Below are 57,671 nucleotides of genomic sequence, written 5' to 3' on the forward strand. Positions count from 1 at the left end.
GAATTTTTTCACCATGTACAAATTCAATTGGACTGAGAGAATGGTCGGTATTTCGTTGGGTGTCATTGGTTTGCTGATCGGGTTGGTTCAGGGCATCTTGATTCGATGGACAACACCCAAACTTGGTGAACAGAAAAGCATTTTTTATGGCCTTACCCTCTATGCCATTGGCTTATTGCTGTTCTCATTTGCGAGCCAGGGATGGATGATGTTCGTATTCCTGATCCCCTACTGCCTCGGCGGTATTTGTGGCCCAGCCTTACAATCTGTGATAACCAAAAATGTTCCGTCAAACGAGCAGGGGGAACTTCAAGGCGCACTAACCAGCCTGATGAGTGCAACGTCAATCATTGGCCCTCCGATGATGACCAATCTTTTCTATTACTTTACTCATGACAACGCACCCTTTAAATTCTCCGGCGCACCATTTTTCTTGGCATTTGTTCTGATGTCAATAAGTGTAATAATTGTATATAGTGCATTTAAGAAGAAGCGGAAACAACAGATAAATCAGCTTTAATAATATCCGTCAATGGATTTTCATTATGTTGCGCGATCCTACGAAACGAGCATATAGCATGGCTGACTGCCTTAGCTTTCAGTTTATGTAGATGACATTATTTGATTCCATTATGTTAACAAATACGTTCAACTAATGTTCGTGCCCACCTGTATTGCTCATTTTAGCGTTGATAAAAAAGGCACCCTTTACGACAATTCTCGTTCCGGCAGGAACTTCATTAACCGGGGTAATCGCCGTATACCCCAAAGCAGACACGCCTTTTTGAATCTCAATTTTTTCAAAATTGATGTTCTTCGCCTGTTCTTCTCCATGCTGACCAGCCTCTTTCTCGTTGCTGTGCGCATGTGTTGCTTCACCATCATCGTGTGCATGCCCGTGATCGTCGTGCCCTTCCTCATGCTCCTCAGGTTTTTTCTCGGTTTCCACAAAAATATAATACTTGCCGTCGGCCTCCACAATGGCGTCATTCGGAACAGCCGGAGTCCGCACATTATTGATACCGATCATCCCCGTAATGTTCATTCCATCAATCAAGCCCACTTTGCTGCCTACAACCGTACTGTGCACAGCGATGGTCTTGCTATCGTTTTCAAAGGAAGAACCGATGGTAAAGACTTTCGCGGTATACGTTTTGTCTGGATTGTTTGTCAGTTGGAAGTTGATGATCTGGCCCACTTTAATCAAGGGGAGATCCTTCTCAAATACCTGCAGATCCAAGTGCAGCAGACTATTGTCAACAATCTCAATCACCGGCGAAGAGACATCCACATAACTCCCTATTTTCGCAAAGACATTACTCACTGTTCCATTGATAGGGCTTCTCACGGCCAATGAAGTGCGCATATTGGACAAATTCACGCTATTGGGGTTAATGCCCATCAATTGGATCTGTTGTTGCAAAGAAGCCTTTCGGGCCCGTAAGCTGTTGAATTCTGCTGTTGCGGCCTGCAGATTTTTCCGTGCGCCCGCATTGCCTTCATTGAGCTCCTGTTGCCTTGCCATTTCTTGTTCGGCCAAGGTAATCTTACTTGCCAGGGAAACGTATTCCTCCTGCAACTGTACAAACTGGGGGTTTGTAATGGTGGCGATCACCTGCCCCTTACGCACATTGTCCCCCAGCTGCACATTCAATGTCTTCACCACACCACCATAAAGCGCCGTCGCATTCGCTTTATTGTTATTTGGAACACTCAGAAGTCCATTGGCCTTAATGGTAGCCGTTAGTTCCTTCTCTTCAATACCGCCAAAAACGATGCCCACAGCTTTTATTTGCGCCTCACTCAGTGCCGCTACGGTAACCGGCCCTTCCTCATGCTCCGCTTCGGCTTTGCGTGCTTCCTCTCCCGCCGGTTGACCGTTACGCTCCGACTCATTAGAACCGCAACCGTAAAAACCAGTAACGGCTACACATACGATAAATATCTTTATGAAAACTTTCATTGTTGCCTTATTTGTTATTGAAGTAATTATATTGAATTGCTGATTGATTATACTGATTGAGGACCTCTAAATAATTCTGACGAATCCCAATGGCCTGACTCAAAAATTGACTTAATTCAGCAAAATTGATCTCTCCCGTTCTATAACCCAAACTAGCTGCTTTAATGATTGCATCAGCTTGCTTTAACCCCGAAGACTCGTAAAATTGCAGCAATGCACTATTCTTATCAATTTCAGCAAGTGCATTGCCTTTATTTGTCTGGAATACCTGCGTATCATATTCCAACTTACGCTGTTGAACTTCCAATTCAGCGTTGGCAACTTTTACTTTACTTTTATAGGCGCCTAGGCTAAAGACCGGGAAGGATGCGGAGACCGAGAATCCCGATAATGGATCTTTGGCTCCCCAAACACGTTGGGAGAAAAATCGACCCGAGAACTCAGGCTTATTGGTATTTTTCTGAACACTGATGTTTGATGAAGCGATATTTAGATTTTGCTGCTGTAAAACCAGTAAAGGATGTGCCGTTTCATCTGATGGACTGGCGTCCACGACAACCTTCTCCAAGGGCTGATCCAAAGGAAGCATCCACTCATTACGGTCTAACAACATCATCAATTGCTGTTGCTGAATAATGATATCCTTTTTGTTTTGAACAAGTTGTGCCTGCAGCTCTTTCAGCTTTGCTTCTGCGGCGATCTTATCCAGCGCAGCGACGTCACCAGTCTTAAAACGTAATTCTGTTGCTTTAAACATGCCGCTGTAGATACTGTCCAACTCCATATACAGTTTTTGGCGGTCCTGGAGATACCAGAGTTGAAAATAGGCCGTCCTCACGTCTTTGGTAATCGCAGTTTTCAATACATCCGTATTTAAATTGGCATATTTCAATTGTTGTTTAAAATAATCTTTACGCGCAGTGTAGAGTCCAGGCCAGGCAATACTTTGCGTTATACCAATTTTCAATAAGCCGGCCTTATCCGAAGGGCGGTAATCTTCATTTTCTGCAAAAATCCCGGTCTTGGGGATTTCAGTCGCCGTCTTAACATTGAAACCAGCGCCCACGATTTCAGCCTGGTTGATCTGAAACTGACGATTGTTCTTCAGCGCAGTTTCTACAGCTTCTGTGACAGCAATGCGCTCTTGGCCAAACACCTGAGATCCCAAAGCCATAAATAGGAAAGCAAGTATTGTGACGATGGTCTTAGCACCGCTACTCCGTTTCATATTCCATTTAGAATTAAAAATGATATACAATAAGGGTAGCACAAACAAGGTCAGGAATGTTGCCGTTACCAATCCGCCAATAACAACCGTTGCCAAAGGTTTCTGAACTTCAGCACCGGCACTTGTACTTATTGCCATCGGTAAAAAGCCCAGTGAAGCCACGGTCGCAGTCATGAGTACTGGACGTAAACGAGTCAATGTACCTTCTTTAACGCGTTGAAAAATATCATCGACACCCTCTTTTTTCAACTGATTGAATGTCCCAATTAAAACGATACCGTTGAGTACAGCCACACCAAACAGTGCAATAAAACCGATACCGGCACTAATGCTGAAAGGCATGCCGCGCAACATCAACGCAAATACACCCCCGATAGCACTCATTGGTATTGCGGTAAAAATGAGCGTCGCCTGCTTAAAGGAATGAAATGTGAAATACAACAGCATAAAAATAAGCAATAAGGAAACTGGCACAGCAATCAACAAGCGTGAGCTCGCCTTCTGTAAATTCTCAAACTGCCCCCCATAGGTGAAATAATACCCTGCAGGAAGTTTTACATGTGCAGCCAATTGTTGTTGGATATCTTTTACGACGGTTTGAACATCCCGCCCGGCCACATTAAAACCGATCACAATTCTTCGTTTACCCGCTTCGCGGCTGATCTGGGCCGGCCCCAATTTGTAATCAATGGCAGCAACCTGAGAAAGCGGGATCTGCGTACCGGTATCTGTAGGAATCATCAGATTACGCACATCATCAATGCTATTTCGATGCGTTGCATCTAACCGGACGACCAAATCAAAGCGACGTTCATTTTCATAGATCTGTCCCGTGCTCCGACCCGCAAAAGCCGTACTCACCACGTCGTTGACATCCTGAATGGTCAACCCATAATTTGCAATACGGGTGCGATCATAAACGATATTGATTTGCGGGAGACCGGATACGCGCTCCACTTGTGGAGATGTTGCCCCTTGCACGGATTGAATCTGCGCGGCAACCACATTGGCGTAAGCGGCCAGCGAGTCGATGTTTTCACCGAAGATCTTTACAGCCACATCCTGACGGATACCCGTCATTAGTTCATTGAAACGCATTTGAATAGGTTGGTTTTTTTCAAAGAAGACACCCGGAATTACTGTTAGTTTCTCCAGAATAGCGCCCCCCAGTTCTTCATAAGAACGCCCAGACTTCCATTCTTTTTGAGGCTTCAATACCACCATAATGTCTGTCGCTTCCGGCGGCATAGGGTCTGTCGGCACCTCTGCAGCTCCTGTTTTACCGACCACCATCTTTACTTCATCCAACTCTTTGATAATACGGGAAGCCTGCATGGAGGTTTCAATACTCTGCGAAAGTGAGCTTCCTTGTGGTAGAATACAATGGAAAGCATAATCACCTTCCTGCAACTGTGGAATAAACTCGCCTCCCATGTTCTTAAAAAAGATAGCCGACAAAGCAAAAATGGCAACAGTTAAACTCACGATTAGGTATTTAAACCGAATGGCTTTTTGTAATAAAGGCGCATAAATACGTTGCAGTCCCGCAATCATCCGGTCACTCAACGTTTTCTTGTCGCTGTATTTTTTCGGCAGGAACAGAGCACACATCATGGGGATATAGGTTAACGAGAGAATCAATGCCCCGAAAATGGCAAACCCAACTGTTTGTGCCATTGGACGAAACATTTTTCCTTCAACACCCACCAATGTTAAAATTGGAATATAGACAATAAGAATAATAATCTCACCAAAGGCCGCACTGGTACGAATCTTTGAAGCAGACTCAAATACCTCATGGTCCATTTCGGCCTGGGTCAATTTCTCGGTTGACTTTCGTAAGCCTAAATGGTGTAGTGTAGCTTCCACCACAATGACGGCTCCGTCTACAATCAAACCGAAGTCTATCGCACCCAAACTCATTAAATTGGCGCTTACGCCGAAAACGTTCATCAGTCCAAGTGCAAACAGCAGCGCCAGCGGAATCGCCGAAGCCACAATAAGACCTGCCCGCAAGTTCCCAAGAAATAAGACCAGGACAAAAATAACGATCAGCGCACCTTCAATCAGATTTTTTTCAACGGTACTGATCGCACGCCCAACAAGGTCTGTCCGGTCCAAATAGGGCTCTATAACCACATCATCAGGCAGCGACTTTTGAATAGTCGGTAGTTTTTCTTTTACCCGATTGACTACCTCGTTGCTGTTTTCACCCTTTAGCATCATGACGACACCTCCCACAGCATCGACCTCACCATTGTAGGTCAAGGCACCATAGCGCACAGCGTGACCAAAACGTACATCCGCAACATCTTTTACATAAATCGGTATTGCTCCTGATTTTCGGATGGCAATATTTCTGACGTCTTCCAAGGAGGTTGCCAGCCCAATTCCCCGGATAAAGTAAGCATTCGGCTTTTTATCAATATAGGCACCACCTGTATTTTGATTGTTTTTCTCTAAGGCAGTAAATAGCTCTGGAATGGTGATATTCATCGCCTTAAGTCTATTCGGGTCAACAGCTACTTCATATTGTTTGAGCTCACCACCGAAACTATTGACCTCGGCAATTCCAGGTGTGCCATAGAGCTGACGGGCAACAATCCAATCTTGCATGGTGCGCAAATCTTTTGCGTTGTATTTCTTTTCGCTTCCCTTTTTGGGATGGATGATATATTGATATACTTCTCCCAGTCCAGTACTCACTGGAGCGAGCTCAGGTTTACCAATACCCTGCGGAATCTGATCCACCGCTTCTTTTAAACGCTCACCAATCAGCTGCCGGGCAAAATAGATATCTACATCATCGTCAAAAACAACGGTAATGACGGAAAGCCCGAAGCGTGAAATACTCCTGATCTCCTCAATTTTGGGTACAGTCGCAATACTTTGTTCAATTGGAAAAGTAACCAACTGCTCCACTTCCTGTCCAGCAAGCGTTGGACAAGAGGTAAAGATCTGGACCTGATTATTGGTAATATCGGGAACGGCATCTATGGGCAGTTTTGTTGCACTCCATGCCCCCCAAATGATCAGCAACAAGGTCATTAAACCGATAACAATCTTGTTCTTAATGCTAAATTTTATAATATGATCTAACACAATTATACGTGATTAATGCTTAACTAATAGCTCGTTAGAATAGCTCATCTTTTGTCGTCATACCATACAACAAGCGTATTCAGAGCACAAAGCTGAATAAAGAACAGCATAGGATGCTCTATCAGATTTGTTTTTAGAATTTTTACGAAAAATTAAGCATTAACCTTTGGCGGCTGCCAGATGCTTCCACAATAGCTAGAAAGAATTGGGGTATTGAGGACAGGTATACGATTGTCAAAATAAATAGAAACCGGAACACCCGCAATTTGTGGGAATTGATAGGCATAAGCCGTTATATTTCCACTGCAACAATTGCAATAACAGAAAATTGAACAGGCATCAGATGCATCATCACCATGGTTGTGTGTTTGATTTAGCTTTGCTTCCATAGCAGACTGCTCACAGTGATTGTTCGAATCGCTGCACGGGACAAAGGAAAGTCCCAGAATATATGCTATCAATATGAAAACAATTAATCTCATCAATACGCAAATTTAATAAATTAAATCAAAATACGCTCCGTTGACTTAAAAATTCTCTTACGCCACATCAACTTTTGCTATCGATCAAACCCATTTTGACTTTCTCCCTTGTGGAAAACAGTCCTAACTAATGCCATTTTTGATAATCGCCGTAATTTCCTGTTTCGGCAAGCAATGCAAACTAAATCATAGTAATACCAAATTATACCAAACAACAATTTTACGTCAATTATTTCACAGTGATCATTCAGTGCTTATTCAGTTATTACTGAACAAGCACTGAACGATCACTGAACAAGCACTGAACAAACACTGTCAAGACGCCAAATTTGGTAAAGCGTTGATTTTTGGTTTTTGCACTTTGAGATGACATAAAAAGAATAAGCGACAAGCAAAGTTGTAAAAAAATTATCGGCATAAGCCTACTACAAGGCTAGATTGATGATATTTACGAACAGGAGCGTTAAAGAATAGACTGTAGACGCTGTGGAAAATCCGCTATCTTTGAAAGACTCAACTGCTTCATGACCTGATACAAATGTGTCTTGAACATATTGATGGTATGTTTGCCACCTGCTGCACCTAACGCGCCTACACCGTACATAAAAGGCCTTCCCATAAAATTGAATTCCGATCCGACAGCGTGAGCACGCGCCAAATCAACACCCGAGCGAATCCCACCGTCCAACATTATTTTTATATTCTTTTTATATTCGGGATTACTAGCCAAACGAATTAATGAATTGATCGAAGACTCACTTGCGTCCAGCTGTCGTCCACCATGATTTGAAACAATCACACCATCAACTCCCAATGCGATGGAAGCCTGCATATCTTCATCTGTTGCGATTCCCTTCAGCACCAATGGGCCTTTCCATAGATCCCTTATTGCTTTAATCTTTTCAACATCAACTTTACCCGTAAATGTCTTATTCATAAACTGTCCCAATTGGGCCAAGTCAAGACCTTTTTCCATATAAGGTTTTAAAGTAGCGAAAGAAGGAATACCATGTCTTAGCGTCTCAATACCCCAAGTTGGACATGCGAATGTTTGCAAAATATTCGAAACGCTCATTTTAGGCGGCATGGACAATCCACTTTTTATTTCGCGATACCGAAGTCCGAACGCCGGTACGTCGACCAATACCACCAATACTGGACATTCGACAACCTGTAAACGCTTAATAATATCATCTCGCAATTTATTCTCGGTAGGATGATAGAGCTGAAACCATGCTTTCCCATCTGACACTTCGGCAATACGCTCAATACTACTTGTTGATACGGTACTCAAAATATAGGGAATATCATTTTCCGCAGCCGCTTTCGCAAGAATTTCCGGCGCATTCGGCCACATCAGTCCTTGAAGTCCAATGGGCGAAACACCAAATGGCGCGCTATAACGGCGACCAAACAACTCGACAGAAAGATCTATTTCATCGCTCGCTAATAGGTATTGCGGTTTTAACAAAATGTTATCAAAATCGTTTTCATTTCTAGCGAGATTCAATTCTTCGTTTGCTCCTCCGGTCAAATAATCAAATGCAAATCGGGGAATCCTTTTCCTCGCTTTAATCTTTAGATCTTCAACAGAAGGATAACGCGTATTATATTCAAATTTTTGGCTCATGATTGATTTTTATTTACAAATAGTCTATAACTGCGCGCCAAACTTAGATAAAATGCATTTCAAATGCAAAATAATTATAACTATTATAAAAATTCAATCATGCCGTTGAAATAGAAATTATTGCTTTAAGCCGATATTATAAGGCTATGAGCCCATCGCTTTTTTAGCACAACACTCCACCTTAGCTCAATAATTTTTTCTGAAAACCAAAGCGGACAAGTCCTGCAGTATTTTTGGATCCTGTTTTCTCGATTAATTGTTGCCTATGCCCTTCGACCGTCCTTTTGCTTAAATAGATCTGATCCGCTATTTCAGCATTCGTATGCCCTTGTGCAATCAATTCCAGTACGGATAACTCCCGTTCAGAAATATCATATCTGGTCATTATTGCGCTTCGGTCTACATCCATCTGGCTATATTTTGATAAATTTCGAATAATATCAATACTCAGTGATGCACTAATATATTGCTCACCTCGGATAACCTGCTGGATTCCAAAAAGAATTTCCTCCACATTAGAATCTTTCGACAAATAGCCATCGGCACCGAGGTTTAAAATTTCCTGGACAACGTGAATATTATCTTCCATCGATAAAACGATGATTTTTATATCCTCATATTTCTTCTTTACTGCTTGAATGAGCTGAATGCCATCCATCTGCTCCATATGAATATCTGTTAAAATGATATCAGGCTTCGATGAACTGTTTAGATATTCCATGGCTTTTTCACCATTTTCGACCCCTGCTATTACAGTGATGTCTTGTTGTGCCTCTAATATTAGTTGGAAACCAGATCGCACCAATGTATGATCATCCACCAAAAGCAACTGTTTCATAGCTTTCTGTATTTTCGTTTTAGTTTAGTTGAGTAACTGATTTTGGAAGAAACAGCTTTCACACCAAAAATGTTTTAATAAAAAAATGTTGAGTAAATACAAATACGCTCTAATAAATGCCCCATCCATCAAAATGTAAGCATCATCATTTTTTATTCTCTTCTAAAACAAACCCTAAGTTCTCGACCTGTGTTCACTTAATAAATAAATTAAAACCAAGTATCTGTATTATGGAACAAACATTCGACTACGTACACGAACTACTTAATAGACAAATGGCCTTACGAGCCAAAATTGAAGAGAGCCCTATAGCCGGGGATATCAATATGATTTACGGCCAAGATTTTTATCAAGAGGAAGTGAGAGCGATGGGTTTGGCGATGATTCGCGACGGTTGGGACTTAGAGGGCGAGCAACTAATACAAGATTATGTAGCAGAGCATTATCCTGAGCGAACTAATGACGAGCTTATTTGGATCAATAAAATGATGCATTATTTGGAGGCAGTCACTGATACTTTTATCGACAACCTGCGAGCTGCGGGCTATAAATGGCTGCAGGGTAATGTAGACATGCCCAATGAAAATGCACTATTTTATCCTGTTCACGAAATTGATGAATTTGGAGCATTATCCGCTAAATTAGGCATAAATAATCTGATAGATCTCAAAAATAGTGACGAACTGGAAAATTTGCAGGGCTGGATTTATTACCGATCTGGAAGTAAATAGCCTCCATTAGGCCGAAGTCACTTTTGAATCACAACGGATGGCTTCGGCTCTAACTTTCTCTAGAAAACTGCTTCTAAAGCGTTCGATTTTTTTCACATTCTTCAAACCTACTTGAACCGAAATTACATAGGCGTCTGCCGTAATGTCTTTCGTTAAAATTTTTATATCAAGACTGAGATCAATCTCCTCAAAAGAAGAAATAGTATCTCTCAACCATTTTTTCCAATCTTCGATATTTCGGGCTGTATTGATCGTTAGCTGGAGGTTCAATCGGATATCAGAATCGTCAAATGTCCAATTGACTAATCGGCCTGAGAGCAGATCACCATTTGGTATAATGACTTGAGCACCCTGATCGGTCAATAAGGTACTAGATCGGATTCCGACTTGCATGACTTGTCCTTTTTTGTCTGCAAGTTCGACATAATCTCCAACCTTAAATGGCCGCTCAAATACTAAGATAACGCCCGAGACGAAATTGTTAATTATATTTTGCAAGCCTAAGCCTATACCAACGCTCAATGCGCCTATAATCACAGTCAGTTTGTCAACACCCAAGCCCAGGATACGTATTCCGATAAGAAACCCAATAATGAAAATTACGACGCGCACGAGCGGCAACAATGCATTAGGACGCTGATTTGCTTTTGAAGTCGGCCGATCAAGAAGATCTTTTAAATTCTTTTGAATCCAGTTTGCGGTCCATATTACTACAAAGGCTAAAACAACATCACCATACGTATAGTTGACACTGCCGATGGTATGCGTGCTATTCAAAAGCCGGTCACCTAACCGGCGCAGCTCACTCGTAATATGCAGCGTGTTAGCCCAGATGATAATGGTTAATATAAAAGAAAAAAATCCAGTTATTCGGTGCAGTGCCGCAATCATTTTATGCTTATCAAAACGATTTATAAATTGGTCTTTCTTTGAATTTTCATAAGAATTAACCACATCATGAGCGAGCATATCACGAAATGCGCGCATCGATAATGTTTGCAACAATCCTACAGCACCTGCGATATTGACTGTGCGCGCTAAATTTAGGAAACCGAAAATATTACATATAATCGCTACGACACAAAAAAACAGTAATAACCACCGTACTGTTGATCCTAGGTGATTAAATGGTGTTTTTCCGTCAGTATTCCACCGTAGCCCCCAGAGTAGACGGAGTCCCATCAAGTTAACAATGATAACAATGGTCCGTGAAATCCAATCTGCGTCTAAAATTAAATTGCTGACCAAAACTGCAGTATAGTAAAAGAAAATGCACTGCATGACTTTAACTTGTATATCCGACAACGCGGCACGTATGAGTATGTATAAAAATCCAAACACAAGTAGATAGGTCATTTCCAGCACAAACACTGGAATTCTAAGCGAGGTCAAGGGTAGTAGAATGAGAAAGAAGACTGCAAATTTCAGAATTGGAATCCACCATGGTTGATTGCGATGTAACGGTAAATCTTCATCCGCGCCTACTGCGCTTCTCCGCATCTGATATAACCAATAAAAATAGGCAAAGCTGAATATGATAAGTAGAACGCGGCCGTCCCATCCAGTGTCATAATAACTCTGCGAGAAGCCATCTTGTTCAAGATTCTTTTGTATAATATGTTTCCAATGAAGCCAAGTGGTAATACCTGAAGCTGCCTGGAACACCTTCTCTTGCTGCTGGGCTTTGTCGCTAAGATCCTTCATGTCTAACAGAAGTAATTCAATATCCCGCCCTAAAGTAGCCGCACTATCTTGAACTGCGCGCCAAGAAATTCCAGTAGAATCCTGAGGCACCGTCTGTTTTTGCAGCATATCGACTTTCTTCTGTAAAGAAAGCAACGAGGGTTCAACACCTTGGATGTACTGCTGTACTTGATTTGGCACAACCAACTCATTGTTTGTTCTTTGCCAAGCTACTCTCCGTTTCACGCTATCAAATTCGACATAAGAATGGTCGACCTCAATACGCCATTTTTCGAGCAAATTTTTGGCCGAGGCGACTGGGTTTTCGGGTAATGAATCGATTAAAGCGATCGAATCCTTGGTTCTTAAAACGGAATCAACTTTTTGCGCGTACAATGTAGAAATGAATAAGCTAAGTTGAATCAACAAACTTAGCTTAAGTACGGTGCGATTGATCGCGCCCTTAATAGTTAGCATACTTCTTATTTCTTTTTTTTTATTATGGGTTTGATTGGGTTCGCTGCCAAGTCACCATGTAAATTATTGGCGAGATACTTCTAGTCCGCGGGCTTGTCCCTGTGCAGGTTATCCAAAGGAACACCCTGTTCCTTACTTTGCTCATTATCCTTGGTCATATCCTGCGATCGGCTTCGATGGATGTTGTCCAATGGAAGGCCGCTTTTTTGGGTTATTGTGTCGGTTTTAGATTCTACTTCGCTATGCTTGTTAGCCTCACCGCATGCGGTTGACACAGCTGCAATTAAAATTGCCAAATACATGTATTTTACCATTATCTTCTATTTGATAGTTTAACCTTCTGTTGTTTCGTTATGCGGTGGTTATCATCCACCTGAATAATATTCAATGTATATACTTTTTACGTATACTTCTTAGGTAGAACGTATGCAGGAGGCATCTCAGCGGTAGTGATTTTCAAATTGAGTACTTCTACTTATTACTGATGTGCCTAATACGCTTTAAACACTGATCGCCAAACCACTCGATTTAGTTCGCTGTTCATAAAAAAAAGCAGACTCCATGATTCATTTAGATAATTTACCTGAAGATTGCCTTAACTTCTTCCAGGACACCCTTCAACTTTTGCAGCAGAGTGATAGCCAATTTATGGTAGGCGGAGCACTAGCGATGTTCCACTACACGGGAATAATAAGGCCAACAAAAGATCTCGATATATTTTGTAAAAGCAGTGAATATCCAAAAATTCTTAAGCATTTTGCTGCCAACGGCTATCAAACCGAATTGACCGATGTTAGGTGGCTGGCTAAGATCTACAAAGATCCTTACTTTATCGATATCATTTTTGATAGCGTCAATCACTATTGTACAGTGCAGCAGGATTGGTTTGACCGAGGGCCAGAAGGAATTCTTTTTGACACAAAAGTACGCTACATACCAGCAGAAGAGTTGGTCTGGTGTAAGCTGTATGTACAGAATAGAGAGCGACACGATAGTGCTGATATCAATCACATTTTTTTAAAATACGGAAACAAACTTGATTGGAATCATTTATTGGTGCGAATGGATCAGCACTGGCATCTATTGCTTGCACAAATACTGATTTTTCAATTTACGTATCCACATGATTATCGCGACATAATCCCAAAAGAACTATTCGACGAGCTTCTCCTACGCGCATCGGATCAGTATGAACTACCTCCATGCCTTGAAAAAGTATGCTTGGGGCCGCTAATTGATCAGACACAATACGAGATCGACATTAAAGAATGGGACTATAAATCTTATACTATAAAAACTGTTTGATATGACCAAAACAACGATAGCAGCCTTGGGCGATATACATATGAATGTAAATCAGCAGGGAAAATGGAAAATAGCTTTTGAAGAAATTTCAGAGAAGGCCAAAGTCCTACTATTATGTGGTGATTTAACCGACACTGGCGATGAGGAAGAAGCTGAGTTACTTGCCTCAGAACTGCAGTACGTAAAAATTCCGGTGCTCGCAGTATTAGGTAACCACGATTATGAAAAAGGACGGCATAAACAGATCCGCCAGATTTTGATTGACAATAAAATTACAGTTCTTGATGGAGAAGCCATTGTAGTCGAAAACATTGGATTTGCCGGGGTGAAAGGTTTTGGTGGTGGATTTGACCGCTACATGCTATCAATGTTTGGCGAAGATGCCATGAAAAGTTTTGTTCAGGAAGCTGTCAATGAGTCTTTGCTCTTGGACCGCGCGTTGGCACGGCTTGAGCAAGAACATGGCGGCTATAAAAAAAGTAGCTTTGCTTCATTATGCACCTATCGCAGAGACGGTTTTAGGAGAACCGGAACAAATCTATCCATTTTTAGGCTCTACACATCTAATGGAGCCACTACAACGTCGTAATGTTAGCGCCGCCTTCCACGGCCACGCACATGCTGGAAAATTCAAAGCCCTATCGCCCACCGGAATACCCATTTACAATGTAGCGGTACCCGTACTAAAAGCGCATCATGGAAACGATATTGCTTACGCTCTTATCGATATTTAGTGGGATGAATTATTCATTGATTACCTTCAGATTGAGGGTTTAAATCTTATAATGGAACTTAAGAAGCGAATAGCCTAATTGTTCAAGTTTAAATTATCTTATTTCAAACTTTAGATGATTTGAATCAGTTATATAGAAGTAAATAAGGATATCAGTAAAATTTAATTACATGGAAAATTTAAAGAATAAACGGATCGCCATATTGGTTGCGGATGGTTTTGAAGAAATTGAATTAACAAGCCCTAAAGAGGCGCTGGAAAATGCGGGCGCAAAGACGGACATCATATCGCCTGTTGATGGAAAAGTTAGAGCAAAAAGTGGAGATGAATGGTCAAAAGATTATCCAGTCGACGTCGCTCTCCAAGAAGCAGAGGAGGATCGATACGATGCATTACTTCTTCCGGGAGGAGTAATAAGTCCCGATAAATTGAGGACGAATAAAACAGCGATTGCATTGATCAACGCGTTTTGGGAACGGGACAAACCGATTGCAGCAATTTGCCACGGTCCACAATTGTTGATTAATGCAGATTTGGTACGTGATAAAAAGATTACCTCTGTTGCAGCCATTCAAATGGACCTTATTAACGCAGGCGCCTTATGGGAGGACAGCGAGGTGGTAGTTGACGATAAACTTATTACAAGCCGCACACCAGATGATCTGCCAGTCTTCAATAAAGCGATCATTAAAGAATTTGCTAGGGATAGAAAGAACAAAGCGTAATAGTACGATCCGATAGCGTACTTAAACAGTCAACCATTATATGCTGCAAGGTGTTCAGTATATAAATCACAATAAACAAGGACATTATGAATACGACAAAAAGTTCAAGTGGTACGAATGCTAAAGGGCAGTCGCAGGCAAAAGCCACCGAAAAAGGAAAGAAATCAGTTACAGCAAATGGAAAGACAGCTTCTATGTCCAAAAGTTCGCGAAATGACCGCTTAGATAAAACAAAAGCCGAACTCTTAGAAATGGCAAAGAAAATGGAAATAACTGGACGTCATGATATGACTAAAGATGAGTTGATCAAAGCCATTGATAAGCATGAAAAAAAATAGTGTTATTATAAATGAATAGCGCTGAAGAGAAAAAAGACCCGCTGAATGGCGGGTCTTCTTTATTTCTTACTTTCCTTAGGCCTATCAGTAGGATCGTTCGGCATATCGTTAAGTTGATCGACCTGGGGGTCTACCCCAGCCTCTGCATCGCCTTGATCCTTATCATTTACATCCCGTATTACTTCGCCATTCACGCCTAATTTAACTTTTTTCTTCTTCTCCATTTCTGTTCCGACTACGCGATTTTCGTTCTTTGTTGCCATATCTTTTTCGTTTATTTTTTATAATTAATATAGTATGATACATTAATTTCATATGCAGGACCAAATTTGTTTCAGGTATGCATAAAGGAACAGCCTTCAACTTTATAAAGTTCTATAGAATTCTATTTTTTCAACAATAAATAAGCGCACCCCTCTTTCCTATAACAATAGATAAATTAAATTCGAAACACTTTCAATTTGAACATTGTTCTCCAGTTAAGCGTATGCCACTGCATACTACCATTAAATAATAAAGTACATATGAGAAATTTAACAAAATTAATTGCCGTTGGGTTGGTTTGTTTTGCCGCCTACGGATGTAACAGCGCGAAGACCGATGATGAGAAATCAAAAGAGCTGATGCGGGACTCTGTCCCAAATGATACTACAACGATACAATATCGTGACACCACCTCTGCGCAGTCTAGAGGAGAAATACCACCGACCCCTCAGCCAGACACATCGACGACGAGATAAAAACGAATAAGAATTCGCTACAGTCATTCCAGTCAAATTTGAATAACCATCAATTTCTTTTATTGGAAGAACACGTAATCAATTCATTAGCGGAGAGCTAGATCAATTCAACATTTCTAGCTCTCTTAATTAGATTTATTTGAAAGTCAGATTGATCTTCGAGAATCCCAAACCCTGCAGGAGTGGTTTAAAAACCGTATTGGCGTTCGCTTTGGTTTGCTGAAGAATATCTGATTTTTTAACGTCATCTGCAACCGCCTTTTCTGCAGCTTTATACGCTTCGTCTACAAGTTCGGCTTCTCTCATAAAGGCCATTTTGGTATCATATACCCTGGACGCCTCATGATCGATTTTAATATAGCAAATTTCTGGAGCCGGTAACCTGATAGCAACTGAATCTCCAATCACTTCAATATCTTCTGGAGTAAGTTTCGTCAGATTTACACAACCTACAGCATCCGCTTTGACAATTAATAATACACTTGCATCAGGTAAAAATGTATTGACATTCTTATGTTCTACAACATCACTATAACGATATTTTACCAATTCTAATTTCCCCATAGCCTCAATACGATCCACTAATAACTGATGCTTACTTTCCACCAACGGACCGCTATTGTATTTATTGTAGATAAACCAAGCGCCCACTGCCAAAATGGCCGCGACAATTAAAAATTTTAAAAATTTTCCCATAAATTATCCTGTACAAATTAAAGACCAAGTTGCCTATCTATCTATTTAACCTCGAAATATTATCTAAATCCTACCGTAAAATTCGCCAACTTGGTAAAAATAAAAATTCTATCTTTTGATAGACAATTGTTTAATTAAAAAGTTTAAAAAACATTTGGAAAATATCAGGTATAATACTACTTTTGTGACATCAAAATCACGGTAGGTATAGCTCAGTTGGTTAGAGCACTAGATTGTGGTTCTAGGGGTCGTCGGTTCGAGCCCGATTACTTACCCACAAGGCGGATCAATTTACATTGATCCGCCTTTTTTTAGCTCTTTTGCATTCCTAGCGCCACATAAAACCACCGATACGAAAAAAACGAAGCAACTTATTGATCATCGTCAAGGCAGGCTTTTTAACTTTCCATTTTAACCCATCAATTCCTGTGGGGGCTGCATTGAAATCCTTTACAGTTGCCTTTCCTGTTTTCATATGTATTGGTGCCTCATCTCTTCGGAGCTTCTCCACAACCAAGATACTGTCGTAATAATGAAGTGAGCTTACCGAACGTGTAAATCCGTTTACTTTCAACCCACGTTGCTCTGAATGATAAGCGTTGATGTAATCGATGAAATTCTTACTATATTCAATAAAAGTTCCATTCCTTTTATGGCCTCCACCGTAAAACACTTGATAAGATGTGTGCAAATCTTCGCACAGGTATACTCCGGTATCTTTTACATGATCAAAAAGCTCTTCAAAAGTCACAATCTGCTGTTTCATGGTATGGCCGCCATCATCGATTAAAATATCGATCGGTGGAATAGATTCTTTTACCTGACGCAGAAATTTTCGGTCAGACTGTGAGCCAATAAATATCTCCACATTCTGTTCTTCAAGTTCCTTACAGTGTGGGTTGATGTCAATACCGTATATTTTCGCGCGATCACCAAAGTAGTTTTTCCACATCTGAAGGCTTCCTCCCTGAAAAACGCCCACTTCTAAAACGACGATATCTTTGCCTTTGAAACGACTGAAATGTCTGTCGTATATATCAAAATAATGCATCCATTTATTAATCAATTTTGCATCATTATTTCGGAAATAACTTTCTAACTCATTCATTATTTTGGTTTATTTTGATTCGTTCTTTTCTTTTTATGTGGTGAATTTATAGAAATATAGCGAGAAAAACAATGCTATATTTTCGGTTTTCAATGGACTCTTTTAGACGAAATCACTCTCTAACCGCACTACATTTCTTTCTTTGGATTTAGAACTCAATGAAGACGATTTCTGTGGAAACAATCAAGGAAATGACACTCTTTTCCCCTAATATAATCTAATTTTATTTTTCCTATGATATTCTTCAAATACTCTTGCTACCTTTGTGATTCAAATCAAATAAATATGCCAAAAGAGACAAAAGAAGGGCTTTATCAGGGAGTTATAGAGAAAGATGACAATGGAAACTATTTTTGCGGCCCTTACCTACTGGATTATCAGACCGTAGAAACTTACTATAAATTGGGTGACCGTGTTAGCCTAAAAACCATCATTAAAAACACAAGTCGCAAAAGCATGGAGGCTTATCCGCAAAAGTCGGTTAAATTTTCATTTGCTTCTACGGAAAATGATTAATATTAATTTTGGAAAGGGTATCATTTTGTTAGCACTTTTCAGCATACCTTTCGACCAGTTAAGGCCGTTAAGGCGTCCGTAACACTATGAATTAAGGGAGGTTATTATACTTGAATTTAGACCTTTTAAAGACTCTACACCCGTTTAATCGGTAGAAAGATTAGAGCAATAGTATCAAAGACCATTGGATCTGTGAGCAATGTGTTGGTTGATCTAGAAAGTATGTAGTTTTTCAGTAATGCATATCAGCAAATCAGGTATTGACTCGCTGATATGTAATCTACTGGGGACTGCTAGTTCATCCTATACACTTTAAGCTGTTTTTGGAGTTTTTTACGCACCATGTGTATTCTAGTTTTAACAGTACCTTCTGGCATATCAAAATACGATGCGATTTCGTGATATTTATAACCGTCCAAAAACAGGCGGAAAATTTCATAATTATCTGAAGTTAAGCTCGTCATCGCTTTTTCAATATCTTCAGCCATGAATTTATTTATTCCTTTATTATGTTCAGTTGTATTTGTACTTTCTAAAACGACGTACTGATCTTGAATTTCAGTAATTCGTTTTGCTTTTCGATACTTATTGATGTACGTATGCTTCATAATAACATATAACCAGCTCATCAATTTTGGATGTTGTACAAATTCATCTATTGACTTCAATGCTCTAATCCATGTCTCTTGTATCAGATCTTCCTTTTCATCCGGATCAGCTGTAAATTTGGCAGCAAAATGATTAAGCAAACTTCTTTTTTCGTTAATGAGTACGTTTAAATTGTAATTGTTCATAACTTATCCTCTTTCTTTGTTCAACTGATTGTTTAAAATGGTTTTACAAGCTTAGAGTAACAAGAAGAGTGCTACACTTTAAACCCTTTTTTGCTTGAACGAGAAATCACATTGCTCCGAGTAGAAATACGTTTTCCAACTCTTCCAAGCCTAATTGGCAAGCTTCAACACATATATTCCATATAATTTAAATGGCAATCAAAAAATGAGCACGATTAAAAAAAGATAATAAGGTATTTATATACTATTAAAATGTTAGAAATACGTTGACAATGCACCTTAACGATTTAGTTTAGACAGAAGAATGTGCCAACCGTATCATAAACTGAACACTTAAATCGATCTAAAATAATTTATCAAAACAAACTATACGTATGCGAATGATGTTCTACTGGAAAAAACAAATCAAAAATTATGGGAAATTTATTGTACATCATCGCTGTTATTTTAGTAATCATTTGGGCAATTAGCTTTTTCGGAGGATATGCTACAGGAAATATCATCCACGTACTATTAGTTATTGCTATTATTGTTGTACTGCTACGCGTTATTCGCGGTGCCGCCTAGCGTGATAGAGTAAGCTGAAGATTTTGAAAGCCGAACACGTCCTGGTTCGGCTTTTTCTTTGAACTGCCACACAGCAAGCATGGTAGTTTATTTAAATAAAAATTAAATTGTCGGCAAACATTTTATCCTACAGCATTGTTCAGACTAAGAAAAAACGTTGTAAGGCACCAATCAATTTCAATAAACTTGAAACAAAAACTTATCCACTATGATACAAAATTCAGAAGTTATGATACACGCCGCTCGCTTAGGCAATATCGAAGTTCTACGTGAATTGATCGATCAGCAGACTGATGTCAATACTCGCGACGGCAAAGGCTATACAGCATTGATAATTGCCTGCTATAATAATAAACTCGCCGCGGCCAAATTATTATTGGAAGCTGGTGCCGATGTGAATGCTCAGGACAATGGTGGAAATACAGCGCTCATGGGGGTCGCTTTTAAAGGCTATTACGATATTGCTACACTATTGATTAGTTATGGTGCAAATTTAAATTTACAGCATGGTAACGGCGGCACAGCGCTCATGTTTGCGGCCATGTTTGGCCGAAACGAAGTTCTTCAACTTTTGCTTCAGCACGGTGCAAACACAAGTTTGCTTGACACGCGTGGGCTATCTGTACTTGACTTAGCTGCGCAACAGGGTAACGATACCGCAGTGGCCCTTTTACAAAATGAAACTGTCTTAAAATAAATAGCCCGCATAAGCGGGCTATTTATTTTAAGACTATGCTGGAACCTTACGTTTTTTTTCCCGCTCCCAAAACCGGTGTCTGCCAATTGCCTTAATAAATTTATCAGTTAAAGACTTCAAATCATTTTCGATGATTATACCTTCATCCAAGGTAGAACCTCCGTCAAATTCTGGCGCATTACTGAAAAAATAAGTAGCATCCAAAACTGGACGGGCCTCCGAATCCGCGGCGATAGCTTTACAGTGCTTGAAAGCTTCATTTAGAAAATGAACTGCATCCGCATTTGATTGTAATTTGTTCACGCTAGCCTTCCCTCCAGGCACATATATGCCGTCATACAGTACGGATGCTGCCGTCAAGAAGCTTTCCTCAACTTGGATCGGCTTATGATCTGAACTTGTAATTTGCCCTAACTTTGGAGAGATTACATGAACGATTCCTCCTTCTGCTCGAATAGCATCTATCACAATTTTAAGCGAACTTGCGTCTACACCATCAGCAGCAAGGACTGCGATTTTTCGGCTTGTAATCGTATCTTTAACAGTATTTTCCATACTTAACGCGGCCGATTTTTTTAACTTTACTTTAACTTCAATAGGCTCATAGTCGGAAGGATTTGCATCTGCTGGGAGACTTCTATTGATCGGAGTTTCGAGCTTTTCCTGTACCCCCAGCCCAAGAGCGGCGGCTACTTCGCCCGCTAGGCTCTTATCAACCAAAGATAATATACCAACCATTCGTTGTCTTACGGCAACCGATTTTACTTTTCCCAATTCGAAACTGAACGCATCGACCATGTGGTTTCTCTCCGGCTCAGATTGACTATTATAAAATAATCGTGCCTGGCTGAAATGGTCTCGGAAGCTATCACTTCGCGCACGAACTTTTCTCGCATCAATACGCTCTTGGTAGCTCTTAAATCCTCCTGCTTCTTCCTTAACTTGCAGCGGATAATTATCCCCTAACGAATTTGGTCCATAACTTGTCTTCCCGCGGTCGATTCGTTGACGCATAAATCCATCACGTTGGTTATTGTGAGATGGACTAATAGGTCTGTTAATCGGAATTTCGTGAAAATTGGGACCTCCTAGGCGAATCAACTGGGTATCTGTATAGGAGAATAAACGCCCCTGTAAGAGTGGGTCATTCGTAAAATCAATTCCGGGTACAATGTTGCCAATATGGAAGGCAACCTGCTCTGTTTCAGCGAAGAAATTATCTGGGTTTCGATTCAATGTCATTTTACCTATGGGCAAAACAGGTACAAGTTCTTCAGGAACAAGCTTTGTCGAATCCAACAGGTCAAATTCATACTTAAATTCGTCAGCTTCAGGGATGATTTGTACGCCAAGCTCCCATTCAGGAAAGGCACCACTTTCAATAGCTTCCCAAAGGTCCCTCCGGTGAAAATCGGGATCTTTACCAGAAATATTTTGAGCCTCATCCCATGCAACAGAATGAACCCCAAGCATTGGTTTCCAATGAAATTTAACAAAATTTGATTCTCCACGGGCATTGATAAATCGAAAAGTATGCACTCCAAAGCCCTCCATCATCCGATAGCTACGAGGTATGGCACGATCGCTCATTAGCCACATGATCATATGTGTCGACTCGGGCATCAAAGAAATAAAGTCCCAAAACGTATCGTGGGCCGACGCAGCCTGTGGAATTTCATTATCAGGTTCGGGTTTGACCGCATGGACAAGATCTGGGAATTTCATGGCATCCTGAATGAAGAATACCGGCATATTGTTACCGACCAAATCGAAATTACCTTCTTCAGTATAAAATTTGACTGCAAAACCACGTACATCGCGTGCCAAATCTGTTGAGCCCCTTGATCCAGCAACTGTTGAGAAACGAACGAACACGGGTGTTTCTATTTCGGTATTGTTCAAAAAGCCTGCTTTTGTTAACTCACTTAAAGGCTTATATAATTTAAAAACACCATGTGCACCAGACCCCCTAGCATGCACAACACGCTCGGGAATGCGTTCGTGGTCGAAATGGGTGATCTTTTCCCGTAGAATAAAATCCTCTAAGAGCGTTGCACCTCGATCACCTGCGCGTAACGAATTTTGATCATCATTAATTTTGACTCCCTGATCCGTTGTCATCTCTTGACCTGTAGCATCAGCGGTATGAGGTCTCAGTGCGCTGACTTTTTGATTATCAACTGCTTCAACCTTTTCCGTTTTTGATTCTTTTTTTTTCATTATAGTCGATTTATGGGTTTACACATTTTTAATTGAGTTAAAACTTGTGAAAGCAAAGACTAACTACTCACGCTAATCCCAGTAAAAATATTGGATATTCCCTGTAGGAACTCTTCCAACCAAGTAATCGTTTGTTTTATTTATAATATAAATGCTAGATTTTCGCTATTACTATTGCTTGCTGCTCTTAAAGATATTCGGGATTTCATTTCTTGGATCGATCGGTTCGGTCTTAAAATTACATCATTAGATAGATCATTTCTTATTGATATATCTGAGCGGCAAGCTTTATCAAGCAAAGTGGCTTTTTAAGGTTATGAAACTCCAATTGAGGCTTATCTTACGAATATTTAATTTTTTAGTTTACTATTAACAGGAAATTCCCGAGAAGGATAACTGCCCTACAATACCATATTAAATCTAGCATCCCTCTTCAAACCTGTCATATCCCAGGCTAATATGTAAAAAAACAACTACGAATAACTGATTAGACTATTGTCAAACTGTTTAAGCAATTATGGTTAAATAGGACGATAACCGCTAAAACGAGAAAAAGCTAGGTTGGAAAGGACCTAGCTTTTAAACTTTCTTCATGGCTGGACAAGCCGTCTTTTATAGTAAACAACGGTATTAACTACTTTGTTTGAAATTTGTGATTATCTTTGCATCGCCTTTATTCGCTCAGATAAGCACTGTAATCTTTAAAATAACCTATTGAGAACTAAAAACATACCCACACCACGGTGATAAGGAATAGGCTATAATTGTGTGCTCATTCGTATCAACAATAAGTTCAGCTTGCGTTTCATGAGTATCAAATATCAATCGCCACTTGAAATCTTCGGGTAAATTTACGTGTTGTACACGGTCGGAGAAGTTCATGATTACGACGATAGCTCGCTCCTTTTTTCTCACCCGAAGCAGAAGTATTTTTTTATCTTCGATGCATTTGACCGTCAACTCATTCCGCTGTATATCTTTCAGCAAAGGGTTCGTTTTTCGCAATGCTATTAAGGATTTGTAATACCATAAACGTTGTCGATATGGTTCGCTATTGAGCTCTTCCCAATCCAATACCGCCTCTTCGAATACACTTTCACTCTGTGGATCTGGGACTTTGGAAGTCGTAAAAAAATCATCAAACTCTTTCTTACGACCTTCCCTAACTTGTTCAACAAGCTCAGGATCGCCATGACTTATAAAATATGGAAAAGGTTTTTCTGTCCCCCATTCTTCGCCCATAAATAGTAAGGGAATGTAGGGAGACATAAACACGGAAAAAGCCATGAGACGCGCTATTGCTGCAGAATAAATCGTCACAGCGCGGTCTCCTAGCATTCTATTACCGATCTGATCATGATTTTGGCAAAAAACGATGAAGCGATACCCTTCAAGACCAAAACTGTCTGTTCCGAAGAACTTTTCCCGGTGGGAAGAGTAATTGCCATCGAAAACATAGGCTTTCTCATACGCTTTTGCCAGATCATTCAATCCATTAAATTCCTCATAATAACCCTTTTTTGGCTCGCCCACCGAAACTCTTAAGGCATGATGAAACTCATCTAGCCACTGTGCATCCATATTATAGCCGTTTTTTGTCAGTGGATCTAAGAATCGCCTATCATTGAGGTCACACTCAATGAATAAAAAGCGATTTTTACCCGACTTGCTGATAATTTGGTCCGTTTCTTTTCGGATTTCCTGAAGGATGTGGATCGCTCCGAAATCTTTAATCGCATGCACCGCATCGAGTCGAAGAGCGTCAATATGAAAGTCTTCAAACCACATACGGACGTTATTGACTACAAAATCGCGCTGCCCATGACAGAAACGATCATCATAATTAAGAGCATCACCCCATGGGGTATGGTATTTGTCAGTGAAATATGGTCCGTAATTCGAAAAATAATTTCCTTCGGGTCCGATATGGTTATAGACCACATCCAAAATGACAGCGATATTAGCTGCATGGAATGCATTCACTAGCCGTTGAAATTCCGAGGCTCCACCATAGGAGTGCTGTACTGCAAATGGGAAAACCCCATCATATCCCCAGTTCCTCCCTCCTGGAAACTGTGCGATAGGCATAATCTCTATCGCAGTTATACCCAAATCCTTCAGGTGCGGAATTTTTCTTATGACACCGTCAAAGTCGTGCGATGAAGTGAATGTTCCGACGTGAATCTCGTAGATCACGAATTCCGAATTTTTAGGGGGCTGATAGTCCTGATCAGTCCAATTAAATCGGAGATCCATTACTGCTGATGGACCATGCACACCTTCAGGCTGGGAAAGTGAAGCCGGGTCTGGGAATTCTTTTCCGTCCACATCGATCTTATACCGATCTCCAGGAGCTATTAACGTACTCTCTGCATACCAATAGCCATATTTTTGTGGTTTTAAGGGTATTTCCAAGGTTTTGTCATGCAATCGGCAAATCACAATTTTTGCTTTTGGTGCCCATACGCTAATTTGACATGATTCGCCTTCAAAACGAACGCCTACATGCTTAATTTCGGTCTTACTCATACACTCTTCAGTCTATTATTGGGATTGAAATAACAGTATGGAACGTGATGGAACCAAGACGGTATCCCCCGCAGCAAACTCTCCAAAATTTTCTATCGTATCATTATTCGTATCTAAGATCTTAATCCATCCAGCTCCATAATTTTCATTTGGAAGTTGATATGACACATCTTCCCAATACGCATTAAATAACAGGTAAAAGCTTGCATCCACGATTTTCTTTCCGTCGTTATCAACTGATCTAATTCCTTGACCATTTAAATATACAGCAAGTGAACGAGCATGATCTTCCTGCCAATGATGGTCGTCCATCTCGGATGCATCAGGTAAAAACCATACAATATCCTCAACAGCCGTACCGCGAATAGGCAATCCTTGAAACCATTTTCGGCGACAGAATACAGGATGTTCGCGACGAAGACGGATTAATTTCCTGGTGAAATCCAATTGACTTTCATCCATTTTAGTCCAATCCAACCAAGAAATTTCATTGTCCTGACAATATGCATTGTTGTTTCCCTGCTGCGTTCTGCCAAATTCATCACCAGCCACAAGCATGGGCACCCCCTGAGAAAGAAACAATGTTGTCAGCATATTTCGTTTCTGTTTCTCCCGCAAGCTATTAATCGCGGGATCATCTGTCGGTCCTTCGAAACCACAGTTCCAAGAACGGTTATGGCTCTCTCCATCCTGATTGTCCTCACCATTTGCCTCATTGTGCTTTTCATTATAGGATACGAGATCTTGAAGCGTAAATCCATCATGTGCCGTAATAAAATTGACGCTGGCCGAAGGGGTACGGTTGTCGCCACGGTATAAATCAGAAGAACCGGTAAGTCGGTTGGCGAATTCGGCAATCATGCTGTCTGCTCCAATCCAGTAATCACGGATACAGTCGCGATACTTTCCATTCCATTCGGCCCAGCCGGGGGGGAACTCGCCAACTTGATATCCCCCTTCTCCGATATCCCATGGTTCGGCAATGAGTTTAACCTGCGAGATGATTGGATCTTGATGGATCACATCGAAAAAAGAGCTCAATTTGTCGACTTCGTGCAGTTCACGCGCCAATGCTGAAGCCAGGTCGAATCGAAATCCATCGACATGCATTTCTTGAACCCAATAACGTAGACTATCCATAATCATCCTTAATACGTTTGGTTGGCGCGTATTTAGTGTATTGCCGGTTCCGGTAAAGTCCATATAATAACGAGGGTCGTCAGCTAACCGATAATAAGATGCATTGTCAATACCTCTAAAAGAGAGTGTTGGTCCCATTTCGTTACCTTCTCCAGTATGATTGTAAACAACATCCAAAATAACTTCTATCCCTGCCTCATGGAGCGCTTTAACCATCTCTTTGAATTCGGAAACCTGCTCTCCATGGGAGCCTGAAGCTGAATAGCGCACATCTGGTGCAAAAAAACCGATGCTGTTATAACCCCAATAGTTGCTGAGCCCCTTATCCTTTAGATGACGGTCAGTCAAAAAATGATGTATTGGTAATAATTCTACCGCTGTAACACCCAATTCTTTCAGGTAATTTATTGCAACGGGATGGCCCATTGCGGCATAAGTTCCCCTTATTTCTTCCGGAATATCGGGGTGCATCGCTGTAAAGCCTTTAACGTGTGTTTCATAAATCACACTCTTATGCATAGGAATGTGGGGTGGCTTATCGCTACCCCAGTCAAATTTATCGTTTGTAACAACAGCTTTAGGAATAAAGGGAGCACTATCAGTTGAATCCATGCTTAAATCATCATCTCCTATTGTGTAGGCAAATAAAGCATCATTCCATTTAACAGTTCCTGAAATTGCTTTTGCATATGGATCGATCAATAATTTATTTGGGTTGAAGCGATGTCCGTTTGATGGGTCATAAGGACCATGTACGCGATAACCGTAAAGTTGTCCAGGTTTTATTCCAGAAATATAGATATGCCACACTTGATGTGTTTTCTCCGTAATTTTAAATTTAGCGATTTCTCGCTCATCTGAACTATCATAGAGATAAAGTTCAACAGACTCAGCGTGTTCGGAGCAGAGTGCAAAGTTCACTCCTTCCCCATCGTAGGTTGCTCCTAAAGGGTAAGGATTTCCGGTATAAATTTTTGTTTCCATCTTTGTGTTTAACGATTATATAATCTATTGTAATTAAGTAGTTTGTCTTGAACTCTTGATGTAAATGCTCTTTTCTGCATACGCCACAGCCAGTTACCAGCAGTACTGGCTGGCCTATTCATACGACATGATCCATCAAGATTTAAAATGTCCTGCATCGGCACTATAACCTTATCCGCAACAGAGGCATAAATTGAGCGAATAAGGACATCATTTACATGCTCACTATTCACTATTTTCCCAAAATAGTTTTTCATATTTATTTTGCTCGATAGACTTAGGTCCTGATTGTACCAGGAAAATGTAGTATTATTATCATGTGTACCGGTGTAGGCAACTGAATTTCTGCGATACTGATGTGGAATGTGAGGTGATCGGGACATATCCTCGCCAAAGGCAAATTGCAATACCGCCATACCGGGAAATTTAAATCGATCTCGAAGATCATATACAGCGGCATCGACGTCACCGAGATCCTCCACGATAAAGGGCATATTTTCCAGATTGATCTTAACTTGCTCAAACAAAGCCTCACCAGGCCCTGCCAACCATTTTCCATTCTTTGCGGAGTTCTCTTGAATAGGAACCTCCCAATAAGATGAAAATGCTCTAAAATGATCCAATCGCAAAATATCGAACAACGAACAGTTGTGTGCTAGCCGATCGATCCACCATTGGTATCCATCATGTTGAAGAGATTCCCAATTAAAAGTTGGCATTCCCCATAATTGGCCTTCGGCATTAAAATAGTCGGGAGGTACTCCTGCAACATATTTCATATCTCCCTCTGGCCCTAAAGAAAAATAGTGTGGATTCACCCACACATCTGCTGAATCGTAGGCTACGTAAAATGGAATATCACCAATAAGTCTGATGCCATAATCCCGGGCATATTTTCTTAAGCCATTCCACTGTTTGAAAAATAGAAATTGGAACCACTTTTCTTGTTGTAATTCATCTCTAAATTCATCTGCAAAATTGGTCAGCGCAGCACTTTCGCGATGCTTGTAATGCTTTGGCCATTCATACCACGGTTTATTTCCATTTTTATTTTTTAACACCTTAAAAAGGGCATAGTCATTTAACCATTTCGATTCGCGATCTATAAAATCGGAAAATTCAAATTCTTTATGAGCAGGCAAACGATTATAGGCATGTTCCAATAGTTGGTATTTTGCCAACACTACTTCAGCAAAATTTATCGTTGGCGATGCCTTACTTTTTAAGTGCTTTATTTCATCCTTTTGGATCAGACCTAATTTTATCAAGTCCCGTAGATCTATGAATAATGGATTTCCAGCCCTGCTACTCAGCGTGCTATAAGGGGAATGGAATTGTGTAGCATCCGTAGGGCCCAATGGAAGAACTTGCCACCAGCTTTGCCCGCTTCGGTAAAGTTGCTTCACAAATCGCCTAGCTTCAGCGCCCAGATCACCTATCCCGAAAGGGGATGGAATTGAACTAACATGCATCAAAATGCCGGAGCTCCGCTGAGGTGGACAATCCGTATAACTTATGATGGCCATTGGAAGATCCGAAAATATCGTATTAAGCGCAATGTCCATTCCTTCGCCTTGTACTCCCGTAAGGATATGCTTCCAGACCACGGAATGGTTTGATGAAAGATGAACTTTCGTATCAGACCAATCAAACGAACCAGGAACAAATTCGGAGATATTGCCGATTTCTGCAAGATGTAAAGGAACAACTATAACTATCCATTCTTCACCCGATCGCCGCGCGAATGCTAAAATATTATTACGAAAGCGACCAGTTACCTGAAGGGGCACGTAACTGCCATCAGATGCTAGCGCACGGTGTTCCTTTCGCAGTTTCACCAATTCTCTTACTAACCATAATTTGATTTTCCCATCAGACCTATATTTCCATAGATCTTGGATAATTATTTTTTTATCCCCATTTTTAATAGCAGACAAAATCTTCTTCCTACGCTTATAATCTACGGGTCTTCGATTGTCCGGATCGACAAAACTATGGTTCCAAAGCTCTGAACCCTGATAGATGTCAGGTACGCCAGGACAAGCAAACTTTAAAATTTGCTGAGTAAGCGAATTTATGACACCAAAATCGGCCACCAGTTCTAGGAACTGATAAAAACTGGTAAAAAATGGACGGTCTTTATCGAGCAGGAAAGAGGCGAACTGCTGAACAGAAGTTTCATAGTCCACATTCGGACTCTCCCAGCTAGAGTGTTCTTTCCCCTCTCGGAGATATTTAACCAAGTAGTCTAAAAAGCGCTTTTCAAATGCTAAGGATGAGTCAGAATCACTTTCTTCCATGGGAAAAGAAGCGACCAGAGACTGATATATAAAGTATTCATCATTTGGATGCGGAAGATCTGTTGGATATTCGCTACGCACCACATCGTGCCAGATTTTCACTTCTTTAATCCACCTTTGCGCCATGGCGGTTAGTACTAATAGACGACTACGCGCATCTTCACCGCGTTTGGTATCGTGAGTCGAACTTGCATTCATAGACAGCGGCCAGTTTATCTGGCGCTCCTGCATCATTTCATGAAATTCCTTTTTACTCACACCCCAATTCCCTGGATGATCGCCCACTTCATTATGGCCAATAAATCGGTTATACGTAAACATCAAAGTATCTTCCACCCCCTTCGCCATCACAGGACCTGTCAACTGCATACAACGCATGAGAAATTCCAACAGATCACTTTGGGTTTTCGGCTGATAATTCACCTGTGCCTGTTCAAAGAGATTCTTGAACTGATTAACCAGTGTCTGGTCGAGCTCAGGCATATTCGTTAATTTTTCAAAAATTGATAAAAACAATTTGTAGGTTGATGCAGACATCGGAAAGTGATCATCGTAAACGCGGTAAATAGGAAAAGATGCTAAGAATGATTTTAAGATATCCTTTAGGTGTCTTTTACTAACTTTGCTATTCATACGTAAAAGACTTGACAGTAGCTTAGTGAGGTTTCCAAGCTCGCCCTGCATGTGTTTATTAAGAATTGCACTCTTTTTTAAATATTGTTGTTCCGCAATAGATGAATTTTTACCAACTAATTTCGTATAATATTTATCTAAAATTTTCTTTCCAGATTTGGATGTGAAGACATTATTGCACATCGATAAGAAGTCGTATCCTGTTGTCCCCTGTATTGGCCATTCATGGGGAAGCACTTCTCCATGCTCCAATATTTTCTCAGCAACTATATATGTCGTTGAGCCAACAGAATTTCTCAAATTATACAAATAGGCGGTCGGATTGTAAAGTCCATCGATATGATCAATCCTTAATCCGTCAATCAGCCCCTCTTTAACGAGTGTTTTTATTAGCTTATGCGATTCATTGAACACATTATCATCCTGAACATTTAAACAAATCAGTTCATTTACTGTAAAGAAACGTCTAAAATTTATCCTTTCGTTTGTGATCCACCAAGGGCAAAGTTCATAATGCTGAGCGTTGACCAACTTATCAACATCATTCAAATTACTATTAAATTGATCGAGAATTTGCTTTAACTTTCTTTTCGTCAGGTTATTAAAAATTTGAGCACGCAATAGTTTCCATTCTTCATGATTTCCATCAGCTTGAATGGCACTTATCTGTGTCAAAATTCCTTCAAAATTAGATTGTGTAGCCTGTAAATAATCTTTGAGGATAACACTATAAGATTCAGGAGAAATTGGGTAATGGTTTCCCTTATAAGATAGACGAAGGCTATTATCCAAAAAAATGATAATGATTTCGTTTTTTGAAATCGCTTCATCCAGATTATCTGCCAATATAGGGACCATTAACTTGCCCTTCTCAAACAAACCTGAACTATAACAGGTATCAAAAAAACCGCTAAATTTCGATGATTGACCAAATTCCAGAACATTCATAAGCCATTCATTTGTTGGATGAAATGCCATATGGTTAGGAACAATATCTTGTAACCATTTAATTTGGTATTTTTTCAATAGATCCTTAATTGATTTCAAATCTTCCAAATTACCCAACTCGCTATTTATCTGATTAAAATTTACACCATCATAGCCATGAATACTCCCAGGCGTCGACTGGAAAATAGGTGAAGCGTAAATTGTATCTATACCCAGATCTCGGAGATAAGGAATTACGCTTTTAAAGTCCGAGAAGTTGAAATCTTTATGAAACTGAATCCTGTATGTGGTATGTGGCGTATTAATAGACACTTTTTTAACTGTGTGCATGGCTTGCTGATATCTTTTTAAATCAGAACATCTTTCTCCAATTTTAGTTCATTGGATTTTCAAGAAAAAAAATATTAGAATTTATAAAAAATGGTAAGGCAAAAAAACATTTTAAAATTAAAACGAATTTGCGTGGACTGTGTTCTTACAGTACTTCTTCAATAATTGCAGTTAGAAAAATATTATACACATGAAAAAAATAGGAATTACGTTTTCTGCTTTTGATTTGCTTCATGCAGGTCACATTAAGATGCTCGAAGATGCCAGAGAACAATGCGACTTTTTGATCTGCGGATTACAGACAGATCCTACGCTCGATCGCCCAGAAAAGAATAAGCCGACCCAATCTGTCTTTGAACGCTACATGCAGTTGAAAGCGTGCAAGCACGTTGATATGATTATACCATATGCTACCGAACAGGACTTGGAAGATGTATTACGATCGTTCAAGGTTCATGTTCGCATTTTGGGAGATGAATATATGGATAAAGCATTTACCGGCAGAAAGTATTGCGAGGAAAAAGGCATACAACTCTATTTCAACAGAAGGGAAAATAGATTTTCGAGTTCGTCTTTACGGAAAATTATTGCATCCAAAGAAAAAAACAACAAAGGTGCTGTAGTGAGTATAAACGAAGCAGCAAGTTATGCTTTGAAGCGGATAAATGCATAAATTAACAATTAACATATGATGATAGGTATTATATTTGGGGTATTCGACATGTTGCATGTAGGCCATATTGTTGCTCTTCAGGAAGCTAAGAGTCAATGCGATTATCTTATTGTAGGTCTTAAGACAGACTCAAAAGCACAAGAGAATGATACTCATGATGCTGCACAAACTATGGTTGAGAGGTTTATAAAATTAGAAGGCTGCCACTTTGTTGACGAAATTATTCCATATGAGTCTGATGATGATATTACTGATATGCTTCAGTCCCTTCCTATACATAAATACTTTATAGGCGAAGAGTATAAGGCTTTAGATTTTTCAGGGAGAGATTATTGTGTTTCAGAAGGAATTGAAATTCATTACACCAAAAACAAAAATAGGTTTTCAAGCCAATCACTCCGAAAAATTGTAAGTGAAAAAGAGATAGAAAAGGCAGAAAAAAATTTTAACACAAATTTAAAATGTCATACTGCTAATCACACAACTATAACTTCTTCTTGAAAAATAGCTAAACTACTTGTTCGGCAGGGTGCTAATTATCAGCGTTCTCTTAGTAGTCAGAAAAATTGACATAGGTGTGTATGCCAACCCATGTAGCATTCTTCCGTATAGCATGATGACTTGAATCTATTAGCAGCAATTCACAGTTTTATAGCAGGCCCGAATTGCTGCTATTCAGTATAGTTTTTTATTAAAGCGTACCGAATAGTTTATTTCTTCTATGTAACTATTTCCTTGACCCGATCAATTTAGTAACTGTTGATTATTCTTATCGTATTTTCTCAACAGTGCGAAGGGAACCGATATTAACACTATATACGTTCACTTTACCAGCCACATCAAACTTTCTTAAATTAGTAATCAATTTAAGAGTGTTCGATACTTGTTTACTTATTAAGTATATGAAATTAACGATCTAATTACGTTGTTTACTAACCTATCAGCGTATAAATACCATAGATAAATTCGTTTGGCGATAAAACGCTACCTGGAAAAGTTTTATACGGTTTTATTTTTCAGATGTTATTGAGCAATGGAAAAGATAAAAGCATCTATATCCCTCATAATCAGAATACGTGAGTGGCTTTAAGTATAAATCACATTCCCCGTGATATTTACTTGAAGATAGTGCAGAGGCTTATGAATAGACATTTTTCACAAAAAACTGCACTGTTGTTGTGATGTATGATCAGTATTCATTAAGATTATTAAATAACAATATGCAACATATCGAAATAAATTCATTTTTTAGAGAAAAGAGAGGTTTGCTCAAAAATTTCGCTTCACAATTCACCTCAGATCCTGAGATTAAGAATGATCTCATACAGGACACCATGGTTAATGCATTGAAATCAATTGAAAAGCTGATGCATAATCCAAAAGTAGGTTCTTGGTTATACGTTATCATGCGAAACATCTATATTAACCATTATAGAAAAACGAAACGAACTGAAAACTATCATCACGAGTATGCGTCCCTTGCAATGAATGAATCTACTTCGACAAATGCAAGTACAACTAAGTTTATTTTAGATGATATTCAAAAAGCGTTGGGTCAACTTTCTCATGAAAATTATGAGATTTTCAATATGTTTTTGGAAGGATTTAAATACTATGAAATCGCGGAATATATGAATATGCCTGAAGGAACGATCAAAACACGTATTCATTTTATTCGCAAAACGATGAAAAAGCAACTTTCGGTATATCATTAATGGACTATCCTTAATTAAAACCTTCATTAAATTATAAAAACGAAAACTATTTAAGGATAAATCTTGTTATTTAAAAAACTTTACTAAATAAAAATATTATGATTTCAAACAAAACATTATTTGCATCCCTAGCCGCTTTAACATTATTAGCATCATGTAATAACCAGACGCCACAGGAAAAGGCAGCTGAAAATATGGAACATGCGGAAGAAAAAGCGGCAGATGCCAACGAAGAAGCGATGAAGACTTCTGAAGATGCTGCTACAAAAGATGCCGAAGCAGTTGTTTATTCGGATAAAGCAGCAGCAAACGCTGCAATAGCTTCAGTCGCTGCGCCTGTTTTATCTAATGATAAAGCCAAAGAGCTCTATACTAAACTGGGAAAAACTTGGGTGGAACGTATCAATGCTGAAACTGCTGACAAAGCATTAGATAAAGAAAAATCGCTGTTAGATATCAAAAATGAAATTGAGAAAAGTGTTGCCGACGGTAAAATATCAGCTTCGGATAAAGATAATATCATGAAATATCAATCGGACTGTATCGCTGCAGTAAAAGCTGCTCTTTAGTACGGCGGAGAAATAAAAACAATAATTTTGGTATCGGGGATGTCTTGCAGATTGGTCTCAATTGCAAGACATCCCATTTTTATGATAAAACGAAGTTTAATTTATGCAATCATCTATCGCCATTTGATGAACTTTCAACTGCTTCTAGGAGGTCATTGATATCAAAGGGCTTCGCTATAAAACGGTTAGCTCCTGCTTGAAATGCCACATCTTTTCCATCCTTACTGGCTGATATGCATATAACAAACATTTCTTTGAGTTCTTCATGCTCTCTAATTTTTTTTATCAATTCATCTCCCGAGAGCATCGGCATCCATAGGTCTAATAAAATGACATCGGGTCTACTTTCCCTGATCACCTCTAAGGCATTAAGACTATTTGTTTCAATAATTGTGTCGTAACCCGACATTTCCAATAGCATTTGTAACATGTCAACTATTGTACTATCATCATCACAAATGAAAACCGTTTTGTTTTCCATATTTTATTTTACTACCTAATTTTGAACGTTATCTTCTCATTCATTATCCCATTGTGTTCCCTTTACTACCTGTCCCGTCTTCTATGAGTGATATTCATCAAATATAGTTCATAAATATGTTATAACGTGAAATTCTTATAAATTTACTTGGTAATCCGTAGCAGAACAAAATGCTTTGGATACAGAATTAAATTACGTTGGTAATAACTTGCTCTAATAAGTCGATCTGGCGCTCATTTATCTTTTTGGTGGCCTCTGTAAATGTAAACCAGGCGCCACGATCGACTTCAGGATAAATTTGTATCTTTCCTGATCTAGGAGGCCATTCCAATGCAAAGGTATTGCTGATGAGTTTATGCGGATCCATATCTCCCTCAATTGCCCAACACAATACTTTTTTTCCTCCTTTCTGTTGAATAGCAGACAATTCCCGAAATTTTCCATCAGGTAGATACCCTGTTTCCTCCATAAACTCTCTTTTAGCGGCAGCGAGCGCATCTTCGGTAATACCGATCTCCCCTTTCGGAATAGTCCAATGACCGTCATCTTTCTTGGCGAAATATGGTCCTCCAGGGTGTACTAAGAAAAAATAAATTTGTTTTTCAATAACTTTATACAATAATAGTCCCGCACTATAATTGAGTTTTCTAGCCATTCGTGTTATTATTTAATCTAATCCATGTAGGAGCATGATCGCTGCTCTTCTCCCATCCACGCACATCCCGATCTATACCACCTTGCGTTAACCGATCCTGTATAGACGGACTCAAAAGAATATGATCTATACGCAATCCTGCATTTCGACCATAGGCCTGCCGAAAATAATCCCAGAAGGTATACACTTCCTTGTCTGGAAAAAGTGTACGTATGGCATCTTGCCATCCATCTTTTAGCAGTAGACTGAAAGCTTCCTTAACCTCTTTTGTAAAAAGTGCATCATCGATATATTTTTCTGGCTTATAGGTATCTATCTCTTCTGGAATAATATTGAAATCACCAATCAAAATAGCCGGTGCATTCATCTGAAGAAGTGTTTTAGACCTTTTTGTCAACCGTTCGATCCAATTTAATTTGTATTCATATTTGGCCCCTGGGAGAGGATTTCCATTCGGTAGATAAATACAACATATTACAACATTTTGAATTATAACCTCCAAATATCGGCTTTGATTATCTTCAGGATCTCCGGGGAGAACTCTTGTGACTTCTTCAATCTTGTATTTCGAAAGCACCGCAACTCCGTTCCAACTTTTCTGGCCATGCCAAATGGCATGATAGCCAAGATCACTTATCTCTTTCAGCGGAAAACGCTCCTGGGGCGATTTTAGTTCTTGAAGACAAACCACATCTGGCGACTCCTCTGCCAACCATCTTAAAAGGACTGGAAGCCGCGCGTTGATACCATTTATATTATAAGTTGCTACCTTCATGGACTAAGTATGTTAATTTAAAACACAACGAGCCAAAGGTCAAAATTGTTTGGAAATTTCTGATATTATCGTATGATAAAATCTACATCCAAACATGTCTTATCAATTAATATTAGCTATTGATGTGAATGTTTAATGGCTACACAGACAAAAACAAGTTTTACTACTCTTTAAAATCTCGCTATTGATTCCGAATAATGTGTGCTTATAGTGGAAAGTTAAGTGCGCCTATTGGTTATACTATCACAAAATAGCGACACTTAAGAGAAACCAAGTTTTATTACGCTATAAATACGCAGTTAAACTGAATTTTACGGTAGTTGAATCACTTTGCTACGCTATTTCCGTTAAAAAAGTACGGATATGCCATTACACAATGGCTTTGGGTATAAATTTTGATTTATCCTCACCAAAATAATTACACTCAAAATCGCGTACTGATATGGAAAATATAGATATAAAAGCAAAAAAAATAGGATTGGAAAAGGGATATTATTTATTGCTAATGGCCATTCTCGATATTCCAGTTGAAGAGGTACAAAATACAATTAAGGAGGGTTAAGTTTTATGAAAAAAATAGCAATTATAAGTACATGCCCACCACAAGAATGTGGTCTTGCTACCTTCACCAAAGATCTTAAAGAAGGTATGGAGTTAAATCCTAGCGTTCATATTGATCTCATCGCATTATCAAAACATGGAATAGAGGATTTTGACGATTCTGTCCGCTTTGTTATCCATAGAGATCGACTAGACAGTTATCATCAAGCGGCCCGCCTTATCAATGAGGAATACGACTATTGTGTTATTCAGCATGAATTTGGGATATTTGGGGGTGCTGACGGTATTTTTATTACACAAATTGCAAACAACCTTACAATACCATTACTAACAATATTTCATACTATTTTGCAAACACCATCATTGCAGCAAAAAGAGATTATGGAATTACTGTTAGAGAAATCCCAAGCCGTTGTTAGTCTTTCACCGAAAGGAGTCGAATTATTGAAGGAGCAATTTGATCCAGCGCAAGCGGATAAAATTAAATTTATACCACATGGTGTTCCGCAATTTGATTACAATCAAGGTTTAGCAAAATACAAATTAGGTCTTCAAGACAATTTTGTAATGATGACCTTTGGCCTGATTGGAAGGAGTAAAGGATTGGAGTATGCTATAAAATCCCTTGCGGGGACTGATCTAACTGGATTCAAATATCTGATCATCGGAAAGACGCATCCTAACGTTTTGGCCCATGAAGGAGAATCCTATCGTTTTGAATTACAAAATTTAGTTCGGCAATTGAATTTGGAAGATAAAGTTGTTTTTATTGATAAATTTCTAACGGATGAAGAATTGAAAGAGTACCTCACTGCATGCGATATCTATCTATCCCCCTATCCTCACGAGCAGCAAATCAGTAGTGGAACACTGTCATTCGCTGTGGGAGCAGGTGCTGCTGTTATCTCTACACCGTATTGGCATGCTAGCGATTTATTAAAAGATGAACGCGGAATATTGACACCTTTTAATGATTTAGAGACGATGCGTGCTAATATCAATTTATTGTACTCCTCAAAACGTCTATTAGCTTGGCACCGCTTCAAAGCACGTAGTTATGGTGAGCAGACAGTGTGGAAGAAAGTAGCAAAAATGTATATCGATCTCCTTCAGGGTTTAGCTACTCCAGTCAGATCATTAGTTGATTATGAAAAATATGTCTCTTTTGACTTGAAAAGAGAAGCATAAAGCATAAAACTAAAGGTTCCCAGCAATCACTGAGAACCTTTAGTTCTTCAAAAGCGTATTTAGAATTTCTAACGCTTCGATGGTATACCTAAACTGAGCTTCCTGCATTCCTATAGTTGAGCACAACTCTATTGTTGATGTCAATAAGATCTCCTGCTTATATGCAACGGAGACAAATGCGAACAATCTGCCGTTTGATTCAGGGACTACTGTTGCGTATCCTGTTGTGGCAACCGACCAATCTGTATGAAACATCCTGCCTGCCCCTAGTGCCATTTCTTCTGTTGTTATTGGCGATACACAGTCACACCTTTCCGCTAGCGCTGCATCGACATCAAGTGTGTTAATTTTTGTATCAATTGAATAGGCTGTGATACCGCCAGCGAAAATTTCCGTTGCTCCTTCCATCTGCGAGCAGGCTAACTGCAAGAATCCTGCAGTAACACTTTCGGCAGTAGAGATACGGGTTTTAGTATTGAGTAGACTTTGTCTTACCTCCTTTAATACTATTTCTGGAAAATCTATTTGCGTCATATTGTATAATTAACTAATGTTACTGCTTAGTGGCCAACTGTATTTTTAACTTTATAATCAATTTCCACCGTTCAGCTCGCACGTGTTGCTCTAATGTGTAAATATGCTGTCGCTATTTGTTTTATGTTATTGTCCAAACTAGGGGTATTTCGCCTAAACATTAAAACTTTTCCCTAAATTTAGTAGACTTAAGACGTTCAAATCTCTTTTAAAACCAAACAGTAGTAAAGGGAATATCGTTTTTAATAAATATATTTATTTATTTTTCAACATTATTTTACCTTATAAATATGATCCAACAGTTTTACACCTACCTAAAAATTATTTCAATCTTTTTAGCTGTAGATGTATTGATTTTACTGAGAATGCGGACATTATCAATCTGGAAATCAAATGAGCTGTTTGCTAAACTAGTTTGGTGGTCATTAAGTTTGCTATCCTATCTCTCCATATTTTTCAATTTATTTTTCAAATGGAATAGTTTCGAATCAGCATGTCTGGTATTTTTTCCCATCACTTTACTGTTTGCTAAAAGTATAGTTCTGTTCTTTATCGGAATTGATGCGATATACCGCGCTTCGACTGTGTTCAAGAATCTCTTTATAAGACCTAAACGCTTATCCGACCAAGATAAGAATACACTGTTCATTACAAGATCTGATTTTATAATCAAAAGTGGTCTTGCTCTTGCTAGCGTTCCTATCGCTGCGCTTACACGTGGATTTGCTTTAAATTTATATGACTATCAAATTAAACATATCGATTTAGTTTTACCACATTTACCACAATCTTTCGATGGATTGACTGTTGCTCAGATTTCTGATATACACGCAGGAAGTCTTTTCAATCAGGATAAAGTGAAAAGAGGCATTGACTTGCTGTTGGGTGAAAATCCTGACATCATTTTCTTCACGGGAGATTTAATCAATGATTTTGCATCCGAAATGGATCATTATTTGGACGTATTCAAACAGCTCAACGCTCCCCTAGGAACATTTTCTATACTCGGTAATCATGATTATGGAGATTATCATTTCAGTAGACATCATTTTTTTGATAAAAGTCGATTGACAAAAGAACAGAACTTCGCCGAGCTTAAAAGCATTCACAGTCAATTGGGCTGGCAACTGCTTCTCAATGAATCAAAAGAACTTGTTCTGAACAATGATAAAATTACAATTATCGGCGTGGAAAACTGGGGGTTAAATAACCCTAAGAATTATGGTGACATCGATTTGGCAATGGCTAAGGTTGATAATTCATCTTCTGTCAACTTCATGCTGTCACACGATCCTTCACATTGGCGAGCTGAAATCATCCCCAAATATCCCAATATCGATGTTACTTTTAGCGGCCATACTCATGGCGGACAATTTGGTTATACCAACCCAAATTATCAATGGAGTCCAGTGAAATATGCTTACCAGGAATGGGCAGGTTTATATCGTGAAAGACAGCAGGCACTCTATGTAAATGCTGGTTTTGGCTATCTAGATTATCCGAGCAGATTAGGAATGTTGCCAGAGGTCACGATATTTCATTTAAAAAGTAAAGGTTAACATTGACACCGTTCCACTTACCATAAACCATTACCTTATACACTTCGTTATTTTCTCTCCGAAAGAATAAGATTTTACCGACAACGCTAATCTAATTTTACGTACACCATTCCAAAAAGTATCCAAAATCAGCTTAAGCATTGTTCGATAGACAATTATCTTGGTAGTTTTTCTGGACGGCGCATACGATAAGAGGTCGCTGTAATAGCGTGCAAAAAGGACTCAATATCCTTTATTTCACCTTTCGTCAGATGTAGAGGTTGCATCAATGGATCAGTTACAGGATAAAGTGGATCTTCTGCTTTCTGTTCGGTAGTAGCGGAATTCATCTGCATACCACTATTGTACATATTCAATAGCCCGGTCATATTCCAAAACAGCCCGTTGTGCATCCACGGATCGGTATTCATCACGTCGCGCAGAGATGGTGTGCGAAAACGTCCTACATCATCAGGATCCTTTGTGATCTCATATCGACCTAGATCCTGATATTTCCGTTTGTAATAGGTGAGTCCAATGTTATGATAAAGATCATCGGTAAAAAATTGACCATTATGACAATTCATACACCGCGCTTTGGTACGAAATAAATGAAGACCGCGAACTTCCTGATCAGACAATACTTTGTAATTGCCATCTAAAAACTCGTCAAAACGGCTTCGTCTACTTGTTAGTGTCCGCTGAAAGGCACCGAGTGCTTTTAGAACCTCTGGCATGGAATAATCTTCTTCACCGAAGGCCTCTATAAATAACTTATTGTATGCAGGAATAGCCTTTAACTTGGGAATCAGCTTCGTCAGTTCCATGTCCATTTCGTGATGTGCCTCAATAGGACCCAACGCCTGCTCTTCCAATGAACCTGCGCGGCCGTCCCAAAACAATTCCTTTCTTGCATAAACGTTCAGCAAAGAAGGTGTATTCCGTGTACCTTCCAGATGATCATTGCCAACGGGTACCGTAAGCTTATCTGCCCAATAAGTTTGCGGGTTATGGCAGCTGCTACAGGATAATTGATTGCTCCCTGATAGAATGGGGTCAAAAAAAAGATATTTCCCCAGCTTCACATCGGGCTTTTCCATTAAAGAAAAATAGCTGGTATCGATCTTAGGTAAAGACTTAAATTCCTTCCAATAAACCCCGGCATCTATCGATGGCTTAGGCCATTCGCTTAGTGGTCTGCGATAAAGTAATTGCAACTCATCATCAAAGGCTTGCTGTTGATCTTTCATAGAAAGCAAACCCACAAAACCAACAATAGTGGCCAATACACAAAACTGCTTTTTCATTCTCTCTTAATTATGCTTATAAACAAGTACGATAACTATCTTAATATATATAAGAAACCCCCAATTTACCCGAAAACCAATTTTTACCTGGCACACTTGAAAACGTATGGTCTATCGGCACCAAATTACCCCTACACTGATAATCCACCTGGAGCTGTATGCTCCAATTGTTCTTTGCATGATGCGTGCCCCATACCCAGGACATATTCCAGCTATTACTTGGAGCGGTGTCGTAAAGATAATCTTGATACAGTATCTGCTTCCCAAAATCCCCTGTATTCAACTCAGATACGTAGAGATTATGGCTTGGTGACCATTGTTTAGTATAGCCGATTGTTCCTATTATATTGGCCGACTGGCCGAGCCGGAATGTTCGATTCAGTCCCAGTCCCAGTTTAACTTGATCAAATTCCATTTGGTTACCACTAACACCATCTTTTTTCTCGGTCTTATACATACCAGCATGGCCTTCAAACAAATACTGATGTACGGCTAATTGAGTTTTAAACGAAATTTCATGCCGACGATAGGTGTAGTTATTTGCTAGATAACTATAATTAAAATCCTGTCCATTTTCAATTTGTCCCTGCAGCACTACTCTTAGCAATCGCTTACGATGCATCTGCCGGCTCCATAAAAAATCGATTGATCCGATATCTTTTTTATAATCATTTAAGGACAAATAGGTCTGTTTTGAGTTATCATTTCGTCTGAATGATTGTTCTTCATTTAGATAGCGACTATTAAAATAGATCTTATTCCTATCATTGGGTTTCAGCAAGATATGCGCGCCGACGCCTTTACGGTGAATGATATCGTTGTAATTGATCTCTTTTAGTCGCTCACTCGCACTTCCAAAACCGTTCATCATCCAATTGACATACAATGGGTCTTCTGTATTGGTTGTATACTTGTCATTTTTATAGCCCACGTTGACCCGTTCAGAACCATATCCCCAAATACCAGCAATATGGTAAGAAAATGTTGGCAGATTGTGACCAACACTCAATTCAAACTGCAGGTTCATGTCCTTGATATCGCCTCTTGGATCATTATTGGAGTAGTGAGAGCCTAATCGATAATCGATGTCCAGGGAAATCGGGAGCTTAGCATCGAAGAATGCTCTTTGGATTCCCGCATCGAGCTTATAGATCTCTCGACTGTATTTATTTTTTCGCAACGAACCAAAATACAATGGCGCATCGACATTCCATCGTGACTGATGGCGCAAAGCAGTACTGTCTTCTGCGGAGCGATCATATGAAAATCTCCCCCAAAAGCTAGTTTTGCGCCAATCGGTCTTCCCTTCCGTATACAATTGGGATTGACTGAGACCATCAGTTCCTTGCGCCGCCTTAAAGTCCCCTTGCCCCCTGCTGTGCCGAATACCAAATAGAGAAGATCTATTTTTGATTTCCTCAGGAATCCATACCCTATTTCGTAGGGCCATATCATGCATTATCACAAATGATGGCTGATACCAATAGGTCAAAGCTGCTGTTGAATCTAAAGAATTAGACGTACTCTGCCCGAAGACAGCGTGGTAGGCTAAGAAAGCCCCCCAAAATAACATGATGTATCTCACACTTTTCATTCAGGTATTTTTTATAAAATACCAGCTTTCCAACGAAAAAGCTGGTATTGGGAATAACCGTTTTTCATTAATCACCAAATCCAAATGGATTTGCTTTTATCGCGATAAAATCTTCTGTGGAATTATTTGTATCTATTAACTTACGAACTCCATTGTTCGTTTTTTCGGTTTTGCGAATTACAGATTGCGATGAATAGCCACCTAATGGTGCGAAAGTAAAACCTGCATCCTGTGACGCCGTCAATTTTTTAGGAATTCTCGCGTCCTTGGTGTTTGGCTGTACTTCTACGGCATCCATAATCCAACCGACAGGTAACTGTCTGTATTTTTTTGCGGTGGAAGTCGGAACACTGATGGACGGTTCCGCATAGCTCTTCAAATTCTCCACGTCTAAACGATTCGCGTGCTTAAAAATAACATAAGCATCCCGCCCTAAATTATCCAATATCCAGTCATTCCCCGCATAATCCAATATCTCCACATTGGGAACAGCCGGATTGTCAATATCTGTTGCAAAAGGAGTTTTGCCAGGGATATCTCCAAAATAAACCTCAAAATTGGCTTTACTCAGGTCTACTGTAAGATCCGGATTCTTGATGGCTACTTCTTTTCCATTATTACCAACAAACGGTGCTTTATGGTTTAGCGCATTTTGCGCAATTACAATGCTTTTGCCAGGTTCCACTGGATAGGTCTTTCCATTGCCAGGAATCATAAATAAATCTCTTAAGTAAACATAGTCTGTATTTGCTGATTCGTAGCCGCCCATTCCTGAAGATTTACGCCAGTCCAATTGGCCATTGGATTGATAGTAATCGGATTGACTGGTCGGAGATTGCCTTCCCCATAACCGGCCAAAGTAAAGACTATCGGCATATAAAACACGTTCTGTATTATTGTAAACTTCAAAAAACTGATCCCTGAATACCGCTCCTTCTTTATTATCAGAACCTGCATAGTAAATCTGCTTGATGACAAAGTCGCCCAATAGACCTGCAACCAATTCCATATCCAAAGTCGTAGAACTGGTTAAACTGATTTTTTTCAGCGAAGCATTGAATGTCACGTCCTCAATACTTGATTCTCCTGTCAAACTGTTGTATTGTGCTTTGGGTATCGTAATAGAAGCATCAATATCATATTCACCCGGTATAATAGAAGTCAGGTTGACCACACCTTGGGACGAAGAATATGTAGCACTGGTTTTTGTTGCCAGATTGGTTATCTTAACAATAACCTTGCTTAAGTCCAACTTGGTATTAAAATTTTCAGAAGCATATTTTAAATTCAGCTTAATATCCAGCGGTTGTACACCGGGTGTATTATCTTTTTTACAGGAGATAAAAGGTAAAAAGAGAAAAGGAATTAAGTAACGAGTTTTCATTGTGTTTAGTTTTTATGTTAAAATTTATAAGTCAGTTGGGCGCCATAGTTGGGAGATGAATTTGGGGCTTGTACTGAAGAGGCTCCTTCCCTATAAAAGCGCGGTTGGTAATCCAGAAAATTATAGACGTTAAATGACAGGTAAATATTCTTGCCTATTTCCTTGGCCATATTGAGACCAAAGTTCCAGTAGACGTAGTTGTTTTCAATATTTACCAAGTCAGCTTCATTTTTCCTTGCTGTGTATAATTCGAGATGCTTCGGATTTTTTATATCAAATTGATCAATGGTATGATACGTATAATCACGTGTATAATATCCTACAGGAATAATATCTCGGTAATTAGATTTATTGTAGTTTAATAATTCACAGTCTGCACTCAGTTCAATAATCAAACGCAAAGCGGGAAAATGAGTTGAACTTCGTAACTGCGCTCGACTTAAATAGTTCTTGGTAGATTTGGACGGAAAAAATCCAAGGATAACGTCATCTAACGCTGTCTTTTCGGCATTAAAATTCAAACGGCTCAGCGCACTGGAACTAGAATTGGCTAGGGTAAATGCGGCAGTAGCGGAGAAAGTTGTCATAATCTGTTGAATTCTAGGTGTAGAATACATGACTTCCGCACCAATATTGGACGATTTATTACTATTGGCAAAGTACAGATTGGACATTAAATAGCTTCTCGTCCCCGTCTGTTCAACTATTGGTTTACCCCCGGGCACCGCAGTAGCCGTATAAGTAGGCAAGTCAATGAGTTGATCAGCCGTAACCGTGTTGATTCCGCGCGTATTTTTCTTATAGAAAAGATTCGTACGTAGCTGATGCCCATTCTTATGCCATGAAAACGATGATTCCAGCGTTTGCCCTACACTACTTTTGAGATTGCTATTATCTTTTTCATAACGCCGCAAGTAAATTAATGCCATACTTTCGTCAACCTTACCATTATAAGAGTTGAGCAATATAATTTCATCAAAAGTAGGCCCGGGATATAGTTGTGCTAATCCAGGAGATTTGAAGGATAAGCCGTATGCTAGCCCAATCTGAGTTGATTTAGAAAGTGAATAATTGATGTTTGTTCTTGGAGAAATGGATGAATGACCATTCATAAGATCCCAGCGAACGCCCGCCCGCATGCTAAGATCCCTTCCCCATACTTTGGTCCGCATGGCATCCTCGGCATACAAACCCAAGTTTTGCAAAGCGTTTGTTAATGAAAAATCATAATACCTATCCGATCTTGCCCCAAGATCCTTCTTTGGAATAGAAGGATCTGCAATTCGCCCCTTTCCACGATTGATGTCATAGCTATAGTTACTTCCAAAGTTTATCTTATGGATAATATCGCCTATAATGACGATCGCATTTCCTTCCAATCGGGCATTTAAATTCAATGGCCTATTGTCCACATGATCCAGAGCAGTATACTGACCAGGGGCGTATTGTCCTTCTACAATTCCAGTTTGCACAGAATCGGTATAGAGCACGACTGCATCATTATAGTAATACTCACGATAGGTTTTCTGCAGTGTTGAACTTAGTCCTGCATTGAAACTGATACTTTTAAGGAATTTATGATCCAAATTGTAATTGGTCCGACTAGCAGCATTCCAGCCCCAGCCACCAAAAGAAATGGCATTCGAGAGTGGGTCATCCGGATCCTTTCGTACCTGATCAATAACTTTATTGTAAGATCCTGAAAAAGTCTGTTTCAGACGCTTATCTGTGCCAAAGTAGTTTGTCCAGATCAAAGTCCCATTCACGCGGTCGTATTGTTTCAGCTTGTCTCTATTATCTGCGTAAGATTGCACATAACCTAAATCCAGGTTAATTGTCCCAAGCTTTTTTCCCAGTGACATTCCCTTGGACAGACTATATGAAGTTGCATTACTCCGAACTTGAAGCCTAAAAAAAGCCGGGGTCTTGCCTGCCTGCCTTTCGATGATAACGGCACCATTTGACAAATCGCCATAACGTGCTGGTGCTACGCCTGAAATAACTTCCAAATGTTCGATATTTTCTATCGGAATCTGACGCAAATCCAGACCGCTGAACACATTTTCTCCGGAATAGAATTTTCCTGTTGTGGGGCGGCCTGTTAAACCATAATCTGAAGGTCTAATTGCATTCGTTGAGGAAGACATGCCAAATATTCCTGCATTCCGCCCTTGCATATTTCCATTGTTGCCCAAAACCATGTCATCCATTATAATAGCGACACCAAATGAGTTATTTAATTCATTAACCTCGCGCGAGCGCCCTGTAGTCGCACGAAAAGCACCTCTCAAAGTCAAATTTTGCATCTCCTGCACAGAAGGGGCTGTATTCTTCCGGTTTGGCAATCGGTTCAAAAGATCATTTAAACTAAGCGCTGGATAACGTTCAATCATCTCGCGATCAAACACAAGTGAAGAGTTGCTCAACTCCCCTCTCTTTGCCTGCACCGCAACTTCATCAAGGGCGAGATTCATATCCTGCAACAAAAAATTTTCAATCTTCTTTATCGAATCCAGCAAGACTGTTCTTTCAACCTTTTTCTTACCGATATAGGAAACCGACAAGATAACAAATTTGCCAAGCTGCTCTTTGGGGATGGTTAAACGATATTCACCACGGTCATTAGTAATACTTGAGAGTCCCAGTTGATTCAACATCACGGTACTTCCCAATAGTACATTCTTATTACTATCAGTGATCTTTCCCTGGATGTATATTGACTGTCCATGTGCATTTGCAGCTGTACAAATCAAGATGAAACTAATCCAATAGAGCTTTTTCATAAGTAAGAATAAAAATGCATAAAGAAGCACATTTATTTAAAATAATTCTAAACAGTTACAAATGTAAGGTATTAAAACCTATTATTTAGAATTATTTTTAATTATTCTAAATAATATCACGCATAAACGATTACAGTAAAACACAAAAACGCAGAAAGCAGTAAAACGGCACCCAATTGGCTCACCTAGATTAATACTTGGATTAATACTCGGCCATCCGAAATCGGCTCACTATGACATCGTTTCAAAGAACGCTCCTCTTCCCCGATCGATCTGCATAATAAGTGATAGTTTTGTTGCGTAATTGATTGAACAACTGTATTTTTACAGTGGTGAAAAGATTTTTTCTTTACATATTTCTATTTTTGGTCACTGGAGAATCAACGATGCTGCCCCAGCTGGCAAAACTGCGCAAGCTGTATCAGCATTTTACAATCCAAAATGAGATAGGTCCGCCCATAACCTTTGTGGAATTCTTTCCATGCATTATTGGGGCCAGGATCTTCCTGACAACGATGAGCAGGAAGACATGAAACTGCCCTTCAAAAAATATGATCTAACAGCATTTTCATTTGTCTTTGTGTACAATCATAAGATTCATTATGTCAGGCCGCATCAAGTCGCAGTGGATAGTGCTTTTGGTTTGCCTAAACCGAATAATTATTCCAGATCCTATATTTCCGCATTATTCCGTCCGCCTCAAGTCTAATTTATATTAAATCAGCATGTTAAAACAACCTGATTTTTCAAGTTGCAGGTCTTTTTTTGTCCTAAAATGAGGTTTGCAAGATTTCTTATAATTTAGATTTTACTAAAATGCTTAATAGAATAATACAATTCTCAGTTCGAAACAAACTAGCGATTGGTCTTTTTATATTGGTATGGGTCGGCTATGGCATCTACCAATTGACCAAGTTGCCTATCGATGCCGTACCAGATATTACGAACAATCAAGTTCAAGTTATCACGACCGCGCCCTCTCTTGGTGCCGAAGACGTTGAGCGACTTATCACCTTTCCCGTGGAATTGGCTGTCAGCAATGTTCCCGAAATCAAGGAAAGTCGAAGTATGTCGCGGTTCGGTCTATCTTTAATAACCATCGTATTTGAAGATGGCGCCGATATCTACTGGGCGAGACAGCAAGTCACAGAGCGTCTCGCACAAATTGAAATAAACGAAAATGCAAGTGCTCCTACACTTGCTCCCGTCACTACAGGACTTGGTGAAATCTACCAATATGTCCTCAAACCTCAAAAAGGTTATGAACAGACCTATTCGCTGGCAGACTTGTGCACCATTCAGGACTGGACTGTGCGCCGTCAACTTCTCGGAACTCCCGGAGTTGCAGATGTTGCTACATTTGGTGGAGAACTCAAACAATATGAGGTTGCTGTAAACCCATCCAAACTGAAAGGCTTGAATATCAGCATAAGCGACGTCTTTACGGCACTCGAAAACAACAACCAGAATACAGGCGGAGCCTATATCGAAAAAGGCCCCGCAGTATTATATATCCGAAGTGTTGGCTTGACAAAATCCATAACCGACATCAATAAAATTGTGGTCAAAGATAATGGTGGCGTACCGATCCTCATCCATCACGTTGCCGAAGTCAGGTTGGGCTCAGCTATCCGTTATGGCGCACTAACAATGGCAGGACAAGGCGAGGTATGCGGTGGAATTGTCATGATGCTCAAAGGTGGAAACTCTTCCGATGTGATCAAAATCGTCAAAGATAAAGTCGATCAAATTCAGAAAGCACTCCCTAAAGGAGTTCTTATCGAACCCTTCCTCGACCGCACGAAAATGGTAAACAATGCCATTGGAACGGTAGAACACAATCTCTTGGAAGGAGCTCTCATTGTCATAGTGGTTCTTGTGCTGTTCTGCTATTTCAGGCGATTACGGTCATGTGAATAGTGCGTATACCGATAATCGCATCGGTATTAGTCAGACGGTTAGTTTTCCAGCTGTTTATAAAAAACAGACAGCAGTCTTACAAAACGAGCTCTCTTTGGCGCGTGAATCTACCAAGTTTAACCTCCTGGAGATTCGCACCGCCGTTAAGAGTCTGTATTTCGATTATCTGGCAATGGGCAAACGAAAGGAGCTCTTGTTACGCGCAGATAGCCTGTATCGTATTTTTGAAGCAAAGACAAGCAAACGCTTTGAAGTTGGCGCAGCAAATATTCTGGAGCAAACCGCAGCCCAAACACAGCGTCAAGAAATCAATAATCAATTAAAGCTGCTTCAAAAAGATATGAACATCAGCCTGAACAGATTCAATTTCTTATTACAGGACAGTACTCGTTACATTCTACACTCCGATACAATTAAATATCAATCGGTTAGATCGAATCACCTAAACTTATCTAGTCAGGCTGAAGCACTTCCCGCCTATAAGATTGCGCAACTGCAAACACAAACCGCACATGCTCAATGACAACTAGAGCGCTCAAAGTTGCTTCCTGAAATTACAATAGGATATAATACTCAAACGTTGCAGGGTACACAAACCAGCCATGGTCAGGAGGTATTCCATCGTTCATCCGACCGTTTGAGCTACTTCAGCGCCGGTATCACTGTACCCTTATTTTTTGGAGCGCAGTCCAATCGAATAAATGCGGCAAAACTCGCATGGAAAGGTCAGTTGAAAGAACTTGAATACGTAAAAAGTGAATTGAAGACAGAATCAAACAATGCCATCGAGCAGGTTGAGAAGTTTAAAGAAGTACTAAAATATTATGAAGATCGTGGATTAAAGCATGCAGATACAATTTTTGTAACAGCCGACAAGCAATTCGTCAATGGCGAAATAGACTACCTACAATGGGTCATTCTTGTCAACCAAGCCATTGGCATACAAAGCGAATACATCAATACATTAAACAGTTACAATCAAGCAGCCATCCAATTAAGTAAGTTATACAATGAATAAATCGTTAAAAAACACAGTATACAGTTTGATCCTTTTTTCCTTCGTTGCCTGTGCTCAAGGAGAAAACACCGAAAATAACAGGCCAGCGCCCGTGGCAGATTCTACACCCCTAGCGCAAAATGTTCAACTTGAACCCAAACAGATTGCAGCAGCCGGTATTGTCATCGGGCCCCCTACGATCGAAAATGTCAGTGGCAAAATTACATTACAGGGCCATGTCGCTGTTGCGCCGGAAAGCACTGTGAGCCTAAGTTTTCCCATTGGTGGCTATATTAAATCGACGAATATGCTTCCTGGAAAACCCGTACGAAAAGGTCAGGTATTGGCCACTATCGAAGATATGCAGTTTATCCAGCTCCAACAGGACTATTTGACTGCACAGACAAATTATGTGCTCGCCGAAACAGAATATAAAAGACAATACGAGCTCAATCAAAGCAAGGCAAGCAGCGACAAGGTGTTCCAGCAGGCCAAAGCAGATATGGATCGTGAACGTATCCTAATTCACTCATTGGCGGAAAAACTGCGTCTTATCGGAATCGAGCCGAAGAAACTGACGACGACAGGTATCAAAAAAGACCTACCGATATTGTCTCCAACCAATGGTTTTATCACCAAAGTGAATGTCAGTGTTGGAAAATATACCGCTCCCACAGATATCCTATTTGAGATTGTTAATCCATCAGAAATGTATCTTTCCCTACAGCTGTTCGAAAAAGATCTGGCTAAAGTCAAGATAGGAAATACTGTTTCTGCATATGCCAATACGGAAGTCGCTCGAAAAATTCCGGCCACAGTTTTTCTTGTCAACCGGACTTTTGATGAAAATAGAATGGCCGAAGTGCTATGCCGTTTTCAAAAATCCGATGCTATCTTGACCCCTGGGATGTTCATGAATGCCGATCTTCATATCAATAATACCAAGGCAATAGTTGTAACAGAAGAGGCTATCGTACGTTGGCAAAATAAATATTTTGTATTTGTACAACATAGCGCTGGTTCATTTCAAATGAATGAGGTAAAATTAGGTATCCAAGAGAACGGAAAACAGCAGATTCAGGCCGATAACATTCGACCGAACACACAATTAGCACTAAAAAATGCTTTCGCGTTACTAATGAAAGCACAGAATAAGGAAGAGTAAAATCATACTTATCGAATAAATCATTTCAAGTGATAGCCGCCATTTATCGTCCTTTTAAGAACAATGAATGGCGGCTTTTAATTTCGGATAAGCCGATCATCCATCTAAACTGCGTTAGTTAATGTACGCAAACTCAGATTTATTGTCGTAAACTGAGGTCAAATGTCGCTCAAACGAGCGATCATCATTTTTTGTTCTGTAACCACCGGACATATTTATTTCAGAATAGTTCTAAGTGCTTTTCGAATGATGTATTGCGTTTCCTTGGTATCGCTTTCCTGTTCCCAGCGATTACAAAGTGCCCTAACAAAACCGGGTTGGCTTTTGCTTGCGTCATTCAGCCAATTTCCAACACTATCCTGAACATATTTTGAAGGGTCAGATTTTAGCGGTTCTAAAATAGACAAGGCTAGACTTGGCTCCTGCTTCAAGCGATCGATGTGCTTACACCATACACCTCTCGGTCGGGTTGCCTCCGAAGCAAAACGTCTCAAATTTTCATCCTTCTCCATCGTCCATAGACTCAGACCGGCAATACTCCTTTCCAAGTCCAAAGCTATCCTATTACGTAGCGCCATCCAGCTGATTTCTCGCACCCCAAAATGCCGATCTGCGGCAAAAGGACGCATTGACAACAGTAGTTTCTCAATTTCAAGCTGCTTATCATCTCCGACCGTGTAGGTTGCCCAGCAACGCACGAGATCTGCAGCATGATTGGATAGTATTGTCAGAAAGGTATTATCACGATATTGTGTGATCAAATCGAGCAGCGCCCGCCCGATCGTTTCATTGATGGAATTTACCGTCGGTTTCTGTAACTGATCAAGCAGTACCAAGATTGGTTTCAAGTAATGAATACGCCCATTTTGCTGAAGGATATACTCGAGTAAAAACCGTTGGTCAACAGCGAGCCACTCCATAAGATTTGCAGTTTCAATTTCTCCACGGTTCAGACTGGCCAGGCAATCTATCGAAATATCCGCTATCCGTCTTGCTCCTTTACGTTGTATTTTACTCATAGCTGTGCTATTAACTCTTCGATATTAAGCCTATTCATATAGTTGACATCCATAAATCGATAAGATATCGTATAATTAGGAGCGATCACAAAAACAGCAGGGACCGGCAGTCTGTTGCCGTCATTACCATTGTAGGCGGACAAGTTGATTCCCAAGCGATCATAGCTTGAAATGGCATAATCCTGAAGTTCAAATGAGATGCCAACACTGATGGCCAAAGCATTATCTTCGTCAAACAACAATTCGAAATCCAAATTGTTGTCCGCCAGAAGTGTTTCGCTAAACTTAGGCACTTGTGGCGAAATTGCAAGAAGAGTGGCTTCAACAGCAGTAAAATGAGTCAAATTCTGTTGTAAAGCTCTTAACTCGAGGTTACAGTAGGGACACCAGCTACCGCGGAAAAAGGCCACAATGACCTTTCCTTTCTTTAGAAGTTTTCCCAGCTCAATTTCTTCACACTTCGAATTCACCAAACTAAAATCAGGGAACTTGTCCCCTATCTGTAGGCTCTTTTCGGTTAGATCCCCAGACTGTAGATCCTGAATCGATCTGCCAAATATTTCCTTTATTTCGAGAGGAAGAGTTGCTAAATTCGCATTTAATTTAGCAATTTCGTATTCTAAATTTTTCATGATGCTGTATGATATTTCTGCAAAGTTTTAAAAGTAAATGCACAATCACAATACCGCATCTTATTATCCCTATGGGACAAAAAAGTCAATTTTATGAGTACAGCAAAAAGAGCAATAAAACAAAAAATTTGTCCTTTGGAATTTGCAGTGAATGCCATTAGTGGGAAATGGAAGATTCCGATTGTGTGGCGCATCAACGAAGGAGAAAGACGTCCAAGTGAAATGCTACGTGGCATTGCAAAAGTTGACCGACGCGTCCTAAATCAACAGTTAACGGAGATGGTTGAGGATGGAATATTGTCCAAAAAGTCCTTTCATGAGCTTCCGCCACGTGTCGAGTATTCCCTAACGCCGTTGGGAGAAAGTTTGGTGGAGGTACTATGGAAGTTGAATGCCTGGGGCGAGACTTTATTTGCAAATTCCAATAAAAATTAGATAACAGTTCCTAGTTTAAAAGCTCCATCGCTGATCGCGAAGTTATAAAACCCCTGTTTTCATGGATATTCTACAACTGATTATTTCATTACTTTTGAGTTAAGTCAGTAATCATAAAAGATTTTCCATCAGAATAAAAAATGAAAGAATATAGCTTTAAATATCAGAACAAAATTGGAATTGTCTATCTCCTCACGGTACTAATTGGCATTCCATTTCTCATCATCGCTGTCACAGTTTGGTTAATGGATTATATTTCTTGGCTTTTTTGGGTGAGTGTACCAGTCATGATTCTAACAATGATCTTAGGTGTCTGGCGGTTCCTAAAAAAATCAAGGACATGGGACACAATCCAATTGGACAACGACGGATTTACTTCAAAAAGCTACGGCCGCGTAGAATATCAGGAAATTGCCGATATTCCAGCATACAGTGCCCTCATAGCGCCACCACCATCTATGCGCATCAGATTGACAGACGGAAGGCAATTAATTTGGCTATTCAATCCCAATAATCTAAAATCTACAAATGATATTAATACATTTATAGCATTCAAAGAAGACCTATTAGATCATCTTGAACAAAGAGAATTAAAATTAACAAAAAAGGTAGACAACACGTCTCGCGATCTCCACGAAATTCAAATAAAGGAAGATTTAACAAACAAAAAAATAGATTATGACATCATTGCACAGCTCAAAGAATCTAAACAGCGAGATTATCGTTTTATAGCAATTCCTATCTCGGCCATATTTGCAACAATAATGCTCTTAAAAACCTGTGGTACAGATTTTATCCGTTCGCAGAGAGAAAACGAATCCAATAACTTTCGATCTGCTGTTCTTAAAATAGAAACAAACTACGACAACAATGTTCAACGCGCTCGCGATGTCGCGGCACGCTATGCTATTAAATTTGGTCCGGTCTTTCTCCTGACGAATGATCCCGACGCAGTCCTGGAGTTTACGCCGAATATAAACAAAGATCCCTATTCGACTGAGATCAATGTTATTGGTTTACGGAGAGTTGAGGATAACAGATTGTTAGAGCAGTATATTAAACACCCGGACAGCGTTTCTTATGAACTTTCCGTAGTGAACGAAACAGCCAAGTTCTACAGCATAATGCGCAAAAGTATATTGGCACACCCGGACAGTAGCTCGGGAACGATCTACTTTGCTGTTTACAATCCGAAAGAGTCATTTCCAGTGAAACATAATCGAACCTCCAGTCATGACAATACTTTTCGTCCCATCCAGTTCGCGACATCGATTACATTACCAAGTATTGGAAAACTAACAAAAGATATACTTCACAATATGGACTTTGCCTCACTGAGATCAATCTTACAATCGTACAAAGGCACGTATTTTTATATGGTGGCGAAAGAACAAGATGGCATTTCAGAATCACAATTTGCTCAAATAAAATCCCTCGTCGAACAAGATTTAAAAGAACATCAAATCGACACCAAATCATTTCAAAGTAAAGTATATAATGTTAGATGACCAACCTTCTGAGCACAAATTAATCAGCTAGTAAATTGCTCGGATTATCACAATTGTTTTGCCTTCATCCGCTAAGGCGATGGCTTCGGCCTAAATTTTTGCAACGAGAAAAATCTCTCCACTAGCGGGTGTAAGGCCGTCGGATAGTGACTTAAAATATGTATTCCGAATGTCACCTGTAGAAATAATCTGGATATCAATGCAAAATGGTCATTCTCGATATGTTTATGCCATACTATTTGAAAATATCCATATGCTCATCATAGATCGGACTTTTCATATCCAGAAATTTCAGCACACTATGAAATACGTGATTCTGAGTTAACGTTTTATTTGATTTTAACTGTTTCGAGTTATCGGAGGTCCACACAATAAAGGGAATTTCATATTGCTCTTTTGGAGCAATACTCATTGGTAGTCCATGCATATATAAGTTATTTTCACCCAATGACTCCCCATGATCCGAAACAAATAACATCGCGCTATTATATTCTTTTAATTCTTTTAGGTCTTCTATCAGCTTGTGTAAAATATAGTCCGTATAGACGACCGTATTATCGTAAGCATTAATCAGCTCTTCTCTTGAACAATTGCCTAATTCTACACTATTACAAACGGGTTTAAACGTTTCGAATTGAGCTGGGTACTTCTTGCTATATGTTGGACCATGGCTTGTACTTGTGTGAAGAACAACAAATACTTTATCTTTTTTACTCGCTGATATCCGTTCTTTTAAACCTGTTAATAAAACCTCATCATAAGCACAGCCTTCGCCTTTGCAGTTTGCAGCAAGCTGGTCACTTGTTTCATATTCTTTAATATGTACCGGAGGCTCACCCCAATTGCTTGTACGCCATATAACATCAACATCATTTCTGTAAAGGTAATTTGGCAAAATTTCGTATAAATCGTCCGTATTTTTGTGCTCCAATAAACACTTTACTCCTGCTGTGGTATAGGTCGAACAAGAGGTAGCATCAAAATGATAAAGATTTGTTGTCTTTGAAAGCAGAGGATTTGTATTTTTTTGATACCCATATAGCGAAAAATTCTCCCTTCTTGCAGACTCCCCTATGACGAGTACGACCACCGTTTTCCTATGGTCACTTATCGTCGCATCAGGCAATAATATCTCTTTTTTATTTTTTTGATGTTCGTGAATATAAAAACGCGAAATGTTTACGGCATAAGACCAAGGCATTGCAAGCGCGCCGAGCGTCTTGGAATTCTTATCTATCCATAGCCAGTTACTTGCATTGGCAAATATTAAAACAGTAATAAACAACAGGGATAGTGAGGCCGTGATAAGGAACTTTTTCGGTTTATCCTTTATTATTTTGGCTTTGATAATGAAGATAGTAGGAATAATGCCAAGAAAGATTAGGTAGACTATCAATTTGAATGAAAAGAAACCACTAGACTCAGAATACCGGGTATTCAATATATTACCGATCATTGTTTCATCTAGAATAACGCTATACGTATTAACAAAATAAACGGCGACTGAATTGATCAGGAAGAACAACACCAATATGGATTTTCCAAAACGACGTGACAGCGAAAAAAACAAATAAAGCACAAAAGCATTCATGACCAGCATTAAAACGATTAAACTAGCAATCAGAATAACGCCGCCAAAGCTTCTGTAATCAATGTTGTTAAAAACAAAAGTATAAAACGGGAAATGGAAGAATATAAAATTCAACACACTCATGAATATGACAAAATGTACTAATTTTAAGCTATTTTTTAGCATAAACGGTAATGATTTTATAACGTACAATAATTAAGCAGATAAATGTAAAATAAATTATTAGCAAATTATTATTAATTATCGTATCAGCCAATACAATGCTCAAAACAAGGGAGTAAAATTAAATCATACTGAATTTACCAATTATTCATACGGATGCTGCCACGGACTGCGATAGGGTCTGCGCAGCATTCGAGTTGCCTCGGGGTCACCAATACATATTTTATGTGTTGGATCATACACTAAGGGGCGATTTAGCTGCATCGACAAATTGGCTAAAATACAGCTTGCGGTCGATATATACCCTTCTTCGATATCCGCTATAGGAAGACGATTATTATCAATTGCCGATAAAAGATCAAGCATATGCTTTCTGGTAGCAGGAGCAGTATGAAGCTCTATCCGGTGCTCTGTAAGATCTTCGGGAAACTCTTCTTTTTCCAAAATAACATCTTGTCGAATGGACTTACCATCTCCGATAGGGATAAATTCATATTTCATAACGCTCCCCTTCAAAGTACCTTTATCACCATATATAATGAATGCCCAAGGATAGTCTGGGTCTACTGGTGAACCCCATGTCCTATGCTGCCATACGCAATTCAGATCTTCGTATTCAAATATTGCCGTTTGCGTATCGGCAATTGTCGATTTCCCACCTTTTTGAACATAAATTCCCCCTTTCGCATAAACGCTTTTTGGCCATTTAAGCTGCAAAAGCCAACGCACTGTATCAAACATATGCATTCCCATATCCCCGGTTATTCCGTTCCCGTAGGCCATAAAGGTTCGCCACCAGCTACCATGAGGTAGGCCATCATAGGCACGCAAAGGTGCTGGCCCAGTCCAAAGTTCATAATCAAAAAATTCTGGCACTGCTTCGGCAGGAGCATTGCCATTCTTTCGCATAGGATAGTAACAGCACATTTCTACATGAGAAATTTTACCGAGTAAACCGCGATCGATCACACGATTCTTGGCATCCACAAGATGAGCTGTGCTTCTGCGTTGAGTTCCTACCTGAACTTTTCTGTTATATTTTCTTGCA

At 39.6% G+C, this 57,671-nt stretch carries 49 protein-coding genes and 1 tRNA gene (2 of these 50 cut by a window edge); 23 read left to right on the forward strand and 27 right to left on the reverse strand.

What is annotated here, in order from left to right:
- Window positions 1-520 carry the 3' end of a TCR/Tet family MFS transporter gene (locus QE382_RS14350; protein ID WP_307186503.1) on the forward strand. It extends 716 nt beyond the left edge of the window, so the window shows 520 of its 1,236 coding nt (coding positions 717-1,236); the start codon falls outside the window, past its left edge; its stop codon occupies window positions 518-520.
- Between the two features lie 132 nt (window positions 521-652).
- Here the strand turns inward: QE382_RS14350 and QE382_RS14355 are convergent, their stop codons facing one another.
- The 5 genes from QE382_RS14355 to QE382_RS14375 form a co-directional block, all read right to left on the reverse strand.
- Window positions 653-1,963 carry an efflux RND transporter periplasmic adaptor subunit gene (locus tag QE382_RS14355; RefSeq protein WP_307186504.1) on the reverse strand — a complete coding sequence of 437 codons (1,311 nt, stop codon included), beginning with the start codon at window positions 1,961-1,963 and terminating at the stop codon, window positions 653-655.
- 7 nt (window positions 1,964-1,970) lie between these two features.
- Complete coding sequence (locus QE382_RS14360; protein ID WP_307186505.1) at window positions 1,971-6,293, reverse strand: CusA/CzcA family heavy metal efflux RND transporter; 4,323 nt, start codon at window positions 6,291-6,293, stop codon at window positions 1,971-1,973.
- A gap of 152 nt (window positions 6,294-6,445) precedes the next feature.
- Complete coding sequence (locus tag QE382_RS14365) at window positions 6,446-6,775, reverse strand: DUF6660 family protein (RefSeq protein WP_307186506.1); 330 nt, start codon at window positions 6,773-6,775, stop codon at window positions 6,446-6,448.
- A 463-nt stretch (window positions 6,776-7,238) separates the two neighbouring features.
- A complete protein-coding gene (locus tag QE382_RS14370) occupies window positions 7,239-8,405 on the reverse strand; it encodes an alpha-hydroxy acid oxidase (protein WP_307186507.1) in 1,167 nt (388 codons plus the stop codon).
- 181 nt (window positions 8,406-8,586) lie between these two features.
- Window positions 8,587-9,243: a response regulator transcription factor gene (locus QE382_RS14375; RefSeq protein ID WP_307186508.1), complete on the reverse strand. Its 657-nt coding sequence runs from the start codon at window positions 9,241-9,243 to the stop codon at window positions 8,587-8,589.
- A gap of 230 nt (window positions 9,244-9,473) precedes the next feature.
- Between QE382_RS14375 and QE382_RS14380 the strand changes: the two genes are divergently transcribed.
- The gene (locus QE382_RS14380; RefSeq protein ID WP_307186509.1) at window positions 9,474-9,974 is read left to right on the forward strand and encodes a hypothetical protein; all 501 of its coding nucleotides are present in this window, start codon (window positions 9,474-9,476) and stop codon (window positions 9,972-9,974) included.
- A 6-nt stretch (window positions 9,975-9,980) separates the two neighbouring features.
- Here QE382_RS14380 and QE382_RS14385 read toward each other — a convergent pair whose 3' ends face one another.
- The gene (locus tag QE382_RS14385) at window positions 9,981-12,134 is read right to left on the reverse strand and encodes a mechanosensitive ion channel family protein (protein ID WP_307186510.1); all 2,154 of its coding nucleotides are present in this window, start codon (window positions 12,132-12,134) and stop codon (window positions 9,981-9,983) included.
- An 80-nt stretch (window positions 12,135-12,214) separates the two neighbouring features.
- On the reverse strand, window positions 12,215-12,430 hold the full coding sequence (locus tag QE382_RS14390) for a hypothetical protein (RefSeq protein WP_307186511.1): 216 nt from the start codon (window positions 12,428-12,430) through the stop codon (window positions 12,215-12,217).
- Between the two features lie 265 nt (window positions 12,431-12,695).
- On the opposite strand from QE382_RS14390, the gene QE382_RS14395 reads away from it, so the two are divergent.
- The 4 genes from QE382_RS14395 (at window position 12,696) to QE382_RS14410 (ending at window position 15,235) form a co-directional block, all read left to right on the forward strand.
- Window positions 12,696-13,439: a nucleotidyltransferase domain-containing protein gene (locus tag QE382_RS14395; RefSeq protein WP_307186512.1), complete on the forward strand. Its 744-nt coding sequence runs from the start codon at window positions 12,696-12,698 to the stop codon at window positions 13,437-13,439.
- Window position 13,440: 1 nt separating this feature from the next.
- A complete protein-coding gene (locus tag QE382_RS14400; RefSeq protein ID WP_307186513.1) occupies window positions 13,441-14,028 on the forward strand; it encodes a metallophosphoesterase family protein in 588 nt (195 codons plus the stop codon).
- A 314-nt stretch (window positions 14,029-14,342) separates the two neighbouring features.
- A complete protein-coding gene (locus QE382_RS14405) occupies window positions 14,343-14,897 on the forward strand; it encodes a type 1 glutamine amidotransferase domain-containing protein (RefSeq protein WP_307186514.1) in 555 nt (184 codons plus the stop codon).
- 86 nt (window positions 14,898-14,983) lie between these two features.
- A complete protein-coding gene (locus QE382_RS14410; RefSeq protein ID WP_307186515.1) occupies window positions 14,984-15,235 on the forward strand; it encodes a Rho termination factor N-terminal domain-containing protein in 252 nt (83 codons plus the stop codon).
- A 59-nt stretch (window positions 15,236-15,294) separates the two neighbouring features.
- Here the strand turns inward: QE382_RS14410 and QE382_RS14415 are convergent, their stop codons facing one another.
- Window positions 15,295-15,498, reverse strand: a complete 204-nt coding sequence (locus QE382_RS14415) for a hypothetical protein (RefSeq protein ID WP_293952762.1) — start codon at window positions 15,496-15,498, stop codon at window positions 15,295-15,297.
- Between the two features lie 612 nt (window positions 15,499-16,110).
- Complete coding sequence (locus QE382_RS14420) at window positions 16,111-16,671, reverse strand: DUF4230 domain-containing protein (RefSeq protein WP_307186516.1); 561 nt, start codon at window positions 16,669-16,671, stop codon at window positions 16,111-16,113.
- Window positions 16,672-16,872: 201 nt separating this feature from the next.
- On the opposite strand from QE382_RS14420, the gene QE382_RS14425 reads away from it, so the two are divergent.
- Window positions 16,873-16,946 (forward strand) — tRNA-His (locus QE382_RS14425).
- 53 nt (window positions 16,947-16,999) lie between these two features.
- Here the strand turns inward: QE382_RS14425 and QE382_RS14430 are convergent.
- A complete protein-coding gene (locus tag QE382_RS14430; protein ID WP_307186517.1) occupies window positions 17,000-17,779 on the reverse strand; it encodes a class I SAM-dependent methyltransferase in 780 nt (259 codons plus the stop codon).
- Between the two features lie 285 nt (window positions 17,780-18,064).
- Here QE382_RS14430 and QE382_RS14435 point away from each other — a divergent pair, with 285 nt between their 5' ends.
- Complete coding sequence (locus tag QE382_RS14435) at window positions 18,065-18,295, forward strand: hypothetical protein (protein ID WP_293952756.1); 231 nt, start codon at window positions 18,065-18,067, stop codon at window positions 18,293-18,295.
- Between the two features lie 293 nt (window positions 18,296-18,588).
- On the opposite strand, the gene QE382_RS14440 is transcribed toward QE382_RS14435, so the two are convergent.
- Window positions 18,589-19,089, reverse strand: coding sequence for an RNA polymerase sigma factor (locus QE382_RS14440; RefSeq protein WP_293952754.1), 501 nt, complete (start codon window positions 19,087-19,089; stop codon window positions 18,589-18,591).
- A 414-nt stretch (window positions 19,090-19,503) separates the two neighbouring features.
- On the opposite strand from QE382_RS14440, the gene QE382_RS14445 reads away from it, so the two are divergent.
- Window positions 19,504-19,656, forward strand: a complete 153-nt coding sequence (locus QE382_RS14445; protein ID WP_115048587.1) for a lmo0937 family membrane protein — start codon at window positions 19,504-19,506, stop codon at window positions 19,654-19,656.
- 208 nt (window positions 19,657-19,864) lie between these two features.
- Window positions 19,865-20,353, forward strand: coding sequence for an ankyrin repeat domain-containing protein (locus QE382_RS14450; RefSeq protein WP_307186518.1), 489 nt, complete (start codon window positions 19,865-19,867; stop codon window positions 20,351-20,353).
- Window positions 20,354-20,386: 33 nt separating this feature from the next.
- On the opposite strand, the gene QE382_RS14455 is transcribed toward QE382_RS14450, so the two are convergent.
- From QE382_RS14455 to treY, 4 genes are all read right to left on the reverse strand, one after another.
- Complete coding sequence (locus QE382_RS14455; protein ID WP_307186519.1) at window positions 20,387-22,573, reverse strand: catalase; 2,187 nt, start codon at window positions 22,571-22,573, stop codon at window positions 20,387-20,389.
- Between the two features lie 711 nt (window positions 22,574-23,284).
- Window positions 23,285-25,102, reverse strand: a complete 1,818-nt coding sequence (gene treZ / locus QE382_RS14460) for a malto-oligosyltrehalose trehalohydrolase (RefSeq protein WP_307186520.1) — start codon at window positions 25,100-25,102, stop codon at window positions 23,285-23,287.
- Between the two features lie 15 nt (window positions 25,103-25,117).
- Entirely contained in the window at window positions 25,118-27,226 is a 2,109-nt protein-coding gene (gene glgX, locus QE382_RS14465) for a glycogen debranching protein GlgX (RefSeq protein WP_307186521.1), read from the reverse strand.
- Window positions 27,227-27,234: 8 nt separating this feature from the next.
- Complete coding sequence (treY, locus tag QE382_RS14470) at window positions 27,235-31,437, reverse strand: malto-oligosyltrehalose synthase (protein ID WP_307186522.1); 4,203 nt, start codon at window positions 31,435-31,437, stop codon at window positions 27,235-27,237.
- Between the two features lie 190 nt (window positions 31,438-31,627).
- Here treY and QE382_RS14475 point away from each other — a divergent pair, with 190 nt between their 5' ends.
- The 4 genes from QE382_RS14475 (at window position 31,628) to QE382_RS14490 (ending at window position 34,394) form a co-directional block, all read left to right on the forward strand.
- Window positions 31,628-32,110, forward strand: a complete 483-nt coding sequence (locus QE382_RS14475; RefSeq protein ID WP_307186523.1) for an adenylyltransferase/cytidyltransferase family protein — start codon at window positions 31,628-31,630, stop codon at window positions 32,108-32,110.
- A gap of 15 nt (window positions 32,111-32,125) precedes the next feature.
- On the forward strand, window positions 32,126-32,611 hold the full coding sequence (locus QE382_RS14480) for an adenylyltransferase/cytidyltransferase family protein (RefSeq protein WP_307186524.1): 486 nt from the start codon (window positions 32,126-32,128) through the stop codon (window positions 32,609-32,611).
- A 719-nt stretch (window positions 32,612-33,330) separates the two neighbouring features.
- The gene (locus tag QE382_RS14485) at window positions 33,331-33,825 is read left to right on the forward strand and encodes an RNA polymerase sigma factor (RefSeq protein WP_307186525.1); all 495 of its coding nucleotides are present in this window, start codon (window positions 33,331-33,333) and stop codon (window positions 33,823-33,825) included.
- A 98-nt stretch (window positions 33,826-33,923) separates the two neighbouring features.
- Window positions 33,924-34,394, forward strand: a complete 471-nt coding sequence (locus QE382_RS14490) for a hypothetical protein (protein WP_293952737.1) — start codon at window positions 33,924-33,926, stop codon at window positions 34,392-34,394.
- 109 nt (window positions 34,395-34,503) lie between these two features.
- On the opposite strand, the gene QE382_RS14495 is transcribed toward QE382_RS14490, so the two are convergent.
- The 3 genes from QE382_RS14495 to xth form a co-directional block, all read right to left on the reverse strand.
- Window positions 34,504-34,875 carry a response regulator gene (locus QE382_RS14495; RefSeq protein WP_307186526.1) on the reverse strand — a complete coding sequence of 124 codons (372 nt, stop codon included), beginning with the start codon at window positions 34,873-34,875 and terminating at the stop codon, window positions 34,504-34,506.
- 187 nt (window positions 34,876-35,062) lie between these two features.
- Window positions 35,063-35,530, reverse strand: coding sequence for an NUDIX hydrolase (locus tag QE382_RS14500; RefSeq protein WP_307186527.1), 468 nt, complete (start codon window positions 35,528-35,530; stop codon window positions 35,063-35,065).
- Window positions 35,523-36,305 carry an exodeoxyribonuclease III gene (gene xth, locus QE382_RS14505; RefSeq protein WP_307186528.1) on the reverse strand — a complete coding sequence of 261 codons (783 nt, stop codon included), beginning with the start codon at window positions 36,303-36,305 and terminating at the stop codon, window positions 35,523-35,525. Before xth ends, QE382_RS14500 begins: the two co-directional genes overlap by 8 nt.
- A 567-nt stretch (window positions 36,306-36,872) precedes the next feature.
- On the opposite strand from xth, the gene QE382_RS14510 reads away from it, so the two are divergent.
- Window positions 36,873-38,054, forward strand: a complete 1,182-nt coding sequence (locus QE382_RS14510) for a glycosyltransferase (RefSeq protein WP_307186529.1) — start codon at window positions 36,873-36,875, stop codon at window positions 38,052-38,054.
- A gap of 39 nt (window positions 38,055-38,093) precedes the next feature.
- On the opposite strand, the gene QE382_RS14515 is transcribed toward QE382_RS14510, so the two are convergent.
- A complete protein-coding gene (locus tag QE382_RS14515; RefSeq protein WP_307186530.1) occupies window positions 38,094-38,588 on the reverse strand; it encodes a CinA family protein in 495 nt (164 codons plus the stop codon).
- Between the two features lie 290 nt (window positions 38,589-38,878).
- Between QE382_RS14515 and QE382_RS14520 the strand changes: the two genes are divergently transcribed.
- Window positions 38,879-40,147, forward strand: a complete 1,269-nt coding sequence (locus QE382_RS14520; protein WP_307186531.1) for a metallophosphoesterase — start codon at window positions 38,879-38,881, stop codon at window positions 40,145-40,147.
- 155 nt (window positions 40,148-40,302) lie between these two features.
- On the opposite strand, the gene QE382_RS14525 is transcribed toward QE382_RS14520, so the two are convergent.
- From QE382_RS14525 to QE382_RS14540, 4 genes are all read right to left on the reverse strand, one after another.
- Window positions 40,303-41,433 (reverse strand): cytochrome-c peroxidase, encoded by a 1,131-nt coding sequence (locus tag QE382_RS14525; RefSeq protein ID WP_307186532.1) that lies wholly within the window; start codon window positions 41,431-41,433, stop codon window positions 40,303-40,305.
- Between the two features lie 40 nt (window positions 41,434-41,473).
- Entirely contained in the window at window positions 41,474-43,027 is a 1,554-nt protein-coding gene (locus tag QE382_RS14530) for a DUF6850 family outer membrane beta-barrel protein (protein ID WP_307186533.1), read from the reverse strand.
- Between the two features lie 67 nt (window positions 43,028-43,094).
- Complete coding sequence (locus QE382_RS14535) at window positions 43,095-44,411, reverse strand: DUF4876 domain-containing protein (protein ID WP_307186534.1); 1,317 nt, start codon at window positions 44,409-44,411, stop codon at window positions 43,095-43,097.
- 17 nt (window positions 44,412-44,428) lie between these two features.
- On the reverse strand, window positions 44,429-47,194 hold the full coding sequence (locus QE382_RS14540; RefSeq protein WP_307186535.1) for a TonB-dependent receptor: 2,766 nt from the start codon (window positions 47,192-47,194) through the stop codon (window positions 44,429-44,431).
- Between the two features lie 481 nt (window positions 47,195-47,675).
- Here QE382_RS14540 and QE382_RS14545 point away from each other — a divergent pair, with 481 nt between their 5' ends.
- The 5 genes from QE382_RS14545 to QE382_RS14565 all read left to right on the forward strand — a co-directional run bounded on the left by QE382_RS14545 (window position 47,676) and on the right by QE382_RS14565 (window position 51,276).
- Window positions 47,676-47,903, forward strand: coding sequence for a hypothetical protein (locus tag QE382_RS14545; protein ID WP_307186536.1), 228 nt, complete (start codon window positions 47,676-47,678; stop codon window positions 47,901-47,903).
- 107 nt (window positions 47,904-48,010) lie between these two features.
- Entirely contained in the window at window positions 48,011-49,114 is a 1,104-nt protein-coding gene (locus QE382_RS14550) for an efflux RND transporter permease subunit (RefSeq protein ID WP_307186537.1), read from the forward strand.
- On the forward strand, window positions 49,107-49,637 hold the full coding sequence (locus tag QE382_RS14555; RefSeq protein WP_307186538.1) for a TolC family protein: 531 nt from the start codon (window positions 49,107-49,109) through the stop codon (window positions 49,635-49,637). The genes QE382_RS14550 and QE382_RS14555 overlap by 8 nt, the downstream gene beginning before the upstream one ends.
- 57 nt (window positions 49,638-49,694) lie before the next feature.
- Entirely contained in the window at window positions 49,695-50,132 is a 438-nt protein-coding gene (locus tag QE382_RS14560) for a TolC family protein (protein WP_307186539.1), read from the forward strand.
- Window positions 50,125-51,276: an efflux RND transporter periplasmic adaptor subunit gene (locus QE382_RS14565; RefSeq protein WP_307186540.1), complete on the forward strand. Its 1,152-nt coding sequence runs from the start codon at window positions 50,125-50,127 to the stop codon at window positions 51,274-51,276. Before QE382_RS14560 ends, QE382_RS14565 begins: the two co-directional genes overlap by 8 nt.
- A gap of 215 nt (window positions 51,277-51,491) precedes the next feature.
- Here the strand turns inward: QE382_RS14565 and QE382_RS14570 are convergent, their stop codons facing one another.
- Window positions 51,492-52,295 carry a DNA alkylation repair protein gene (locus tag QE382_RS14570; protein WP_307186541.1) on the reverse strand — a complete coding sequence of 268 codons (804 nt, stop codon included), beginning with the start codon at window positions 52,293-52,295 and terminating at the stop codon, window positions 51,492-51,494.
- Window positions 52,292-52,927, reverse strand: coding sequence for a peroxiredoxin-like family protein (locus QE382_RS14575; RefSeq protein WP_307186543.1), 636 nt, complete (start codon window positions 52,925-52,927; stop codon window positions 52,292-52,294). The genes QE382_RS14570 and QE382_RS14575 overlap by 4 nt, the downstream gene beginning before the upstream one ends.
- A gap of 93 nt (window positions 52,928-53,020) precedes the next feature.
- Here QE382_RS14575 and QE382_RS14580 point away from each other — a divergent pair, with 93 nt between their 5' ends.
- Window positions 53,021-53,362, forward strand: a complete 342-nt coding sequence (locus tag QE382_RS14580) for a winged helix-turn-helix transcriptional regulator (RefSeq protein ID WP_307186544.1) — start codon at window positions 53,021-53,023, stop codon at window positions 53,360-53,362.
- A gap of 140 nt (window positions 53,363-53,502) precedes the next feature.
- Window positions 53,503-54,870, forward strand: coding sequence for a hypothetical protein (locus tag QE382_RS14585; RefSeq protein WP_307186545.1), 1,368 nt, complete (start codon window positions 53,503-53,505; stop codon window positions 54,868-54,870).
- A gap of 235 nt (window positions 54,871-55,105) precedes the next feature.
- Here the strand turns inward: QE382_RS14585 and eptA are convergent, their stop codons facing one another.
- Window positions 55,106-56,626, reverse strand: coding sequence for a phosphoethanolamine--lipid A transferase EptA (eptA, locus tag QE382_RS14590; protein ID WP_307186546.1), 1,521 nt, complete (start codon window positions 56,624-56,626; stop codon window positions 55,106-55,108).
- 141 nt (window positions 56,627-56,767) lie between these two features.
- Window positions 56,768-57,671, reverse strand: the 3' portion of a protein-coding gene (locus tag QE382_RS14595; RefSeq protein ID WP_307186547.1) for a Gfo/Idh/MocA family protein. The gene runs 455 nt beyond the window's last position; only the last 904 of its 1,359 coding nucleotides appear in the window; its start codon lies off the right edge, out of view — the gene reads right to left on this strand; it ends in the stop codon at window positions 56,768-56,770.

Source organism: Sphingobacterium zeae, assembly GCF_030818895.1.
Lineage (GTDB): Bacteria > Bacteroidota > Bacteroidia > Sphingobacteriales > Sphingobacteriaceae > Sphingobacterium > Sphingobacterium zeae.

Excerpts from the sequence above, each read along its gene's own strand:
- QE382_RS14355 (WP_307186504.1), bottom strand. The coding sequence starts at position 1,963 with ATGAAAGTTTTCATAAAGATATTTATCGTATGTGTAGCCGTTACTGGT.
- QE382_RS14365 (WP_307186506.1), bottom strand. The coding sequence starts at position 6,775 with ATGAGATTAATTGTTTTCATATTGATAGCATATATTCTGGGACTTTCC.
- QE382_RS14370 (WP_307186507.1), bottom strand. The coding sequence starts at position 8,405 with ATGAGCCAAAAATTTGAATATAATACGCGTTATCCTTCTGTTGAAGAT.
- QE382_RS14375 (WP_307186508.1), bottom strand. The coding sequence starts at position 9,243 with ATGAAACAGTTGCTTTTGGTGGATGATCATACATTGGTGCGATCTGGT.
- QE382_RS14380 (WP_307186509.1), top strand. The coding sequence starts at position 9,474 with ATGGAACAAACATTCGACTACGTACACGAACTACTTAATAGACAAATG.
- QE382_RS14385 (WP_307186510.1), bottom strand. The coding sequence starts at position 12,134 with ATGCTAACTATTAAGGGCGCGATCAATCGCACCGTACTTAAGCTAAGT.
- QE382_RS14395 (WP_307186512.1), top strand. The coding sequence starts at position 12,696 with ATGATTCATTTAGATAATTTACCTGAAGATTGCCTTAACTTCTTCCAG.
- QE382_RS14400 (WP_307186513.1), top strand. The coding sequence starts at position 13,441 with ATGACCAAAACAACGATAGCAGCCTTGGGCGATATACATATGAATGTA.
- QE382_RS14405 (WP_307186514.1), top strand. The coding sequence starts at position 14,343 with ATGGAAAATTTAAAGAATAAACGGATCGCCATATTGGTTGCGGATGGT.
- QE382_RS14410 (WP_307186515.1), top strand. The coding sequence starts at position 14,984 with ATGAATACGACAAAAAGTTCAAGTGGTACGAATGCTAAAGGGCAGTCG.
- QE382_RS14415 (WP_293952762.1), bottom strand. The coding sequence starts at position 15,498 with ATGGCAACAAAGAACGAAAATCGCGTAGTCGGAACAGAAATGGAGAAG.
- QE382_RS14420 (WP_307186516.1), bottom strand. The coding sequence starts at position 16,671 with ATGGGAAAATTTTTAAAATTTTTAATTGTCGCGGCCATTTTGGCAGTG.
- QE382_RS14430 (WP_307186517.1), bottom strand. The coding sequence starts at position 17,779 with ATGAATGAGTTAGAAAGTTATTTCCGAAATAATGATGCAAAATTGATT.
- QE382_RS14435 (WP_293952756.1), top strand. The coding sequence starts at position 18,065 with ATGCCAAAAGAGACAAAAGAAGGGCTTTATCAGGGAGTTATAGAGAAA.
- QE382_RS14440 (WP_293952754.1), bottom strand. The coding sequence starts at position 19,089 with ATGAACAATTACAATTTAAACGTACTCATTAACGAAAAAAGAAGTTTG.
- QE382_RS14445 (WP_115048587.1), top strand. The coding sequence starts at position 19,504 with ATGGGAAATTTATTGTACATCATCGCTGTTATTTTAGTAATCATTTGG.
- QE382_RS14450 (WP_307186518.1), top strand. The coding sequence starts at position 19,865 with ATGATACAAAATTCAGAAGTTATGATACACGCCGCTCGCTTAGGCAAT.
- QE382_RS14455 (WP_307186519.1), bottom strand. The coding sequence starts at position 22,573 with ATGAAAAAAAAAGAATCAAAAACGGAAAAGGTTGAAGCAGTTGATAAT.
- treZ (WP_307186520.1), bottom strand. The coding sequence starts at position 25,102 with ATGAGTAAGACCGAAATTAAGCATGTAGGCGTTCGTTTTGAAGGCGAA.
- glgX (WP_307186521.1), bottom strand. The coding sequence starts at position 27,226 with ATGGAAACAAAAATTTATACCGGAAATCCTTACCCTTTAGGAGCAACC.
- treY (WP_307186522.1), bottom strand. The coding sequence starts at position 31,437 with ATGCACACAGTTAAAAAAGTGTCTATTAATACGCCACATACCACATAC.
- QE382_RS14475 (WP_307186523.1), top strand. The coding sequence starts at position 31,628 with ATGAAAAAAATAGGAATTACGTTTTCTGCTTTTGATTTGCTTCATGCA.
- QE382_RS14480 (WP_307186524.1), top strand. The coding sequence starts at position 32,126 with ATGATGATAGGTATTATATTTGGGGTATTCGACATGTTGCATGTAGGC.
- QE382_RS14485 (WP_307186525.1), top strand. The coding sequence starts at position 33,331 with ATGCAACATATCGAAATAAATTCATTTTTTAGAGAAAAGAGAGGTTTG.
- QE382_RS14490 (WP_293952737.1), top strand. The coding sequence starts at position 33,924 with ATGATTTCAAACAAAACATTATTTGCATCCCTAGCCGCTTTAACATTA.
- QE382_RS14495 (WP_307186526.1), bottom strand. The coding sequence starts at position 34,875 with ATGGAAAACAAAACGGTTTTCATTTGTGATGATGATAGTACAATAGTT.
- QE382_RS14500 (WP_307186527.1), bottom strand. The coding sequence starts at position 35,530 with ATGGCTAGAAAACTCAATTATAGTGCGGGACTATTATTGTATAAAGTT.
- xth (WP_307186528.1), bottom strand. The coding sequence starts at position 36,305 with ATGAAGGTAGCAACTTATAATATAAATGGTATCAACGCGCGGCTTCCA.
- QE382_RS14510 (WP_307186529.1), top strand. The coding sequence starts at position 36,873 with ATGAAAAAAATAGCAATTATAAGTACATGCCCACCACAAGAATGTGGT.
- QE382_RS14515 (WP_307186530.1), bottom strand. The coding sequence starts at position 38,588 with ATGACGCAAATAGATTTTCCAGAAATAGTATTAAAGGAGGTAAGACAA.
- QE382_RS14520 (WP_307186531.1), top strand. The coding sequence starts at position 38,879 with ATGATCCAACAGTTTTACACCTACCTAAAAATTATTTCAATCTTTTTA.
- QE382_RS14525 (WP_307186532.1), bottom strand. The coding sequence starts at position 41,433 with ATGAAAAAGCAGTTTTGTGTATTGGCCACTATTGTTGGTTTTGTGGGT.
- QE382_RS14530 (WP_307186533.1), bottom strand. The coding sequence starts at position 43,027 with ATGAAAAGTGTGAGATACATCATGTTATTTTGGGGGGCTTTCTTAGCC.
- QE382_RS14535 (WP_307186534.1), bottom strand. The coding sequence starts at position 44,411 with ATGAAAACTCGTTACTTAATTCCTTTTCTCTTTTTACCTTTTATCTCC.
- QE382_RS14540 (WP_307186535.1), bottom strand. The coding sequence starts at position 47,194 with ATGAAAAAGCTCTATTGGATTAGTTTCATCTTGATTTGTACAGCTGCA.
- QE382_RS14545 (WP_307186536.1), top strand. The coding sequence starts at position 47,676 with ATGCATTATTGGGGCCAGGATCTTCCTGACAACGATGAGCAGGAAGAC.
- QE382_RS14550 (WP_307186537.1), top strand. The coding sequence starts at position 48,011 with ATGCTTAATAGAATAATACAATTCTCAGTTCGAAACAAACTAGCGATT.
- QE382_RS14565 (WP_307186540.1), top strand. The coding sequence starts at position 50,125 with ATGAATAAATCGTTAAAAAACACAGTATACAGTTTGATCCTTTTTTCC.
- QE382_RS14570 (WP_307186541.1), bottom strand. The coding sequence starts at position 52,295 with ATGAGTAAAATACAACGTAAAGGAGCAAGACGGATAGCGGATATTTCG.
- QE382_RS14575 (WP_307186543.1), bottom strand. The coding sequence starts at position 52,927 with ATGAAAAATTTAGAATACGAAATTGCTAAATTAAATGCGAATTTAGCA.
- QE382_RS14580 (WP_307186544.1), top strand. The coding sequence starts at position 53,021 with ATGAGTACAGCAAAAAGAGCAATAAAACAAAAAATTTGTCCTTTGGAA.
- QE382_RS14585 (WP_307186545.1), top strand. The coding sequence starts at position 53,503 with ATGAAAGAATATAGCTTTAAATATCAGAACAAAATTGGAATTGTCTAT.
- eptA (WP_307186546.1), bottom strand. The coding sequence starts at position 56,626 with ATGCTAAAAAATAGCTTAAAATTAGTACATTTTGTCATATTCATGAGT.